The following is a 42,196-nucleotide window of genomic DNA, read 5'->3' as shown; positions in this document are numbered from 1 at the left end:
AGGATGTAATTACTGTATTCACTATTTCTACTCAGCACTTGATGATACAGTTGAATTAATGGGTATGGATACAAGATATGAATCAAGCATTGACGGTTTTGTAAGGATGCCTGCAAAAGATCAATTGGACATTGACTTAAGCCCATCTTATGTTGTAACAGGTAACCACCCTGCAGTAATTCGTGAATCATTACTTCCACAAGTATTCGACATTGCTGATAAATTAACTGAAAGTGCTAAAAAATTAGTTGCACCAGGATTAAACGGTCCATTCTGTATGCAAACATTAGTTAACGATAATTTAGAAGTAATCTGTTTTGAAATCAGTGCAAGAACTGATGGTGGAACAAATACATTTATGGATGGTTCTCCTTACTCCTACTTGACTTATGGTAAACCAATGAGTATGGGTAGAAGAATTGCTCTTGAAATTAAAAGAGGTATAGAAAGAGATGAATTAGAAAAAATAATAACATAAATTTGTTATTATTTTTTAAATATTTTATCGACAAAAGTTTTTTCCTCTTGAGGTTGAACTTTTGCTTTTTTCTTTTTATTTTTGTTTTTTCCTATTTTTTGCTGTTTTTCATATTGCTCTAAAGCTTTTACACGGCTTCTTTTTGTCCATGCACCAACAAAACCGACAACTGCACCAACAATTAGGATGATAAGTGTCACAGTCATAATTCCGTTTTCGGTAAGGAAAAATCCGTCAAATTGTCCCATGTATCCTTGCAGGGTTAATACAACAATAGGTGTTGATGCAAGTAAACCCATAAAGGTTCCCATTTTCAAATCGTTCTGTCCATATCCTGCATATATGAGTCCGATAGCTGAAAAAGGATATAGCCAATCATTGAATTGGTATCCGAATAGTATAAATGCTGCTGCAATAGCTGCACCGAATACCAAAGCCTTAATATTTATGCCCAAATCATATCTCATTTAATATCTCCAAAAATTTAATTTTCTTTTTTAGAAGCCATTATTCCTCCAACAGCTCCTGTAATTCCCATGACAATTGCATAATAAATCAGTTCACCGATTACGGCACCCAGTCCTGAAAGTCCGGAGATTGTAAATCCAGTCAATCCTCCAAATATTCCAAAGAAACTGCCACCGATTGTTGCGGTTATAATGAATAGTATCGCACTGATTATGGTTCCAAGAGCTCCTGCAACTGCTGCATTCCACAGCCCTCCCAAGGCTCCGCTGTGTGCAATGTATCCTGTTATAAATCCAACTATTAACAATCCAATGAATTCATAGTGTGAAAAGAATGCTTGAACCATTATTGCTAATATGAATCCAATGATAACTGCTTTCCATTTTGTCATGATGTCACCTTTAATTTGTTAATATTGGTACTTTGTTAATTCATTTAATTTAATGTTTTGATTTTTTTGTTCAATAGATGTCTTTTAATTTGTCTTTGATTTGGTCAAGTATTGCTTGATGCATTCTTTTTGTAAATTCTCCTCGGTCGTTTTGGTTTAAAACATCTAAATATCCTTGTGAAACTAAATTAAATGCGAATGGACTTGGAATAACTGTATTGATTGTTTTTATTTCCATTTCTTCTCTGTCAATCATTTCAATTACTTTAAGTGCATTTTTTATGTCCATATAATCTTCGAGGGCTTCCCTTCTGGCCTCATTTAAAATCGGGAAGTTTTCATCCATGTCCTGTACGAATTTGAGCAATATCTTTCCACGAACCTGCTGACGGCCAACGGACTTTGATTCTCCCTTGTATCTTCTAAGGGTCATCAGTGATCTTCCGGCGCAATGCCTGAATCTTGAAGCCAATGTCTCAGTTTTGTTCAATGATTTTGTAAGGATTGTCTCGAAATTTTCTGGGGTCAGTTCCCTGAATGATTCCAAACCGCCGATTGTACCGTCAGAGCTTAAATAAAATCCGTTGTCGGATATGGATATTGTCACGTTAATGTTAAATCTTCTTGCGGCAACATATGCCACAGCTCGTGAAAGGGCATCGTTTACCTTTCTTCCAAACAGTGAGTGGAAGATGACAAATTTTCTTCCTCCAAATCCCTTGTAGTATTCAATCAGAAGTCTTTGATTGCTTGGTATGTGGGCATATTTGAACTGTTCGACAAAGTATTCGTAGATGGAATTTGCCGCAAAGTCATCAACATACAAATATTCATGAATGAACTCCATAATTTCCTCTTTGCTTCTGCGGTATCTGAATTTCACGTCCATATGTGCCCTGAACCTTTGGATGTCCATTGCAAGGTCAAAAGACAATGGCAACTGCTGTGAAAACCATGATGGGATTGTTGGGGGGCCGCTTGCGGGAGTCACATTGATTGTCATTCCCTTTCCGTAATTGAACCTGTAGGTTCTGCCTCCCAAAACGAATGTGTCTCCTTTTTTCAGCCTTTCCATAAATACTTCTTCGATTTTACCGACAGTTTCGCCGTCGCATTTGACAAGCACTCCTGATGAGTCAGGTATTGTTCCGATGTTTGTGGAGTAAAGCATCCTGGCCAGTTTTCCACGTTTTCCGAATGTATTTTCCTTATAGTCAATCCATATTTTGGCGTAGACGTACCTTTCCTCAAGTTCAGTGTACTCTCCTGCCATGTAGCTCAGGACATCTTCATAATCGTCTCTTGTGAGGTCCTTGTAGCAGTAGCTTTTCCTTATCACGTCATATGCATAATCGATGTCCCAAGGATTTTCTATACTCATTCCGTAGATGTGCTGGGCAAGCACGTCCAAACAGTTTTTAGGGATGGAAATTTTGTCGATTTTTCCTTCTTTTGCGTTTTTAAGCAATACTGAACATTCAACCAAATCGTCACGGTCAGTAACGATTATTTTCCCTCTTGATTTCTCATGGAGTTTGTGTCCGCTTCTTCCAATCCTTTGAAGAGCCCTTGCGACAGACTTTGGAGAGTTGATTAGCACGACCAAATCTATGTATCCTATATCGATTCCAAGTTCAAGGGATGTTGATGACACCACTGCCTTTAGCTTTCCTTCTTTCAGCTTGTTTTCCGTTTCCAGTCTGACTTCCTTTGAAAGGGATGAGTGGTGTGCCATTATGTTTGTGCCGTTGTAGTGCATAGGATACATTTTCTTTAGGTTGTAGACAAAGCGTTCAGTTCCGCTACGGGTGTTTGTAAATATTAGAGTTGTTTTGTTTTCCCAAATCAAATCGTCTAACAGGTCATACATTCCAAGGCGGGTGTCCTCCTCGTCTGCAAGCACAATGTCGCTTACGGGACACATTACTTCCATATCCAGTTCCTTGAGGTAGTTTATATTGACAATCTTACAGTTCCGCTCAACGCCATATTCATAGCCCACTAAAAACCTTGCAACTTCATCAATCGGACTGACTGTTGCGGAAAGGCCAATTCTTGTGTAATGGCCTATCAGATGTTGAAGTCTTTCAAGGGATAAGCTTAAATGCACTCCTCTTTTGTTTTCGGCCAGTGAATGAATTTCATCAATGATTACGTATTTCACATGGCTCAGTTTTTCCCTGAATTTTGGAGCTACAAGTAAAATGGACAATGTCTCGGGTGTTGTAATGAGGATATGGGGAGGTTTTTTAAGCATTTTCTGTCTTTGGTATTGTGTTGTGTCACCTGTCCTGACTGCTTTTCTGATTCCAAGCTTTCTTCCTGCAATCTTTTCAATTCCATTTAATGGCTCATCAAGGTTCTTTTCAATGTCATTGTCCAATGCCTTTAGGGGTGAAATGTATATGCAGTAAACCTTGTCTTCTAGTTTGTCCTTTTCGGCAAGTGCAGTAAGTTCGCTTATGACTGATAGGAACGCTGTTAATGTTTTACCTGATCCTGTTGGTGATGAAATTAGTATGTTGTTTTTCTTGTGTATGTCAATGATTGATTTTTTCTGAGCTGGAGTGAAGTCTTCAAACTGTGAGTTAAACCATTTCTGAACCCATGGATGCAGGGTTTTTAAAATCTGTTTTTTGGTATAGCTTTTGGTCTGCTCTTCAATCATTTCAATCACTCTTTTGAAAAATTTCTATTTTTTAATTTTGTAAAATTTGTTATATAATATGATTTGTTTTAATATTTAGGCATGACTAAATTTAAGGATTTTTCTTTTTATTTTAACTGGATTGTCGCAGATGTGTTTGTATTAGTTGAATTAAACATGATTAAGTTTAATTAAATCAATTATGGATAACATTCGTTATTTTTTACATTTCACTTGAAAAAATTCATTAAAATGATAAATTTTATAAATCAAATTAAACATATTATTATTCATACCATGTGAAAAAATAACTTACTGAGTTATTTTGAAATGGTGGAGCGTGAAAAATATGAATGACTTATTTAATTTAGAAGGACAAGTCGCATTAGTAAGCGGAGCATCCTCCGGTATTGGTGTCGACATGGCAAAAGCATACGCAAGATACGGTGCAAACATAGTAGTTACAGGAAGAAGGAAAGAAAGATTAGATGAAGTCGCAGCTGAAATTAAAGAACTTGGTGTTGATTGTATTGGAGTAGTCTGTGATGTAACCGACACTGAAAGTGTTGAAAACTGTGTAAAAGAAGTCATGGACCACTTTGGAAGAATCGACATCCTCCACAACAACGCAGGTTACGGAGCAACCAAAGAAGCAGAATTACTAACTGACGATGAATGGAACAAAACTGTAGATGTGGACCTTACAGGAACCTTCAAAATGTCCAGAGCTGTTGCTCGTGAAGCAATGATTCCTCAAAAATACGGAAGAATCATCAACACTGCATCCATGTTCGGTTTAGTAGGAACTATGGCAACCCCTACCTCCCCATATGCAGCAGCAAAAGGTGGAGTAGTAAACCTCACCAGACAATTAGCAGCAGAATGGGCAAAATACAACATTACCGTAAACGCAATCTGCCCAGGTACTTTCCCAACTGAACTTACCCGTTCAACCATTGACAATGACGAGTACAAAGCATACACAAAAACTGTTGTACCTGTTGGAAGATCTGGTGTTGATGGAGAATTAGATTCAACTGTTGTATATCTCGCATCACCTAAATCCAGTTACGTAACTGGTCAAGCAATTGCTGTAGACGGTGGATACACCTGTATTTAAATTGAAAAATTATTTTTTCAATTTTCTTTTTTTCTTTTTTTTAATAAGCAAATATCCTGAATTTCCGTATTTTTTGTAATGGGTATTTATATATTCTCAAAAACTAACCTAATATCATGACTAATTTAAGTTTTAACGAAGCTATTAACAATTTATCAGATGATGATGTTAAAGTTAGAAAGGAAGCTATCGAATCATTGGTTGGAATTACTGATGAGGAAGCTATTGAACCATTAATTAAAGCAACTACTGATGAAAATGCTCAAGTCAGATTTAAAGCTGCTGAAATTTTAGGCAGTATGGGGGATGTAGCTGTCGATAAATTAATCGAAGAATTCAAAAATGCTGAAGGAAAAGATAAACGCTTTTTAGCATTTGCACTTAAAGAAACTGAAGATAAAAAAGTTATTCCTTATTTTGTTGAAGCAACCGAAGATGATGACTTTGGTGTCAGAAAAGTAGCAGTGCGCTCTTTAGGTGAGCTTCAGGCAGATGATGAACTTGATACAATTGCCAAATGTCTGGAAGATGATGATTGGGGTGTAAAATTAGCTGCTATTCAGGCTTTGGGAGACCTTGCAACCGAAGAATCAATTGCACTCATTAAACAGGCAAGAAAAGGTGAAGACGACAAGGACTTCAAAAAATCCTGTAATAAGGCAATTAAAAAAGCAGAAAAAAGACAAAAGGCTAAGGCTTCAGGTAAGTCAATTGTAAAAGTTATTCCAATGAGTACCATTAAGGAAATGGAAAAAACCAATCTTCAAAAAGCTATTAAGGAATATGAAAGATATGTGGAAGCAAAACAGCCTAAAGATGCTCCATATAAAAGATTATGTGTTCTTTACAGAAAACAGAATGACTATGACAATGAAGTTAGAGTCATTGAAACAGCTATTGAAGTATTCGCAGACAACGATAAAAAACTGCCTTACTTTGAAAAAAGGTTGGCTAAACTCAAATAGTTATTTTTTGATAACTTCGTAGAGATCTTCTCTTTTGTTTTTCAAAAGCGGAAGTTCTTCTCTTACTTTTTTTATTTCATCCAAATCGATTTCACAATAGACAATCTCTTCTTTTTGACCTGCCTCGGCAATTATTTCACCCCATGGGTTTGCAACAATTGAATGGCCGAAACTGTGATAGCTTGCATTTTCGTTTAGTGCTGGAGCAACTCCAATGCAATAAACCTGATTGTCCAGTGCTCGGGCTCTAAAGAGCAATTCCCAATGTGCGGGACCTGTTGTCATATTAAATGCTCCAGGATAGAAGAGCATTAATGCACCATTTTCAACCATGACTCTTGCAAGTTCCGGAAAGCGGATGTCATAGCATATTCCAATGCCTATTTTTCCGAAATCTGTTCTGGCTATTGTAAAATCATTTCCAGCAGTCAGCACGTCGGATTCCTTAAATGTAATTTTATCTTTAACGTCAATGTCAAAAAGATGCATTTTCCTATGTTTGGCTATTATTGCACCATTTTTGTTGAAAAGGTAAGATGTATTGTACAGTTTGCCGTTTTCCTCCTCCGGAATGGACCCTGCCAAAATATGCATCTGATTGCTTTTAGCTAGTTTTGAGATGACATTTAATGTATGACTGTCATTTTCCTCTTCGCAATATTCAATAAACTTATCGTTGGAATATGGGCAGTTAAACATCTCCGGCAGGACAATAAAATCAGCATTTTGAGCGGCGGTGGTTATCATTGAACTGGCTTTCATTAAATTTTCTTCTTTATCATCGATAACGTTCATCTGACAAAGAGCAAGTTTGATTTTAGTCATGTTAACACTTAAAAAAATAGAAAAAAGTATGATTTAAATCATACTTATGCAATATCTGCAGAATTTATCGCATTATTAATATTTTCTGATGTAATTGAATTAATGGAGCCTCCACTTACTTTGAAAACATATAATTCACCATCAGTAAACATTGAAACATATCTTGTGTAGTTACCATCAGCATTTTCTAAAATGATATTTGATCCGTTTCTACCATCTAAAGTAACGGTTTCAAGAAGTTCAACAGCATCTCCGTTATCTAAAGCATAGGTGATTCTTTGCTGATTGATATCTTTTAGAGATGTGGCACTACTGCTAATATTATAATGTTCAATAACTGTATTGTTTTCATCCATATAGAATATAGCGGTTTCGTGTTCGGAATCAGTGAGATTTACTTGTTCCCAACTTTTTGGATATTTGAATGAAAAGTCACCTGCATCATACACGGCTAAATCGCCGGATGCGATAGGTGTTGAAGTATTTTTATTTGATCCAGTTAGGACAATTCCACAAATCACGATTAAAGTAATAAGTAATATTGCTCCAATAATAAGTTTCTTTTCTTTGATAATATCTAATACGCCTGGTTCATTGGAAGGTTTTTTTACTTTTTGTTTTTCCACTTTAGGTGGCTTTTCTACTTTAGGTGGTTTTTCCACTTCTGGTTGACTATCAAAGATACTTCTTTCTCTTTTAACGGCAACCTTTTGTTTTGGGAATTTAAATCCACAATTTCCACAAACAGGAGCACCATCATAACTAGGATTTCCACATTCAGGACATTTTTTCACAGCCTAACCTCCATTGAATTTACATTTTTATAAAGAATGTATATGTATAATAAGTTTTTTATTTTATAAAAATATATTTATATTCGTGATAATCATGGATGAGAATAAAATTATTAATGTTGATGACATAAATTATGCAATTTACAAAATAGGTGAGTGGAAAAATAATTATGAGATCAATCAAATTGGTTTGTCCAGTGAAGTTCCAGTCACTAAAAACACTGTTTTTCATGTTAAAATGTCTATGGACGAAATCAGACATTCAGAATTTTCAATTTCCGATAAAAAAGTCAACGGATTTGTAGCTATTTCATATCAGTTAAATCCAAAACTTCAGGAAATGGAAATCGATGATGTTATTGCACTTGAAAAAGAAGAATATGATAATATTTTAGCTGAATTGGACGGTTTGGAATTACTGGATGAAGAGGACACAATTCCGCTTGAAAATGAAGATTATCTCATTTACAAATTAGAAAAAGAGTGTCATGTTACAACTTCAATTCCGGCTAATGAGTTAACTAAAGAGTTCCATGCCAAAGAACTTAAAAAAATTGAAGATGCATTGAACTAGAATGCATCCAATGTCACTTTTTTATCTCTTTTTAACTCGCGAGGAGGTTCAATTGAAACAAATTCAATGCCTTCTTCCTCAATCATCTCTTGCGCATCTTCCATAAGTGATGGTGCCACAAGCAATCCTCTTATTTTTTTCTTTTGGGCCTGACATTCTTTCAGATAATCATTTTCAGTATTTTCAAAGTCCTGAAGATATCTTTTAAGCTGTTTTACTGCATTAACGCCTGCTTTTCTGGCTTTCAATTCCAATATCATCAGGTTATTGTCACTGTCTTTTCCTAAAATGTCAATAAATCCATGTTCCACGCTGTATTCTCTTGCAGTAGGTGTGAATCCTTCTTCAATCATATGGGGTTTTTCCATAATCATGTCGCCCATGTCCTTCTCGTATCCTGCCTGTTCAAGCTCTTCGAAGTCCTCAATATTTGCGAAATTGATAAAATGGATTTTTTTAATCTCAACTGTCAGCAGTTCCTTAGGTGTTCTTCTGTGACTTTCCAAAAAGAGATTGTCGTTTTTGATATAGCTTCGGGTTCTTGATTTTGGAGGTTGCCAATTTACGGGTTCAACCTTTTTTTCCTGATGGATTAAAAATGCTCCATCCGGTTTAATCATTACTATACGTTCTCCCCAGTTTAATTCACTTAACGCACGACCTTCATAGTTAACTTTACAGCAAGCAAAAATAAGAATTGTCGCTTTTTTTCTCAAAGCTTCCTGAACCAAATCGTATGCTTCATCACAACTGGGTTTTTCTAATATTTTATATTTCATCACAATAACATTGTTTAGTTTAATTTAAATATTTTGTTTTTTCAATATATTAGTTAATGGAGGGGATTTAAATTTTCGATGATGAATTTTTTGAAAATAAAAAAGAGGACTTTATAATGGATTCTTTCAAATTTCAAAATGGAAAAGTCCTGAATGATGTTAAAGTTGAGTATATGACTTATGGAACTCCAAAATATGATGAAAATGGAGTTATCAACAATGCAATTCTTTATTGCAGCGGTTCTCTAGGAAGCTTTGCTGGAGTTAATAAAATTTTACCGTTAACATTTCCAAATTGTCCTTTTGACAGCGAAAAATATTTTTTTATCAGTTTGACTGCTCTGGGATCTTCAGGGTCATGTTCTCCTTCACAAACTGGCTTAAAAAATAAATTCCCAAAATACAACATGTTGGATGTTGTAAATTTCCAAAAACAGTTTTTGGCCGAAAAATTCGGGATTAATCATGTTTTAGGCTTGATAGGCAATTCCATGGGGGGATTTGTAGGATTGACTCAAGCTATTGAATATCCTGACTTTCAGGACTTTATAATCACTGGTGTAAGCAGCTACAAGGTTGCAGGCCATGATTTCATTCTTTCAAGATTCGTGGATGAGATTATTGGGTCTGATCCGGATTATGCAAAAGGTGAATTGACCTATTCATTAATAAGGACCTTAAGGATAGCCTGTCTGGCAGAATTTAACTTCGGTCTTTCCAAAGAGGCATTAAGGGCAAAAACAAACGATGAATTGAGTTTTGAATTTGAAGAATTTGGAAATGAAATGATAGAAACTGACATTTATGATTTGAAATACTGCAATGCCGCCAGCATGAACTTCAATGTGGAAGATGACTTGGATAAAATCACATCCAAAGTGCTGATCATTTCATGCAAGCAGGACCCTCATTTTCCGCCGGAACTTGACGGCATTCCAATGTCTGAAATGATTGAAGATTCTGAATTGATTGTAATGGATTCTGAATTGGGGCATTTGTGCTTCAATGAACTTGAAAACATAGCCTATGAATTAAATGAGTTTATGGAGAATTTTGATGATGGTTAAAATCTCAAACTATGGAAAAATCGATGATAAAAATTTCATTGAATATCTGGTCAATGGCTTATCTTCAGACCAGATGGATTTTTTGAATGAAAATCTTGAAGAGGAAACTGAAATTGACGGGGAGTCATTTAAATTAAAAATGTACTTTGATGACCGTCTGTATCCGTTTCAAAGCGAGGTTGCCCAATTTAGGTTGGATGACTTCATTGCACGTGAAGAAATTGAAATGAACATATTTTTATCAAGTTTTTTAGAGGATATGTGATTATGTAACATTATTTTTATTTATTGAATAATTTCAATAATTTTTATATATGTGAAAAATTTAAATATAACATTTAAGAAAATGAATTTCGGTCTTGATTATAATAATTATATTATGGATTCATTTGAATTTGAATCTGGAAGAATTTTAGAGAATGTCAATGTTGAATATTGGACTGGCGGGTCGCCTAGATATGATGCTGACGGCAATATTGTTAATGCAGTTGTATACTTCCCAAATTTTAAAAATGACAGCTCTATTTTGCAGGAATTTCACAATCAAATTTTGGAAGAGTTTAATGATGAGTATTTTTTCATTAAGATAACTCCTCTTGGAGTTCCAGATTCATGTTCTCCTTCTTCAACTGGTTTGAAATATCAGTTTCCACAATATGCCTTAAAAGACAGGGTTAATTTTAAAAGACAATTTTTAAAAGAAAAATTTGGCATTGGGAAAGTGTTGGGCCTTGTTGGTGAGAGGGTCAGCGGATTTGAAGTCTATACCTGGGCATGTGAATATCCCGATGAAATGGAGTTTATTATTAATTTAAACACTACTTTTAAAACATATGGATACCGTTACGTTCTTTTAAATGTTGCAGATTCAATATTGGATTCTTCCGATGATTTTTACCGTGAGGAATATTCTGTTTCCCTATCAAAGCTGATTGTAACACTCACAAGGTTAGCGTTTTTAGGCAATTTTCCAAAAAAGGTTTTTGAAGAATTTTCAAATGATGAAATTGATGTTTTAATGGGGGATTATGTTGATGAAGGCTTGTTCATTGACATATATGATTTCAAATCCCGTAATGACTGTCTTTTGAGATATGATGTTTTCGATAAGTTGAAGGATATTAAGGCAAAGGCATTAATTATGGGATCCTCTGACTATTTATATTTCAATAATGAGAAGGATATCCTGCCTTTAAAGGACATTATTGAAGATTCAAGAGTGCTGGTGTTTAGTGATAAGGAAAGTTTTTATGATGAACATGATTTTTCAGATATGGGTTCTGAGGTCATTTCCTTCTTAAAGCAGTTCAAATGACTAAATTAATCTTTTATAAGATTTTTCAATATAGTTAATTTTTTTCTATTTTTACAATACAATGTTTAATTTATTTTGATGTTAGGTAATTTTTATATATTTTTAAATAAATAATATAATTACAAATATAGTGGGTGTCTATTGTGGTGTTCGATGAGTCGTTTTTGGGATATGGTAAATATGAATTTGATGAATTTAAATTTGAGAATGGGGATGTTCTTGAAAATGTTAATGTGGAATATAACATAACTGGCACTCCCAAATATGATGATGACGGAAACATGGTAAATGCCGTTGTTTATTTCCATAATTTCAATGGATCTTGTTCTTCAGTTAATGACTTATATCAAATTACAGCTGACGGCGCCCCATTTGATAAAAATGAATATTGCATCATTTCCATTACTGCCTTAGGTTTTCCGGAATCCTGTTCCCCATCAACCACTGGCTTGAAATATAATTTTCCAAAATATACAGTTTTGGACGTGGTTAATTTCAATAGGCAATTTTTACATGAGTTTTTAAACATTAATCATGTGTTGGGCTTGTGTGGGATAGGATTGGGGGGATATTCCATTTACACATGGGCATGTGAATATCCGGATGAGATGGACTTTATTATGGTCTGTGACAGTTCCTATAAAACTAACGGTTATAGATATGTAATTACAAGAGCTGTAGACAGTATCATCGAGTCATCGGACGGATTTTATGATGAGAATTATAATGATTCGTTATCACGAACTTTGGTTTCAGTTTATAAATTGTTATATTCATTCTATTTTTCAAAAAAGGTTTTCCAAGAAATGTCCAATGATGAAATTGATGTTTTAATGGACGATTATGTTGATGAGGGTCTTTTCACTGATATATATGACGTTAAATTTGCCAATGATATCATTTTGAATTTTAATATCGAAGAAAAATTAGGTGATATTAAGGCAAGGGCATTAATTTTCGGTAATGAAGACGATTTATATTACTCTTCTGAGGAAGATACACTTCCTTTAAAGAATCTAATTGAAAATTCTCAAGTGGTTCTATACAAGTCCAGTAGAGATCATACAGGACATGAGGACTATTCAGTGATGTTTGATGAATTCAGGGAATTTTTGAAAGATTTTAAAAAATAGAAAAAAATAAGCTAGGATTAACTAGCTATTTTGATGCGTTAAGCATATGTTCAACGGCTTTTCTTGACTTGTCTGCAACATCCTTAGGCAGAACAACTTCAGGTTCCTCATTAACGAGAGCGTCTCTTATTTTTTCCAAGGTGTGCAGTTTCATTGTTTCACATATTGCTCCTTCAAGGAGAGGATACAGTTTTTTGCCCGGAACTTCTGAGTTTATTCTTGTAATCATGTCAATTTCAGTTCCGATAACAAACTCTTCCTTATCGCTTTCCGCAATGTATCTTAACATTCCTCCGGTGGACATTACTTTATCGCATGCATTTTGAACCTTGATGTCACATTCAGGGTGACAGATGATTTCCGCATTAGGGTATTGTTCCCTTTTAAGCTCAACGTCTTCTATATGGAATAATCTGTGAACGTAGCAGTGACCGTCCTTTGGAACAGGAATGATTTCCTTGTCTATTTTTGCAGCAACATGAGTTCCAAGGTTTTTATCAGGTCCGAACAGTATTTTATCATGAGGTAGGCTTTCAGTAACTTTGACTGCATTTGCTGATGTACATAATGTGTCTGCATGCTGTTTTGCTTCTGCAATACTGTTGACATAAAGGATGACTCCCGCATCAGGATGTTCCTCTTTAGCCTTCAGCAATTCTTCTTCAGGCAACATGTGTGCCATAGGGCATTCCGCTTCAAGAGTTGGAATCACGATTTTTTTATCAGGGTTTAAAATATACGCAGTTTCAGCCATGAAATCTACACCGCAGAAGACCACTAAGTCTTTATCGTCAATTTCAGATGCTTTAATACATAATTCCAGTGAATCTCCAAGAAAATCAGCTATTTCTTGAACTTCTTTTGGCTGATAATTGTGTGCCAATATAATTGCATTCTTTTCTTCTTTAATTTTCAAAATTTCTTCTTGAAGTGAATTCATATTACTCACCTACTTTTTCTACATATTTTCTAATTTCATTAGTGATAATTAATTTATATTCGTCTTTTGTTTTATATTCTTTTATCCAAAATGATACTTTAACTTTGCTTTCTTCAAAGGTTATCTCCTTTGCAAAAACTTGAGGTTTCGGATTTTCAGCGACCCCGTCATATGAGCTTATTTTTTCAATGATGTATTTTGAGAAGTCTTCAATGTCAACATTAGGTTTCAAACCAGTATGAATATCAATTCTGTACTTTTCAGGTTTTTTATATTGGAGATATGTATTGTTTGTCAGTGTGGAGTTCGGAACATTGATTCTAACTCCCAAATCATTCACAATAACGGTTGATCTAAGGAAAATCCTTTCAACATATCCTTTCTGGTTGTTGATTTCAATTGTTTCTCCAACCTTGACACTTTTCCCGATAATCAATATGATTCCGGAAAACAAATTGGAAATAATGTCTTTTGCAGCAAAACTCACTGCAATACCTACGATACCTACGCTCAGCAGGGTTCCTGCAACATTGATTCCAAAGAATTGTAAAATGACCATCAATGCAATAAAATAAATTACATATGTTATTATGTCCCGGATTAGGTATGCTGCGGTCATGTCGTCCTGGAACCGTTCCATTTTATTCATTGAAAATGCAACGAACCTGGTAATCGCTAATGTAATAACAATGATAATTATGATGCTGATAAATGTCCATGTCGCATCATCGAATGTTGTTGGAATATACATGGTGATCATCTAACCTCAACTTCTAAAAAGTCATGTGCCATTTCAGTATTTTCAAATACTTCCTGGGCTTCTTTTAACAGGACTTTGGAATAACTTTCGCCATATCTTGTGCTTATATGTGTAATTATCAGTTTTTTGCTGTTTGACTCTTTTGCAACGTATGCGGCATCCGCCGCTGTTGAATGGGCATGCTCTTCTGCATTTTGTGCTTCCTCTGAGGTGAATGTTGACTCGTGGATTAGCAATGTGCTGTCCTTTGCAAATTCAATCATTTCCTCGCAAGGCCTTGTGTCTCCTGAGTAGGTTATTTTGATTCCTTTTCTCGGTTCTCCAAGAACCTGTTCAGGTTTAATGATTCTGCCGTCAATTTCAACTTCCTCTCCGTTGTGGAGCTTTCCAAAAGCAGGACCTACCGGAACTCCAAGCTCTATTGCCTTTTCTCTCAGGAATCTCGGTTTTTTCTTCTCTTCTATTGAATATGCGAGGCACGGAACATTATGTCTTACTGACTGGCAACTGATAATGTATTCGTCAGTTTCTTCAATAGTTCCGCTTTCGATTTCAATAAAATCAATTGGGTAATCTATTTTACAATAGCCTAAGCTGAAGATTGCATTTTTAAGCTGTTGTAATCCTTTAGGACCATAAATTGTTAGCTTTTCTTCTCTTCCAAGCAAACCCAATGACTGTATCAGTCCTGGAAGGCCTAAAATGTGGTCGCCATGAAAATGGGAAATGAATATCTTTGACACTTTCATAGGACTCACTTTTGTACTAAGCATCTGTTTTTGGGTTCCTTCCCCACAGTCAAATAGTATAACATCTCCAAAGGCCTTCAAGGCAATTGAAACCTGATTTCTTTCCTTTGAATGGACTGCCGAAGATGTTCCTAAAAATATTATTTCCATATAATCACTAATTTATATTATAAAATAAATATATATTTTAATCAATTATTAAATTTTAGGTGATTTTTTGGATAGAATTATTCGCTACATGTTGGAAGAGGACGAAGGTTTCGGAGACATTACTTCAAATGCGGTTGTTGAAAAGGGAAAAGAAATATCTGCTCAGATAGTTTCCAAAGATGAAGGAATTTTAGCAGGTATGGATGTAATTCGTGAAGTATTCGAGGAGTACGGAATTAAAGTCAAATTCTGGTTAACTGACGGAACAAAAATATCCAAAAACGATCTGTTAATGTCAGTTGCAGGGGATGCAAGGACAATTCTGCTTTTGGAAAGAACAGTCCTGAACTTGTCCATGAGAATGAGTGGTGTGGCAACCGCCGCAAGTCATTATGTCGAGTTAGTGAAGGATTATGATGTAAGGGTTGCAGGAACACGTAAAACTTCACCTGCAATCGCTAAATTCGATAAATACGCTTTGGGCGTTGGGGGTGCAGACACTCACCGTTTCAGTCTGGATGACATGGTATTGATTAAGGACAACCACATTGCTGCCTGCGGAACTCCCCTTGAAGCACTGTTAAGGGCAAAGGCCAATGTCAGCTTTTCCAAAAAAATAGAAATCGAAGTGGAGACACTCGATGATGCTGTGGAATGTGTGATAAACGGTGCGGATATCGTAATGCTTGACAACATGTCTCCCTTAGAGGTCAGTGAGGTAATCGACAAATTAAACGAGTTGAACATTCGTCAAAGGGCACTGATTGAAGTTTCAGGGGGCATTACTGATGAAACAATTGTCGAGTATGCAAAATTGGGCGTGGACATCATATCAATAGGTGCTCTGACACACTCCTCAAGAAGCCTTAACTTCAGCATGAAATTCTGATTATAACCTTAATTTCAATACTTCCTTCAGCTCTTCGTTGGTCATTTCGGTAAGGAATGTTTCGTCGTTGCTTATTGATTTGGCCGCTAGATCTGTTTTATGTTTGCTTATGGCGTCAATGGTCTCTTCCAGAGTTCCTTTGGTGATGAACCTGTAAACCATCACATCTTTATCCTGGCCGATCCTGTGAACCCTGTCTGTAGCCTGGTTTTCAACTGCAGGATTCCACCATAGGTCATAGTGGATGACATTTTGGGCAGCAGTTAAGTTCAAACCTGTTCCACCAGTTTTGAGGGTTGCAACAAAAATTTTGTAGTCTTCATCTTCCTGAAATGTGTCTATAATCCTTGTTTTTTCCTTGAGTGTCTGTGAGCCGTGTAAAAAGAGCACTTCCTGCTTGAACTTTTTGGAAATCAGTTCCTGAATCAGTTTGCCCATCTCGACGTATTGGGTAAATATTATGACTTTCTCATCATTTGCCAGTATGTTTTCCAAAATATTTACCAAAAGCTCCATTTTTCCGGATTCGCTAATTTTCGGATTTTTAATGGCTAAAAACTGTGCAGGATGATTGCATGTTTGTTTTAGAGCAGTCAATATCTTTAAAATTATTCCTTTTCTCTGAATTCCTTTTGAATTTTCAATATCGAAGAAAATCTCTTCCAGGATTGCGTTATACAGTTTAACCTGCTTTTTGGATAGTGTGCAGTAGATGTCATTGATGAATTTTTCCGGAAGTTCATTTTTAATGTCGTCATCTGTTTTCAATCTTCTTAAAACGAATGGTTTGGCTATTGTCTTTAGCTCGTGGATTGTCTCCTCATCTTCCAGTTTTTCTATTGGGATGACGAACTGCTTTTTGAAACTATCCTTTGTTGATAAGTATCCCTTGTTTGTAAAATCGAATATTGACCAGTAGTCCATCAGCTTGTTTTCTATTGGCGTACCGGTCAGGGCAACTTTGGACCTTGCATTAACGCTTTTGATTGCTTTTGTCTGTTCTGTATTTGGATTCTTGATGTTTTGCGCCTCATCAATGACACATAAAAACCATCGCTCGTCCAGAAACATGTCCAAATCAAGTCTGACAACGCCGTAGGAAGTCAAAATGATGTCATAGTTCTCTAGAGGATAGCTTCTGTTTGATCCGTGATAAATAAAATAAGTCAATTCCGGTGTGAATTTTTTGATTTCGTTTTCCCAATTGGATATTAAAGTTGGCGGCACGATAATCAGTACGGTCTTATCCTCCAGGAGCTCTTTCTCTTTATAGTAAAGAATTGCGGAGAGCACCTGTATTGTTTTTCCAAGCCCCATATCATCGGCCAGTATGCTTCCAAATCCATATCTGATATTTTGAACCAGCCATGAATAGCCTATTTTTTGGTAGGGTCTGAGTTCACCTGTTAAAGATTCTGGAACATCATATAATGTTGGTTTAGCGATTAATTTCTTAAATTTGGCAAAATCTTTAGTATTTAGGTGTTTTTTAATAAGGTCCTGGCTTTCCAAATCCATTTTTTTACTCTCATTATTTTGATATTATTATATTGAATGATTTGAATTAAATATATTGGTGTGGTTGGTAAAAAAATAAAAAAGGGATGAAATTATTTTTTTATCTTAATTCCATCTTCAAAAGCGGTTCCAACAACTTCTCCAACAATTCTGTAGGTTTTTCCAATTGAATCGTAGACGATTGGTTGTAATTTGTCTACTGAAATGTTTCCTTCATCATCTAGGATTGATTCGTCTGCTGAGATATTTACAATTTCACCAATTATGTGCATTTCCCCTAAATCATTCTCATTCATTTCAACCAATTTGCATTCTGCAGTTAATGGGTATTCAGCAATTATAGGAGCGTCTACATTTTCTGCTTTTTCAACATTCACTTCCGCTTCAGCAATTTTGTCCACAACGTTTCCAGAAAATAGTCCGAAGTAGTCGGATATTTCCATTGTGTCTTTTGTGGCATAGCTTACTGTAAACTCTTTTTTGACTTTGATATTTTTCAAGGTCTTTTTTTCCACTTCCGGAAGTCCTATGTTGATTGCAATATGTTTGGGTCCGCATTGACCTCCCCAAGCGATATTCATTACATTTGCATTTCCTTCTTCGTCATATGTTCCAATCATCAAGACTGGAAGTGGAGTTACTATTGAATCTTCAAAATTTTTTCTCATTTTTTCATCTCCTTTGATAAGATATTTAAAAAATCACTATAAATATTTTGGTATGCCTAAAAATTTTAAATTAAAAAATATTCAAATATTCTCTAATAAATTTGTAAAAAACAATAATTTAATAATATAGTAAAACAATATATATTAAAGATAGAGATTTATATTTTTTTTATAATGGTGATTTAATGGTAAAAATAGCTAAATTGGCTTTGGAAGATGGTACTATTTTAAAAGGTGAAGCGTTCGGTTATGAAACCACCAAATTGGGAGAACTTGTTTTTTCCACAGGTATGGGAGGTTATACTGAATCCTTGACTGATCCGTCTTTTAAAGGAGAAATTTTAATGTCTACTTATCCTTTGGAAGGAAATCATGGGGTAAGTGAAAAGTGGTATCAATCTGACAAGATTCAGGTTGAAGGATTTGTCTGTCGTGAGGTTTGCCGTGAAGTTTCCAACTGGGGACCTCAAAAAACTCTTGACGAATTCTTAAAAGAATTTAAAACTCCCGGAATAAGTGGAATCGACACTCGTGATTTGACCTTAAAAATCAGGGAAAGAGGTTCACTTAAAGCAGCAATAACAACTGAAGACATTGATGATGATAAATTGCTTGAAATGGCAAGGTCCCAACCAAGCATTGAAGATATTGATGTTGTTCCTTTGGTTTCAACCAAAGAAATTAAAGTGTTCAATGAAGATGCGGACAAGAAAGTTGCTTTAATCGACTGTGGAGTTAAAAAGAATATCATTAACTCATTTTTAGAAAGGGACATTGGTGTAGTTTTGTTCCCTTATGATACTGATTATAAAACTGTTTTGGATTACTCTCCAAGTGGTTTGATGATTACTTCCGGACCTGGAAATCCTGACAGGGTAACCGAAACAATTGAAACCATGAAAAAACTGTCCAACAGATTGCCAATATTCGGAATCTGTATGGGTCAGCAACTGATTGCTAAGTCTTTCGGTGCAAGATCATACAAGATGAAATTCGGTCACCGTGGAGAAAACCAGCCGGTTAAAGACTTAAAAACCGGAAATGTATTTATCACTTCACAAAACCACGGATTCACAATTGATAAAGAATCCTTAAAAGAAACAGACTTAGAATTAGTTCAAATTAACTTAAATGATGGAACTCCAGAAGGTGTTTCCCACAAGGAATTGCCTCTTAAATGTATTCAGTACCACCCTGAAGCAGGTCCTGGTCCAAACGATACAAGAAGTATTTTTGATGAGTTCAGTCAAATGATGGATGATTATTAAAAAAATTAAATGAGGATTACAAATGCCAGTTGATAAGGATATTAAAAAAGTATTGATTATTGGTTCTGGACCTATTCAAATTGGACAAGCTGCAGAGTTCGATTATTCAGGTTCACAAGCATGTAAATCATTAAGAGAGGAAGGTATTGAAACAGTACTCGTTAACAGTAATCCAGCTACAATCCAAACTGATATTGATATGGCAGATACTGTTTATACCGAACCGTTGACTCCGGAAGTCGTTGCAAAAATTATAAAAGAAGAAGAAATTGATGCTATTTTACCAACTATGGGTGGACAAACCGGATTGAATATTGCAACAGGACTTGGAGATTTAGGATTACTCGAAGGAATCAAAGTTTTAGGTTCCGACGTTCAAACTATTAAAGATGTGGAAGACCGTGACCTCTTCGCAAATCTGATGGATGAAATCGGGGAGAAAATTCCAAAATGTCAGGCTGTAGAAAGCGTAGATGCTGCACTTGAAGCTGTAAAAGACATTGGATATCCTGTAATTGTCAGACCTGCGTTCACATTAGGTGGAACCGGTGGTGGAATTGCACACAACGAAGAGGAATTAATTGAAATCGCAAACCACGGACTCGATATGAGTTTCATCAACCAGGTTCTCATTGACGAATCAGTTCTCGGATGGAAAGAAATAGAATTTGAAGTAATGAGGGACAAGGAAGACACCTGTATCATCGTCTGTACCATGGAAAACATCGACCCTATGGGTATTCACACAGGAGACAGTGTCGTTGTTGCTCCTATTCAAAACCTATGCGATGAAACCATTCAAAAAATGCGTGACGCATCAATCAAGATTATCAGAGCATTGGGAATTCGCGGTGGATGTAACATTCAGTTTGCATTAAACCCTGAAACCGATGAATACAAAGTTATTGAGGTAAACCCTCGTGTATCAAGAAGTAGTGCACTCGCTTCAAAAGCGACAGGTTATCCTATTGCAAAAATCTCATCAAAAGTTGCATTGGGAATGACATTGGATGAAATCAAAAACGACATCACCAAGGAAACCCCTGCATCTTTCGAACCTGCAATCGATTATGTAGTAATCAAAATCCCAAGATGGCCATTTGACAAGTTCAAAGGAATCAGCCGTGAAGTCGGTGTTCAGATGAAAGCAACCGGAGAAGTAATGGCTATCGGAAGAACATTCGAGGAAGCGTTCCAGAAAGCATTGAGATCCCTTGACATGGGCTTTGACGGATTTGAATATGTGGACTACACAGAAGAAGACCTTGCACGCCCTACCGATTTAATCTATTTCCAAATTTATTCTGCTATAAAAGACGGAATGGATATCGATAAAATCAGGGAACTTACAAAAATCGATAATTTCTTCCTATACAAAATCAGAAACATCGTAAACTTTGAAAACGATGTTACAGCAGAAAAATTGGATGATGAGTTCTACTTACGAAAAGCAAAACAATTAGGATTTTCAAATAAAAGACTCGCTACATTGGCCGGTCAAACCGAAGAATACATCAGAAACCTTCTTTCAAGATACAACATAAAACAATCCTATAAGATGGTAGATACCTGTGCTGCTGAGTTTGAAGCTAAAACTCCATATTACTACAGCAGTTACGATGTCGGAAATGAATTGGTATCAACCACCAAAAAGAAAGTTGTTATTTTAGGAGCAGGTCCAATCAGAATTGGTCAAGGTATTGAATTTGATTACTGCTGTGTACATTCATCTCTTGCTTTAAAAGATGATGGAATCGAAACAATCTTAATCAACAACAACCCTGAAACTGTAAGTACAGATTATGACATTTCAGATAAGCTCTTCTTTGAACCGTTAACCTTTGAAGATGTAATGGGTGTAATCGAGCAGGAAAAACCTGACGGCGTAATTGTACAGTTCGGTGGTCAGACTTCTATTAACCTTGCAGTGCCGCTGGCAAACGCTGGTGTAAAAATCATGGGAACTCCATATGAAAGCATTGACAGAGTAGAAGACAGAGAACTTTTCGCTGAACTTTTAGAAAAACTCCACATTCATCAAGCAGCATATGGAACAGCTAACTCTTTTGAAGAGGCTAAAGAAATTGCTGAAAGAATCACATTCCCAGTGCTTGTACGTCCATCATATGTTATCGGTGGAAGAGCAATGGAAATCGTTTATGACGTTAATGAGCTTGAAGAATATATGAAAGAGGCTGTTAAAGTTTCACCAGATCACCCAATCCTTGTGGACAAGTTCCTCGAAGACGCAATCGAACTGGATGTTGACCTTTTATGTGACGGCGATGACGTATTCATTGCAGGTATCATGGAACACATCGAAGAAGCAGGTGTTCACTCCGGAGACTCTGCATGTGTAATACCTCCTCAAACAATTCCTGAACATATATTGGATACCATTCGTGAAAATTCAACCAAATTGGCATTGGAACTCGATGTTAAAGGTTTAATGAACATTCAATATGCAGTCAAACTTGATGAGGAAATGGTTTATATCATTGAAGCAAACCCACGTGCAAGTAGAACAGTTCCATTCGTAAGTAAAGCTATTGGCGTGCCACTTGCAAAAGTTGCAACTTGGATTATGGATGGAGCAAAACTCAAAGACTTCAACTTAACCAAAGAAATTAAAATTGATCACGTTGCTGTAAAAGAGTCAGTATTCCCATTCTTGAAATTGCCGGAATCAGACACTGTTTTAGGTCCTGAAATGAAATCCACCGGTGAAAGTATTGGTATTGATGAAAACTTCGGAATGGCATTCTATAAATCACAGCTTTCAGCAGGTATGGAATTGCCTAAAGAAGGTAAAATATTCATAAGTGTCAAAGAATCTGACAAGAAAAAAATCAGACCAATCGCTGAAAAGGCAGTTAATTTAGGATTTAAAGTCATAGCCACTAGTGGAACTGGAGATGCAACAGGACTTAAAGAAATTGAAAAGGTCAAAAAAGTGTCTCAAGGATCCCCTAACATCAGGGATGCAATTTTAAATAAGGAAATTGATTTGATTATCAACACTTCTGAAGGTAAACAATCCGCTCAAGACGGTTACATCATCAGAAGATTAGCTATCGAACTCGGTATTCCTTATGTTACTACATTGGCTGGTGCAAGAGCAGCTTTAAATGCTATTGCAGCTGTACAAGACAGTGAACTTAATGTAAAATCATTAAACGACTATGCAGATGGAGAATAATTTTTCTCTATCCTTATTTATTTTTTTTTGAGTCTGTAAAGTTTATAGGCTTATTTTAATTACCATACAGATATTCTTTAATATTAATACCGCAGGAAGGACATTCCTCTTCACCAATTTTTAACCTGCTTTTACATTTAGGACAGAAGTTAAGTTGCACCTTATACTCCTTGCTTTGATCAATAAGGGCATTGACCTCAATTTTTTCGGTAATGTTGCTTTTCAGAACGCTTTTGTCCCAGTCATTGTCCATCAGAAGCTTTTTGTAATAGAACGCTTCAGTCATTGTGTCATAATAGCCGATTATGTCGTCCATTCTTTTGATATAAAAACCTCTGACTTTATGGTCAAAAAGGATTTCCCCTTCCCTTTCTTTCTTGTTTACTTTGGTTCCTTTAATACGTCCTTTAGGTCGTTTTTCAGGAAATGGGGGCAATTCCATGTTTTCATACTTGTTTTCAAGGTCACATTCAACAAGAAGATCATAGTCAAAATTACAAAAAAACAGTGCATCTCTTTCATATAATGCGTCAGATAATTTCCTGAACTCTCCATAGTCTTTATTATTATGTTTAACTCTGTATACATCACCGGTTTTTACAATGTTCCTGTAGAAGTATCTTATTTCCTGAGAGTTAATAGAAATCATCCCCTTATGTTAAAAAAACGAAGCAATAATTTAAGGTATTTTCACTTAAACCAATACTTATGTAATATTATTTTTTTCAATTAAATATAGTTAATGAAAAATTATTTTAATAAAAAAAATTAGATTCTACTTTAATGTTTACTATAGCTAATGGAATCATTTTAAAAGGTCAAGATTTAGTTCCATCCCGAGAAAACATCGTTGTAGAAGATGGCAAAATCATTGAAATCTCAAAAGAATCAAGTGAAGGCAGGATTATTGATGTTGAAGGTGCGGTGGTTTGCCCTTCATTTATCAATGGCCATATGCACATTGGCGATTCCATAATTAAAGATGAAGGATACTCCCTGTCATTAAGCGAAATGGTAAAGCCTCCGAATGGGGTGAAGCATAGGGCACTGGCCAATGCAACCGACGATGAGCTGATTGATGCCATGAGCCAATCAATGTGGGATATGGTCCGCTCAGGAACCACCCATTTCATTGACTATCGCGAAGGAGGAATTGATGGAATCAAACTTTTAAAGAAAGCCAGCAAGGACATTCCAATAAATCCAATTATTTTAGGCCGTGATGACAGTTTTTACGGTGATGATCCGGACTTGGGCAAAGTCAGAACAGCCATTCGCAAAATCTTGAAAATTGCAGACGGTATTGCGCCAAGCGGTTTTGGCGAGATAACTGAAGACGTGGCAAGGCTGATTGTTGATGAGTGTGAAAAGCAATCAAAAATATCATCAATCCATGTGGCGGAATCAGAATCCAATCAGATAGAATCATTGAACAGCTTCAATAAAACAGAAATAGAAAAGGGCGTAAAAAATAATTTCTCCCAACTGGTTCATCTCACCAACCCAAAACGCAATGACCTGGAGCTGGTGTCAAATTCATCTTCAAATGTTGTTGTATGTCCGAGGGCAAACGCAACCTTGAATGTCGGGGTTTGCAGATTAAATGAAATGCTGGAGCGTGGAATGAAGCCGTTGCTTGGAACAGACAACGTAATGCTTAACTCACCGAATATGCTCAGGGAGTTGGAATTCAGCTTAAAATTGATGTCGGTTTATTATAGGTCATATATCGACCCTAGACAATTGCTGCAAATGGCAACAACAAACATTTGCACCCATAAAATTAATGAAATTGTTCAAAAATCCGTGATTGGTGAGGGAAATTTTGCAGAATTTGCAATATTCAAATCTTTTTCTAAAAATCCTTACCTTAATATATGCAATCGCAGTGAAACGAAAAATATATTATATATCATTAATAAAAAATGTATTGTATAATATCATGGATAGTAAATCTATATATTATGGGAGATGTTAATGATGTATAAGAAAATATTGGTCCCTACAGATGGGTCAGAATTTGCAAAAAAAGCTCAAAAACACGCCTTATACTTGGCAGGTGTTAGTGGAGCTGAAATAGTTGCTGTGAGTGTCACAGAAAACAATTTTGTTAACGGACTTCCATTGGATGATGAAGTATACCAGTTAAATCAAGTCTTAAAAGAGAGATCAGAAGAGAATCTTGCGGAATTTGACAAATTAAATGTGGATGATATAAAAGTGTCCCATGTAATTAAAGAAGGTTCTCCTGCAAAATGTATTTTGGAAGTTGCAGTGGAAGAAGATATTGATTTAATAGTGATGGGTAGTTCAGGTAAATCTGGTTTCGATAGGTTTATTATGGGTAGTGTGGCAGATAAGGTTGTTAATTCAGCCAAATGCGCAGTACTTGTAGTCCATTAATTATCATTTTTTATTTTTATATTTGTTAAAAAAGGTGTTTTTATGTTAGTTAAAAGAACAATGTCTAAAAATGTAGTAAGTGTTTCCGTACCAGGTAACAGAGAAAAAGTTTTAGACTTAATGAGAAAAGAAAACAAAGCAGTGCTTCCTGTAGTTAAAGAAGATACTGATATTTTAGTAGGACTAGTAACTCGTTCTGATTTAATTAATAATCCTGATGAAGAACAAATTGCAATGTTGATGAGCAGAGACTTAGTCACAGTAAATCCTGGTGACGATGTTGTTGATGCAGCTCGCAAAATGATTGAAAATGATGTGAGAAGGGTTCCTGTTGTAAACGACGATGGGGAACTTGTTGGAATCATCACATCTTTCGATTTAGTATCAAAAGCATTAACCAAAATCGACATTGACGATGCAGTTGAAAATTATATGATTACTACAGTTCCAACTACTTGGGAAAAAGCTCCATTGAATGTTGCTTTCGAAACTATGAATCAGTTTGGTTTAAAATCAGTTTTAGCTTTAGATGATGATGCTAAATTATCAGGTATTTTAACTGAAACAGATTTCATTTCCGAAATTGAAATTATTTCCGAAAGAAGTGAGCACAGTTCCACTGTCGGTACTGAAGGAGACAAATGGTCTTGGGATAGTACTTCCGTATTATACATCGAGAAAAACCATTTGAAATTCACAGACAAGGTTGTCAGTGATGTTGCAGTTGGAAATGTGGAAGTAGCTAACTCTAAAACCAAAGTTTCAGACTGTGCTAAGAAAATGAAATCCTTAAACATTGAACAGATTCCTGTAATCGGTGTTGAAGGAGATTTAGTCGGTCTTGTAAGAGCTAGTGATTTGATCAAAGCATTAGTAGAATAACTGTGATATAATGGCTGTTAGTCCTGTTTTAGTGATTAAAACAGTTGATGATAGTGCTGTTGGTGTTCGTGCAAGATTATATGATGATTTTGTCGAACACGAAATAGTTCTTAATTCTGTAATCGCTTACTGGTGGGCTAATAACTTGCCGCCTGTTGTAAAATTCCTTGAACTTTTTGAATCAGTAATAAAAAGAACTATAAATGAGCTCATGCCTCATAAAAATTTGAAAATCAAATATGAGGTTAAGGCTGATGATGAGTTGGAAAATGCAACTTCTCTTGAAATAAATTTGATTGAGGTGGCTGCAGATGAAACTGGTTTTAAAATTGATGGGAAACAGTTGATACTCAACGGTCTGGCAAAATCTAGTGAAGATCACGAGTCCAATGAGTTTGTAAAAACATTTGAAAAAACTATTGAAACTCCAGATATTGTATTGAAAAAATATCAAGAAATGAAAAAATGAGTTTTAATAGGTTTTAATTATTTTTTTTTAGATATTTCTTCTGATTTTAGATAATATTTCCATAAATTTGTCTAAGGCGCTTTCATAATTTTTGAAATTGTCTCCTTTTATCAGACCATTCCTGTTGATGGTGATGTTATCGGTTTTAAGTTCACATTCAGTGTTTTCATCAACACTTTCAAGAACTGATTTTGTTTTTTCAAGATTTATGGTGTAGGGAAGCTTATATGAAAATCCGCCGTCTGCATAGTCAAGTTCAATCATGTCATTATCTTGAATTGGTGATAAATTTAAAGCTACTTTTTTAAATCCTTGGTGTTTTAATTCATCATGTATTTGTTTAAATTTATTGTGTGATGTAATCTCATCGATGTTATCCACTTCACATATACCAATTTCTTCAAAATATCTAACTTTCACTATTTCACAGCCGGTGTTATTGTAGATGTAGTCTTCACAATTTCTTATCATCTCAATTTTTTCCCTGGATGTAGGCGTGTTTGTCGGGATTCTTGTTGCAAGGCATGTTGTTGACTTTGAATAGGGGATATTGTTGCTATCCAGATAGTCGTGGATCTCTTTTGATGATAATCTGGCTTCAATAAGTGGTGTTTTAAATTCTTTTTCATAAGTAATTAGGATTCCTGGCCTGTCGGATATGAAGTCGCTGATGTTGTTTCCATCACAGACATAATCAAATCCATTCTCTGCAGCAGCTTTTTTAATTTGCCCATACATCAGGTTCCTGCAATTATAACATCTTTTTGAGTTGTTTTTGAGAAACTCTTCATCCTCATAAAAATCGATGTCGATGACTTCATGTCTGATATTGAACAGGTCCGCAACTCTTTGCGCATGTTCGATAAAACCTGTCGGCATCAGATGATTGTCTATAGTTATTGCGAGGGTATCTTTGGCAACCTTGGATGATATGTAAGCTATAAAAGTAGAATCAGCGCCGCCTGAAAAACCAATGGCGACTTTTTTATCTTTCAGAATATCCTTCACGATATTGATTTTATCATCAAGATTCATTGTATCTCTTCTTTGATGGTTTTGAGAAGATCTTTTGCGTCTTCTTTTTTAATGTCTGCAGATTCGCGAATGAAATCGATTAGGCTGTTTTTGGTATCGTCATCCAAACTTGATTGGGTTAATGTTTGAGCATAATTCCGTTTAGGGTAGAATGTCTGTTTGGCAATGGCGAGCAATTCCTCTTTTTCTTCTTCAGTAATGATATTTTCGGCCACTGCATTTGTGAAAACATATTTCATGTTAATCAGCGGTTCGGAAAGGGCTTCCAGTGTTTCGGAGTCTAGCATCACTGCAACATCATCATCGGAATCAACTTCGCCGCTGGCATACTGACTGTAAACATATCCTATTCCAGTCATTCCCAATGTGTCAAGCTCAGATGCCCTAAGAGCACCCATACTTGAAGCTCCATAAACTTTAACTCCTCTTTTCATCACGTTAAGAATTTCCTTATGTCCAACGGCTGAGCTTTGGTGAAACACGCCGTCTATTATTCCAATGATGTCTGGATTTTCTCTTAAAGCCAGGGACAGGTCTCCTCTTTTGATGGGTCTTTTATAAATTACTTCAATGCCTTCGGAGCTGTCCAAAATTTCTCTTGCTTCATCAAAAGGAAGTGATAATCCTGTGTAAATTATAACTTTTACCATATTAATCAGACTTTCAGGAATCTATAGCCTGCACGGCTTTGGTCAATTGCATACATTTCCATTTCAGGAATGATTACGCGAACAACACTAACGTCAAGCTCCGGACGTGTCAAATCCACGTATAATATTTTTTCTATGTCATTTGCCATCAGTTCATTTTTAACGATTTCAATATCTTTTGTAATTGAAGCAGTACTCTTATTTTCAATGTCTGAAAGTGAAATTTGCTCATCTTCCTGTCTGAAATAGAACTTGTTTATTCTTTTCATACGTTCATATCCTGCTTCACGGGCAAAATCTGCTCTAACGGTATCTTCACGGGCACCGTTGATTTGGGTTGCCCTGCTTTGAGCCACTTCAGTCAGCGCCCTGAGGATTGCAACTTCAGGGTCAAGATGTGTTCCAATTCCCAATGTCAGCAGTCCCGCATCCCTTGTAACTGTATCGTCTGCGGAAGCAGCTATTGTCGGAACCTTAATGTCTGCTGTAAAGTCCATTAGCTTGATTTTTATTCCTTCACTTTCAAATTTATCCAGAATGTCATTGATGACGTCACTTTCAATGGAATTCAGGTTGATTTGTGAGTAGTTTTTATGGGTCAGCTCGAAGATGCTCCATGCGTCCCTTTCAATAACCTCAAACATTCCGTGCAATATTGCCTCTTCTAATATGTTTCCGGAGGCAAGTCCATTGGTATTTGATTTGAATAAAGTTTTTGCATTGTCTTTAGGATTATAAGGGTGATAAACTGCATTTGTCGGAACATAATAATCTTCATCTGAAATTATGTCATGTGCAATGCTCCACTCCAGCTTCCAATCTCCAATATCTGTCCTTTCAAGTTCTTTTGGCAGATTCAGTGATTTGGGGTCAATGCTGTTGTCAATGGCGCCTAAAGTTGAGATTATGCTTTCATCGCTGCTTTGTCTTTCAGCGGAATATCTTTCAAAACCCTCCATCATTGCAGATGCCTTTGCATGGTCTTTTGTAATTCCCTTTCCACCGTAAATGCTGACTCCGCCCTCTTCGGCGGTAGGTCTGATTGCAGTGTAAATTGGAAGGCCGATTCTGTCCAAATCGGTAATGTCTGCAATACGGGTTATTCCCGCAGTTTTAAGCTTGTCTTCATTAATCTCAATAGTCCTTTTTGGAGCTATTACCCTATGGGTTCCCTTAAAGTATGTAATTTCTTCACTCATTTTTTAAAATCCTAAAATCATTCTAACTATGTTTTCAACGCCCATTGTCATTGACATCAATGTCAATACTCCGGCAATTGCAATTGTGACAATCCAGATTCCAAAATTCCAGTCCAACACTTTAGATCCGTCCAGGTTTCCTATAGGCAACATATTGAAGACAGCAAGGAAACTGTTGATTGAGTATCCTACAGAACAGATGAGGAATATTAAAAGTGAATTTCCAGAATGGAATGCTGATGGATAAACTGCTGTAGCTATTGCTAAAAAGACCAGTGCGAGTATGATATTGACAATAGGTCCTGCAATTGATATTTTACCGTTAATTTCATCAGTCATGTAGTTTGCATAGGTATAAACAGCACCCGGTGCCGCAAATACGAATCCGAAAAATGATGTGACAAGTGCGAATATCAATCCTTGAGGCCATAACTTAAATTCCGCCCAGTATCCGTATTTCATTGAAACGAATTTGTGTCCAAGTTCGTGTAGGATGAAACCTGCGCCTACACCGACCATGACTATCGGCAATATGGAAAGGACTGCATTTGTATCTCTTCCACCATTTACTATTGCAAAACAAAGAGAAATAACGATAAATGCGATTATTAAATCTCTTATTTCACTACTTGTAAATTTAAACATAATCTTAAAATATCTATTTTGACTTTAATAAAATTATCTTTTTTCAATTCAAATCATGATTTAAATTGGATTTTTTCTTTTTCAATTACTAATTTTATTTATAATACCTTTTCTAAATTATTTAACATGGACTTACATATTGATAACATTTTAAAAGATTTAAAAAAAGATGATTTTCAAGCTTATTTATTAACTGGATTTACCAATGTAGAATATATCTCTGGGTATAAGCCAACCAGCTTTGCATTTTGCGTGATAAAGGACAGTCCTATCATCTATGCTTCTGGAATGGATATGGAACTGGCTAAAAATACCTCTTCAATTGAAGTGAAGGAATATGAGTCATATGACGTGATGATAAAAGAGCTAAAGGACGACGGAATCAAAAGTCTGGCCATCGAACCTACATTGCCTTTCAGCACTTTTGTCCGCTTCCAAGATGACTTTAAAATTGATGCCAAAACATACATTGACAAGCAAAGAATGATAAAAACACCTGAAGAAATTGAAAAAATTGCTAAAGCAACTGAAATTGCCCAAAAATCATTCCTGCAGTTGGATATCCTGAACAATAATAGCTCTGAAAAGGAAGTCGCATTTGATCTTGTTCGTTACATGATTGAAAATGGGGCTTCAAAAGAATCATTCGATACAATTGTCACAAGTGGTCCATCATCAAGCCTTCCTCATGCAATTCCTGAGGCAAAGAAATTATCTCAACCCATACTGATTGATTGGGGTTGTATTTTTGAAGGCTATTGCTCTGACAATACCCGTACCATGGTTTACACTGAACGCCAGCAGGAAATCTGGGACATTGTCGCTGAAGCACATGACAAGGCAATTAAAGCTATTAAACCTGGAATGAAATGCTGCGAAGTTGATAAGGTTGCACGTGATATTATCTCTGAGTATGGATGCGGGGAAAGATTTATACACTCAACCGGTCACAGCTTGGGACTTGATATTCATGAAACTCCTGGATTTTCTCCCCGTGATGAGTCATTAGTTGAAGAGGGCATGGTCATTACAGTGGAACCTGGAATTTATTTGGAAGGGGAATTTGGAGTTCGCCTTGAAGATACTGTAAGCATTTCTAAGAAGGCTGATGTCATTGGCGATTTGCCGTTGAATATTGACTGATGACGGTTGGAATGTTTTAAGTTGATGAAATGGAGCATGTTCTTACTTTTTTTCATTTCGTTAAGTTTATTATTTCATTTTTAAAGATATTATTGTTGAGGAGTAATTATGCCATGGAATATGATGAGAGAAGTTTGGGATTATTGCACATATAACATGCCATTTTTTATTTTGATTTTGGCGTTATTCGTATTATTAAATTATATTCAGGATTATTATAAAAATCCTAATGGGTATTTGGTGTTGTTAGTTGTTGTATTAATGGCTTTTCTCATTTATGGTTATGGGATGTTAATTACTCGTGATAGAATTAAAGGCGGTGTCAGATTACCAAAAATAATTATTAAAGACGTTCTTGATTTGGGAATCAAATCAACAATTGTTTTTATTGTTTATATTTCTGTTCAAGGGTTTGTAATGCATGGTATTTCTTCTCCATTGCATTTTCCAGATTTTGAATTGGAAGAGCTGTTATTGAATATTCCTCACACCGTGAAGTTAGTGTTTTCACACAGTCCTGTTGATTCATTAATTTTTTTTGTTGTTGGTGCTATCTTATTTTATATTTTGGCATTCTTCATGGAAATAGGATTGGCAAGGCTTGCCTATACTGGCAGGATATTATCTGCTTTTAATTTATTGGATATTAAAAGGGATATTGATTTGATTGGATGGAAGCATTATGCAAAAGAGTATACTATTATGATTGTTTCAATTGTTGTTTTTTTATCTCTTGGGTATATAGTCATTCCAGATATTTTCTTAAATTATGTGTGGAACACTGTTCTGTTTTTATTTGCATTTGCAACCCAGTTTTTAGGTATTGGTGGGATTTATAGTGAAGTAATAGCTGTAAAATCAGAGTAATTCATTTGCTGAGAATGTGAAATATTTGTCTACACTATACTTTGAGCAGACAGCCATTTTGTATTCATCAACATTGAATAAACTGAATTTAAGATTATTTTTATCATTTTTAAGCCTAATTTTTTCATTGAGGAGTATTTCAAAGCTGTCTAAATCCAAGTAAAATCCCAGCCCGGTGTACTTCATGTAACTTTCCTTTAAAACCCAATACTTGAAGAATTCATCAGATGGTTTTTCTGAGTTCATAATGCTTTCATATTCGCTATTGTAGAAGTAGTGCTTGGCTATGTCCAAATCAATTGAAGGATCATTAAATTCAACATCAACCCCAACTTCAGCATCGGATATGGCACAGGAAACCAATTTTCCCGAATGGCTTAGATTAAAATGAATGTCTTCGAAGTTGGATATGTATGCCTTACCGTATTTGCCGGTTTTGAAGACGGGTTCGGTTATGTTTTCTTCTTTTAGCAGTTTATCTAAAAGCAAATACGCTCCTGCACTGAGCTTTTTATCTTTTTCAAATCGAAAATGCTTAACTTTTTCTTTCCTGTTTTCAGGCAATGATTCATATGCTTTATCCAAATCTAAGTTGCTAACGTCACAATATGCTAATTTAATCATCTTTGACCTTCAAATATAGTAATGTCATGTCATCAAACTGCTCTTCATCTCCGGTGAAGTTATTGATGTCATTTAACAGTGGTTTGATTGGATTATTTTCGTTTTTAAAATCATTAAAGAAGTCCAATAATCTTTTTTCCCCATACATTTCCTTTTCGCAATTGTTTGCGTCAGTAATTCCATCGGTATATATCACCAGTTCATCGGATAAAATTATTTCTTCATTTTTGAACTCGTAATCTTCCAAAATTCCTAAAACTATTCCTGGGTCCATATTTAAATATTCGAATTTATCATTTTCTCTTATTAATGGAGGGTTATGGCCTCCATTTGAGAATATTAATTTATTTGTTGTTTTGTTATAAATTCCAAGCCATAATGTCATAAACATTGCTTCAGAATTATTTTCTCCCAATTGATTATTCAATAAGTATAAAATTCTTGAAGGGTCTTTGTCGTGTTTTAGGAGTTGTTTTATCATCACTTGTGTAATCATTGCAAGGATCGCCGCAGGAACACCTTTCCCTGACGCATCACCAATGATGATAGCTAAATGTTCATTATCCAATTCATAATAATCAAAGAAGTCCCCTCCAACTTCTTTTGCAGGTTTTGAATAACCGTCAATTATATAATTTTCATTTGTTATTGGTTCTGTTGGCAGGTTTTCAGCCTGAATTCTGGTTGCAATCTCGAGTTCCGTTTTAATACGTTCTTTTTCTCCTTCAATTTCCTTGATATTTTCAATATAATTGTTATTAAAATTAATAAGTTGTATATATGAGTTGGAAAGGGTTCCAATTTCAGTTTTTTCGGCAATATAGTTGGAATATATGTCCACTAACTTTTCAGACTCTATTTTTTCATTTTCATGTATGAACTCTTCAATTTTCGCAAATGATAGAATCGGTTCAATTACTTTTCGTTCAACATATTTTAGAACTGTTAGGGATGGAATGAGGAAAAAGAGCAACAGAATATCCATAAATATCATCATTATGATTATAACTTCTGTCTTATCTAACGGGAGGAAATCATCCATGATGGTAATTAATATGTGGTCACTGGATAGTACAATTCCAAACAAGATTATAACTAATGTTGTTATGAGAAAAATGGTCATTATGTCTTCTGAAATGGAATTCTCATTTTTTTCAACAATATTGCCTTTGATAGGTTTTGATAAATAAATAAACATTATTAAGCAGAGTATTATAAATTCCGCTGTAATGATGAAATCATTTATTTGGAGATTATAATCCAAAATCAAAGTTATTACTAATGAAATTATCATTAAACTTCCAAGTATTTGGTATAACTTTTTGTTGTACTTCTTTTTTGATATTTTAGGGATATGTGCAAAATTAAATTTATTAGAAATCCAGATTCCGTTTATTCCAAATATTAATGATGAGTTAATAAAATTTAGGAAGTATCTGACTTCAATAAGTGGAATAATAGTTCTTACTCTGGGATACATTAAGTAAAACAATTTTCCGTGTAGTACGGAGTATAAAACTCCGCAAATAAGTATGATTCCAAAAAATAAAAGTACATTTGAGGTGTTGTTTAATTTTGGCATTGAAATTTCTGTTCTGGATTTGTAAGTTTCATACCATAGTTTATATGCTAAATAAGCCACTCCAAAACTGATTATTTCTGAGGTTATTGCAAGCATAGGCTTATAACCCCTTATAATATCACATAATAAATTTGCTGTTACAGATCCGATTGCTCCGTAAGGTCCAAAAATTAGTCCTGAAACTAGAAGTATCCCTACGTGAGGGCTCACTCCCGCACCAAAATTTTGTCCATATGCTAAATAATAGGTTCCCAAGTTAAAAATTAACATTATAACAAATGGAATCATTATTTTTTTAAATTTATCAATCATTATTCCACATTTTTAATAATTTTCAAATGGTTTTCCCCATTGATGTAGCTGTAGTATAAATCGTCTGCTATTTCTTTTATAAATAAAACTCCAATGCCTCCAATTTGAGCATCTTCAATATTTTCTGGAGTTTCAGGGTTTTCTTTTTTGAGTGGATTGAATTCAATGCCATTGTCAATAAATTCAATAGTTAATATCTGGTTTTCGAATTCGATATTAACTTTGATATAATCAGTCTGTGAATAATTTACAATATTGGCAAATATTTCTTCAACAATCAAATTAACTTTAAGGTCTTCCTTTCCGAGTTCATTTAAAACAAACTCATTTAAAGTGTATAATTCGTTTATTTCCGGTTTTAATGAAATTGAGTTCATTCTATCTTTAAGATTTTATCAAAACCAGACATTCTGAATATTTCGTTAATTGTGTCATTGACGTTTTTAATGGTCATTGGAATGTCTTCAGGTTTCAATTTTTTTTGTGTTGCAATCAAGACACGTAAACCTGCACTGGAAATGTATTCTAAATTGGCAAAATCAATTATCAATGAATCGAATTTCCCCATTTCATCGAGGATTTCATTTTCAAAATCAGGCGCAGTGACGGTGTCAATGCGGTCTCCAACTTCAATTGTTAATTCTTTTTCATTATAATTTTTCACAATATCCATATCAAATCACTATTTTTATATTGTTTTTTTTAATTTTAAATACTTTCGTTAAATGTTATTAAATTAAAATTATTGATATGCTCAGGTTATTGTTTGTGTCAGCGAAGTTGGGAATGTTTGATGTAAAGAATTTATTTTAGCATTTGAAATAATTTCAAAAATTAAAAATTATTCTTATTTTTATAATTTGCAGTGTTTAAATTTGTTTTGACCGATAATATTGAAAGTAATAAGTTGTATACTTATCTTTACATTTGATTATAATTTTTTAGATTATTTTATTCATTTTGAACTTTTTTTAAAAATTTATATGTAAGCATAAACATAAAATAATATTAATATTTTTGGAGGAAAGACATTGAATAAAAAGTTTTTGTTATTTTTAATTTTCATTTGCATACTTTCCGTTTCGGCAGTGAGTGCACATGAAAATGTAACAGATGATATTGTTATGATTAATCAGAATGACAAAACGACATTGGAAATTGATCAAAATTCCGGTGAAATAGGCAATTTCACAGGTTTGAATGATGAAATTAGCAATATTGCGACAGGCGGAAATCTTACACTGAAAAAGGATTATGTATATTGTTCTAACGATTCCAGTTATGTTGATGGAATCAGGATTACCAAGGACAATATTGTAATTGATGGTGGCGGCCACACAATTGATGGTGCGGGACAGGTTAGGATATTTAACATAACAGCTCTAAACGTTACTTTGAAAAATATTAATTTTGTTAACGGGCATGCTGCCGAAAATGGTGGTGCAATCTATACAATAAATAGTTTAAACATTTTGGATTCAAAGTTTTACAATAATACTGCAGGAAAATCCGGTGGTGCAGTATATGTTGCAAGTGCATTTTCAAATTCCAAAATTAACTCTACATTCATTAATAACAGCGCGAATAATGGTGGTGCATTATACTTTTATGGTGGAGCTACCAATAGCACAATAAACGGTCAGTTCAAGGGCAATTCTGCTGTAAGGGCAGCAGGTGCAATATACATTAGGGGAAAATCTGAAAGTAACACATTTGCTGCTGATTTTTATAGCAATCGTGCAAACGCTGCCAGTGGGGGTGCAATATTTTTCTATAACTCTGCTAATGGCAATGTTTTTGAAGGTGTTTTAAGAGACAATTTCGCATTTTATGGTGGAGGAATCTTTTTTTACAATAAGGCAAACAACAATAAATTCGATTGTGATTTCAGATCTAATGTTGCAAAATCATGTGGTGGAGCAATGTTTTTCCACAACACTACAAATAACAATAGCTTTGCAGGTTATTTCCTAAATAACAGTGCTTTGGGTCAAGTTGATGAAATAAATGGAAATGGTGGTGCTATAACTTTCAAGGATGTGTCAACCAACTGTGCGTTTGCATGTGACTTTGTAAATAACACTGCTGCTAAAACCGGTGGGGGCGTAAACTACAGGCAAACTCCTCACAATATAACTTTCAACAGTGATTTCATTAACAACCGTGCAAGCACAGGTGGGGGAGTCAATTTCTTTGAAAGTTTTGAAAATGTGGTTTTCAATGGTGAATTCATTGGCAACTCTGCTGTGATTGGAGGCGCAATTGCCGCTAAAACCGGAGTAATTAAGGATGTCACTTTCCTCAATAATAGTGCAGAAGCAGGCGGTGCAATCTATTTTGATGAAATAGGTGAAGTTGTAAATTGTAAATTCGACGGAAACACTATAAGTGATGAATTTGGTGATGGTGGTGCAGTTTATTTCAACGATAATGGAACAATAAAAGATTCCATTTTCACAAACAATGTTGCAAACTATAGTGCAGGTGCAGCTTATTTTGCAGGCCAAGGAACTGTCTCCAATTCATATTTCTCAAAAAATTCTGCAAAAATGTATGGTGGAGCAATTTACTTCAATGGAACAGGAATAATTGCTGGATCTAACTTCACAAATAATTATGCAAGCTATGATGGAGGAGCAGTTAGCTTTTGGATGAATGGAAGCATTTCAAATTCCAATTTTAAACGCAACCATGCACAGGAAGGCGGATCAATATACGTTCACGGCAGCATATGTGATGTGAGCTATTGTAATTTCACAGAAAATACCGCAAGAACCGGTGCTGCAATTCACTCAGATGAAAATGGAACAATAAAGCATTCCATTTTCAACGGTAATGTTGCAGAATTTGGCGGAGGCGCAATTTACATTGATAATATAAAATTAAATGACTGCAATTTCACAGATAATTCTGCTAAGCAAAACCATGGAGGTTCAATTTTTATTTACAATGGTGGTGAAATAACTGACTGTAACTTCATAAATAACACTGCTTCACGTGGTGGCGGTGCAGTTTATTTCAATGGAAATGGAAAAATTGACAGAAGCACTTTTAAAAACAATTCTGCTTCTGATGGTGGTGCATTAGTTAGCTGCGGAAATACTGTAATTGACAATTCAATATTTAAAGATAATGTTGCTTCTTTGGGAACAAATAACATCAGATTAAAGGAAAACGCTACAATTGAATTTGATGGGGTGGATTCAGAAAAACTCAGGCCATTTTACATTGTCGAATTAATTCCTGAAATCAGTGATGTTACTTATGGAGATATTGTAAAAATTACAGTAAATGTCTCATCCAACGACAAGGAAGTTAAAGAGGGAACTGTCTTGGCAATCATCGGCAATAACGAATATTCAGCAGATGTTGTCAATGGAAGTGTAACATTTGAAATTCCTAATCTTAATGCCGGATCCTATGTCTGTGAAGTCAGGTTCTGTGGCAGTGAAAACTATGCTAATTCAAGTAAAAATGTAACTTTCAACGTTTTAAAACAGAATTTGAAAATTTCCGCTGCCAATAAGGCATATGTAATTAACTATGGTGGAAAATACTATGTTACTGTTAAAGACATTAACAATAAACTGGTTTCCGGAATTAAGGTAACATTCACATTAAGCGGCAAGAAAGTAGCTACTGCCACTACAAACTCCAAGGGTGTTGCAACAGTCTCATTAACTTCAAAAATGCTCAAGACCGCAAAAGCAGGTAAAAGAAATCTGGTTATTAAAACCAGCAGTGTTAACTACAATACTTTGAGCAAAACCGTTAAAGTGACTATCAACAAGGAAAAAACAAAAATTACAGCCAGTGCAAAGAAATTCAAAAAATCCTTAAAAACTAAAAAGTACACAATAACCTTGAAAAACAGCAAAGGAAAGGCAGTTAAAAAAGTAAAGGTTACCTTGAAGATTAAAGGAAAAACATATAAGGCAACAACAAACAGCAAAGGTAAAGCAACCTTTAAAATTACAAAATTAACCAAAAAAGGTACTTTCAAGGCAACTGTTAAATTTGCAGGCAATGCATACTACAAATCAATAAGTAAAAAAGCAACAATTAAAATAAGTTAATTCAATTTAACTTATTTTTTCTATTTTTTTAACATAATTCAGTTTATCATTGAAAATTAAGATAATAAATCTGATTAAATAGATTATTCAACTGTGTTAGGTTTAAATAGTAGACAATCACAATAAATAAATGATTGAAATATTTGAATATTATTTTTTTAAGGTTGAAACATGTCAGATAAAAGGTCATTTTTTTCTAAAATAGAAGAGGTTATTTTAAATTTCACCAAACCTGATTATATGGACTCAATGGATAAAATTCAAGAGTTTTTAGATGAAAAGTCAAAATCATCTGATAACATTCCGAACACCATTTTCAAAAGCAGGAATATTGGCGGTCTTGAGGTTTTCACATTCGGTGATGAAAATGCTAAAAATACAATTTTATACATGCATGGGGGAGCATACGTCAATGAAATAAATTATCAGCATTTGTTATATGGCCTCAAGCTTTCACGAAAATTGGATGCACATGTACTTCTTCCCGTTTACCCTCTCGCTCCTTTGCATAAAGCAATGGAATCATTTGACCTGATTACAGATTTGTATCAATCACTTACTTCCAAAAACAATTTGATTTTGATGGGGGATTCTGCGGGTGGAGGCTTTGTTTTGTCATTCTGTCAGCATTTAAAAACAATCAATCTGCCTCAGCCTGATAAAATCATAACATTTTCTCCATGGGTTGACATTTCAATGAGCAATCCTCCTTATGACAGTGAAAACGATCCTATTTTAGGTGAAGTAGGTTTAAGGGAAATAGGCAAATCATGGGCAGGAGATTTGAATACAAAAGATTATAGAGTTAGTCCAATTTATGGCGATAATGATGGTTTGCCAAGAACACTAATTTTTGCAGGAACCAATGAAATATTCTGCAAGGATATTGAAAAATATGTTGGTAATCTCAAAAAGGATGGCGTTGATGTCAGATTCATAATCGGTGAGGGATTGTTCCATATTTATCCTCTGTTCCCTTCATCTGAAGCAAAAAAAGCATTTAAAGAAATTAAAAAAGAGATAATTGGTTAATTATCTCATATACAAAATATATTTTCCAAATCTTGGGATTCTATAGATGATAACAACTGCAACATAACTGAGTATTATCAGTAAAATCCAAAGAATAATTGCTTTTACAGGTTCTGTGAATGGTAGCTGAACGACCATTGGAAGCAATGGTAATCTGAATAGGTTGTGAACTAAAAACACTGCAAATGAGTATTTTGACAAAAAGCTGACAAGTGGAAATGCCCTTACTTTGCCCATTCTGGATGACAATTCAAACAATGCAAAAGATCCGGTTAATATGAATGGGAACTCATACCATAAGAAGAAATTATATCCTTTTATGAATGAGTAGTACTGGAATAATACACATATTATGAATGATACTATAGCAAGCAATCCCATTTTTGAAGATGAATACTTTTTAAACAAGTTCTTTTTAACCAGATATCCTAAAATGATGTAAATACCATATACTCCACCACTGAATCCAAGACAATACTGGATATTGACATTTTCAATGCCGTGCATTGCAAGAACAACTGTTACGAACGGCAATAGGAATGCTAAAAATGCAAACACTATTGTTGCCTGATTAATTGTTTTAGGGTCAAAATGTTCCAATGCACTTGCCACGAATGGCATTGAAAGATACATTCCAATAATCATTGGCATATACCACATGTGGCTGAAAAACAAGTTTCCTGCTTCTGCAAAATTGACCTGGTTGGATCCGACAGCAACGAATTGCAGGCTGATTGCATAGATTATTGCCCAGATGACTGTAACAATAATCAGTCCTTTACAGTTTTTGCTCCAAAACTTACGAACACGCTCGTCGTCATATGATCTGTCCAATAATAAGTAACCTGTAATCATTAAAAAGAATGGAACTCCGATACGTCCAATAAAAAGTGATGCAAAATTAAATACTCTGGAAAACATTGTAAAATTCATGATTGAATCTGAAGATATTATGAAAATACCGTCAGTTGCATGAATGTACAATACGGTTAATATTGCAATTGCACGTACAAAATCAATCCATTCGACTCTATTTTTACTCATTAAATTTTCTCCATTCGTGTTAAAAATATTTTTCTTTAAAGTTAATTATATAATTTTTCAAGAATTTAATGTTCAATGTATATTTCAACTTTGAATTTTTGTGTATTTATTTAGATTCCGAAAACTGCTGATACTATTCCCGGAGTGATGCTGGCTTCAATAAATCCTGCAACAGCTAGAAATATTATGTCCAATATCAGTAGGATGAATATGTCTTTCAAATCTGTTTTAATTCCATCAAGACTTTTTGTTTTAATAAGGATGATTTCACGGCGGGTTATGATAAATGCAATTGTAAGTGCAAAAACTGTAGCTAAATATTCAATAATTCCGTGAGGAAGTGTTGCCACAGCTCCGAATATGAAATCTTTTCCAATATATTGGCCAGCTATATAACTGCTGTTTAGCACGTTAAAAATTGATGGGATTGAAAGCAATATTCCTCCAATCATTGTCATAATGTCTATGCTGAAATTATGTATGAAATATTCCAAACTGCCGGTATTGCTTGTGGCGAAACTTCTGTTGAATTGCATATTGTGTTCATGTGCATATTCAATTAGTTCACTTATCTCTCCATAACTGTCACCGGCTTCAAAACAACCTATAATACTTCCGACAATCAGAGAACCGAATACAATTATAAAAGCAATCAATAATAATTTTTTGTTTCGATTGAAAAATTCACGGTCAATAAGTTTCATATGAGATATTTTGTTCAATGAAATATAAAAATTATAGTATTTTGTTATTGCAATGTTTCTTGAAGACAAAATGTTGTTTTTCACCAAGGGGTATTGTGAATTCTATTTGCTGATTACAGCATCAAACTGTCATGATGTTCAATATTTGATTCACAGCAACAGGTTTGGAAACTTCAATTATTTTTTTAGGATGTGTCAAACATGTTTCAAATAAAAAAGTAGTTTTTGAGTAATTGTTGATTACTCAAAATCAGTATAATCTGTATGCGTCATATGCTGCAATAAGGCCGTAAACACCACATATGATGCGTTGAGCAATTTGGTCTACGTTAAAGTAGAATAATACTCCTATTAGCACTAATAATATTACAAATAATATTATTCCTCTTTGTTTGTATCCTTCAATTGCTTGGCCTAATCCTGGAACTATAAATGTGAGGATTGCATTTACAAGTGCGTCCATTTCCACATTAACACCTCCATGTTTTATAGCTGTTTTATAGTTTAGGTATACGTAAATATATATTTTACCATGTCTTTTGGATTTTGTTCATTAGTTTTACTGTATATTGTTGATAGTATAGAAATGTAAAATGTATTATCCAGTATTTTAAACAATTCTAGGGGCAATATGAATATAAAACTTTTTTTTAGTCTGTTCATATCCTTAAAATCAATGATGGCAAAGATATGAGGTATTGTTCAGTTGAATGATTGAACTACCTCGACTTTGTAGAAGTCGAGGATTCTTACTTCACGGGCTGGTACTCTCCCACGAGAGTAGAATTACCGTGCTATCTCCCCTGTCCCAGAGGTTCATTGTTTCATTCAT

General features: G+C 34.9%; 42 protein-coding genes. 19 read left to right on the top strand and 23 right to left on the bottom strand.

The window, feature by feature from the left end; all coding sequences use genetic code 11:
* A partial coding sequence (locus ACKI30_RS01610; protein ID WP_407409314.1) for a DUF1297 domain-containing protein occupies positions 1 to 478 on the top strand: 478 nt, incomplete at its 5' end.
* Between the two features lie 8 nt (positions 479 to 486).
* Here the strand turns inward: ACKI30_RS01610 and ACKI30_RS01605 are convergent.
* From ACKI30_RS01605 to ACKI30_RS01595, 3 genes are all read right to left on the bottom strand, one after another.
* Entirely contained in the window at positions 487 to 945 is a 459-nt protein-coding gene (locus tag ACKI30_RS01605) for a hypothetical protein (protein WP_407409312.1), read from the bottom strand.
* A gap of 17 nt (positions 946 to 962) precedes the next feature.
* A complete protein-coding gene (locus tag ACKI30_RS01600; RefSeq protein WP_407409310.1) occupies positions 963 to 1,337 on the bottom strand; it encodes a DUF5518 domain-containing protein in 375 nt (124 codons plus the stop codon).
* 70 nt (positions 1,338 to 1,407) lie between these two features.
* Positions 1,408 to 4,005, bottom strand: a complete 2,598-nt coding sequence (locus ACKI30_RS01595; protein ID WP_407409308.1) for an ATP-dependent helicase — start codon at positions 4,003 to 4,005, stop codon at positions 1,408 to 1,410.
* Positions 4,006 to 4,333: 328 nt separating this feature from the next.
* On the opposite strand from ACKI30_RS01595, the gene ACKI30_RS01590 reads away from it, so the two are divergent.
* The gene (locus tag ACKI30_RS01590) at positions 4,334 to 5,104 is read left to right on the top strand and encodes an SDR family NAD(P)-dependent oxidoreductase (RefSeq protein ID WP_292739898.1); all 771 of its coding nucleotides are present in this window, start codon (positions 4,334 to 4,336) and stop codon (positions 5,102 to 5,104) included.
* Between the two features lie 116 nt (positions 5,105 to 5,220).
* A complete protein-coding gene (locus ACKI30_RS01585) occupies positions 5,221 to 6,069 on the top strand; it encodes a HEAT repeat domain-containing protein (protein ID WP_407409306.1) in 849 nt (282 codons plus the stop codon).
* Here the strand turns inward: ACKI30_RS01585 and ACKI30_RS01580 are convergent, their stop codons facing one another.
* Both ACKI30_RS01580 and ACKI30_RS01575 read right to left on the bottom strand, forming a co-directional pair.
* Positions 6,070 to 6,894, bottom strand: a complete 825-nt coding sequence (locus ACKI30_RS01580) for a carbon-nitrogen hydrolase family protein (protein ID WP_407409304.1) — start codon at positions 6,892 to 6,894, stop codon at positions 6,070 to 6,072.
* Positions 6,895 to 6,938: 44 nt separating this feature from the next.
* Positions 6,939 to 7,688: a PsbP-related protein gene (locus tag ACKI30_RS01575; protein WP_407409302.1), complete on the bottom strand. Its 750-nt coding sequence runs from the start codon at positions 7,686 to 7,688 to the stop codon at positions 6,939 to 6,941.
* A 94-nt stretch (positions 7,689 to 7,782) separates the two neighbouring features.
* Here ACKI30_RS01575 and ACKI30_RS01570 point away from each other — a divergent pair, with 94 nt between their 5' ends.
* Positions 7,783 to 8,262 (top strand): hypothetical protein, encoded by a 480-nt coding sequence (locus ACKI30_RS01570; RefSeq protein ID WP_407409300.1) that lies wholly within the window; start codon positions 7,783 to 7,785, stop codon positions 8,260 to 8,262.
* On the opposite strand, the gene nucS is transcribed toward ACKI30_RS01570, so the two are convergent.
* Positions 8,259 to 9,041 (bottom strand): endonuclease NucS, encoded by a 783-nt coding sequence (nucS, locus tag ACKI30_RS01565; protein WP_407409298.1) that lies wholly within the window; start codon positions 9,039 to 9,041, stop codon positions 8,259 to 8,261. The two genes, ACKI30_RS01570 and nucS, sit on opposite strands and share 4 nt — an antisense overlap.
* A 116-nt stretch (positions 9,042 to 9,157) precedes the next feature.
* On the opposite strand from nucS, the gene ACKI30_RS01560 reads away from it, so the two are divergent.
* The 4 genes from ACKI30_RS01560 to ACKI30_RS01545 all read left to right on the top strand — a co-directional run bounded on the left by ACKI30_RS01560 (position 9,158) and on the right by ACKI30_RS01545 (position 12,556).
* Positions 9,158 to 10,108 carry a homoserine acetyltransferase gene (locus ACKI30_RS01560; protein ID WP_407409296.1) on the top strand — a complete coding sequence of 317 codons (951 nt, stop codon included), beginning with the start codon at positions 9,158 to 9,160 and terminating at the stop codon, positions 10,106 to 10,108.
* Positions 10,098 to 10,373, top strand: a complete 276-nt coding sequence (locus tag ACKI30_RS01555; protein WP_407409294.1) for a DUF5750 family protein — start codon at positions 10,098 to 10,100, stop codon at positions 10,371 to 10,373. Before ACKI30_RS01560 ends, ACKI30_RS01555 begins: the two co-directional genes overlap by 11 nt.
* Positions 10,374 to 10,454: 81 nt before the next feature.
* Complete coding sequence (locus ACKI30_RS01550) at positions 10,455 to 11,423, top strand: hypothetical protein (protein ID WP_407409292.1); 969 nt, start codon at positions 10,455 to 10,457, stop codon at positions 11,421 to 11,423.
* 143 nt (positions 11,424 to 11,566) lie between these two features.
* A complete protein-coding gene (locus tag ACKI30_RS01545; RefSeq protein WP_407409290.1) occupies positions 11,567 to 12,556 on the top strand; it encodes a homoserine acetyltransferase in 990 nt (329 codons plus the stop codon).
* 25 nt (positions 12,557 to 12,581) lie between these two features.
* Here the strand turns inward: ACKI30_RS01545 and nadA are convergent, their stop codons facing one another.
* From nadA to rnz, 3 genes are read right to left on the bottom strand one after another with little or no spacing between them, the layout of a single operon-like run.
* On the bottom strand, positions 12,582 to 13,496 hold the full coding sequence (gene nadA / locus ACKI30_RS01540; protein ID WP_407409288.1) for a quinolinate synthase NadA: 915 nt from the start codon (positions 13,494 to 13,496) through the stop codon (positions 12,582 to 12,584).
* A gap of 1 nt (position 13,497) precedes the next feature.
* A complete protein-coding gene (locus tag ACKI30_RS01535; RefSeq protein ID WP_407409286.1) occupies positions 13,498 to 14,247 on the bottom strand; it encodes a mechanosensitive ion channel family protein in 750 nt (249 codons plus the stop codon).
* A 5-nt stretch (positions 14,248 to 14,252) separates the two neighbouring features.
* A complete protein-coding gene (gene rnz / locus ACKI30_RS01530; protein ID WP_407409284.1) occupies positions 14,253 to 15,155 on the bottom strand; it encodes a ribonuclease Z in 903 nt (300 codons plus the stop codon).
* Between the two features lie 67 nt (positions 15,156 to 15,222).
* On the opposite strand from rnz, the gene nadC reads away from it, so the two are divergent.
* Entirely contained in the window at positions 15,223 to 16,044 is an 822-nt protein-coding gene (gene nadC, locus ACKI30_RS01525; protein ID WP_407409282.1) for a carboxylating nicotinate-nucleotide diphosphorylase, read from the top strand.
* On the opposite strand, the gene ACKI30_RS01520 is transcribed toward nadC, so the two are convergent.
* Positions 16,045 to 17,562, bottom strand: coding sequence for a DEAD/DEAH box helicase (locus tag ACKI30_RS01520; protein ID WP_407409280.1), 1,518 nt, complete (start codon positions 17,560 to 17,562; stop codon positions 16,045 to 16,047). It lies immediately after the preceding gene.
* Positions 17,563 to 17,654: 92 nt separating this feature from the next.
* The gene (locus ACKI30_RS01515; RefSeq protein ID WP_295160169.1) at positions 17,655 to 18,230 is read right to left on the bottom strand and encodes a flavin reductase family protein; all 576 of its coding nucleotides are present in this window, start codon (positions 18,228 to 18,230) and stop codon (positions 17,655 to 17,657) included.
* Positions 18,231 to 18,415: 185 nt separating this feature from the next.
* Here ACKI30_RS01515 and carA point away from each other — a divergent pair, with 185 nt between their 5' ends.
* A complete protein-coding gene (gene carA, locus ACKI30_RS01510) occupies positions 18,416 to 19,498 on the top strand; it encodes a glutamine-hydrolyzing carbamoyl-phosphate synthase small subunit (RefSeq protein WP_407409278.1) in 1,083 nt (360 codons plus the stop codon).
* A 22-nt stretch (positions 19,499 to 19,520) separates the two neighbouring features.
* Positions 19,521 to 22,697: a carbamoyl-phosphate synthase large subunit gene (gene carB / locus ACKI30_RS01505; protein ID WP_407409276.1), complete on the top strand. Its 3,177-nt coding sequence runs from the start codon at positions 19,521 to 19,523 to the stop codon at positions 22,695 to 22,697.
* A gap of 55 nt (positions 22,698 to 22,752) precedes the next feature.
* Here the strand turns inward: carB and ACKI30_RS01500 are convergent, their stop codons facing one another.
* A complete protein-coding gene (locus ACKI30_RS01500; protein ID WP_292739862.1) occupies positions 22,753 to 23,346 on the bottom strand; it encodes a zinc ribbon domain-containing protein in 594 nt (197 codons plus the stop codon).
* A 134-nt stretch (positions 23,347 to 23,480) separates the two neighbouring features.
* Here ACKI30_RS01500 and ACKI30_RS01495 point away from each other — a divergent pair, with 134 nt between their 5' ends.
* From ACKI30_RS01495 to ACKI30_RS01480, 4 genes are read left to right on the top strand one after another with little or no spacing between them, the layout of a single operon-like run.
* Complete coding sequence (locus ACKI30_RS01495; protein ID WP_407409273.1) at positions 23,481 to 24,635, top strand: amidohydrolase family protein; 1,155 nt, start codon at positions 23,481 to 23,483, stop codon at positions 24,633 to 24,635.
* 42 nt (positions 24,636 to 24,677) lie between these two features.
* The gene (locus tag ACKI30_RS01490) at positions 24,678 to 25,100 is read left to right on the top strand and encodes a universal stress protein (protein ID WP_292739957.1); all 423 of its coding nucleotides are present in this window, start codon (positions 24,678 to 24,680) and stop codon (positions 25,098 to 25,100) included.
* A 42-nt stretch (positions 25,101 to 25,142) separates the two neighbouring features.
* Positions 25,143 to 25,982: a CBS domain-containing protein gene (locus ACKI30_RS01485; protein WP_292739858.1), complete on the top strand. Its 840-nt coding sequence runs from the start codon at positions 25,143 to 25,145 to the stop codon at positions 25,980 to 25,982.
* 10 nt (positions 25,983 to 25,992) lie between these two features.
* Positions 25,993 to 26,451: a hypothetical protein gene (locus ACKI30_RS01480; RefSeq protein ID WP_407409271.1), complete on the top strand. Its 459-nt coding sequence runs from the start codon at positions 25,993 to 25,995 to the stop codon at positions 26,449 to 26,451.
* Positions 26,452 to 26,478: 27 nt separating this feature from the next.
* Here ACKI30_RS01480 and ACKI30_RS01475 read toward each other — a convergent pair whose 3' ends face one another.
* Genes ACKI30_RS01475 through ACKI30_RS01460 form a run of 4 tightly spaced genes read right to left on the bottom strand, consistent with a single transcriptional unit; the run spans position 26,479 to position 29,980 of the window.
* The gene (locus ACKI30_RS01475; RefSeq protein ID WP_407409269.1) at positions 26,479 to 27,486 is read right to left on the bottom strand and encodes a 7-cyano-7-deazaguanine synthase; all 1,008 of its coding nucleotides are present in this window, start codon (positions 27,484 to 27,486) and stop codon (positions 26,479 to 26,481) included.
* Positions 27,483 to 28,136: a TfuA-related McrA-glycine thioamidation protein gene (locus ACKI30_RS01470; RefSeq protein WP_407409267.1), complete on the bottom strand. Its 654-nt coding sequence runs from the start codon at positions 28,134 to 28,136 to the stop codon at positions 27,483 to 27,485. The genes ACKI30_RS01475 and ACKI30_RS01470 overlap by 4 nt, the downstream gene beginning before the upstream one ends.
* 5 nt (positions 28,137 to 28,141) lie before the next feature.
* Positions 28,142 to 29,335 carry a YcaO-related McrA-glycine thioamidation protein gene (locus ACKI30_RS01465; protein ID WP_407409265.1) on the bottom strand — a complete coding sequence of 398 codons (1,194 nt, stop codon included), beginning with the start codon at positions 29,333 to 29,335 and terminating at the stop codon, positions 28,142 to 28,144.
* 3 nt (positions 29,336 to 29,338) lie between these two features.
* A complete protein-coding gene (locus tag ACKI30_RS01460; protein WP_407409263.1) occupies positions 29,339 to 29,980 on the bottom strand; it encodes a site-2 protease family protein in 642 nt (213 codons plus the stop codon).
* Positions 29,981 to 30,106: 126 nt separating this feature from the next.
* Here ACKI30_RS01460 and ACKI30_RS01455 point away from each other — a divergent pair, with 126 nt between their 5' ends.
* On the top strand, positions 30,107 to 31,123 hold the full coding sequence (locus ACKI30_RS01455; RefSeq protein ID WP_407409261.1) for a M24 family metallopeptidase: 1,017 nt from the start codon (positions 30,107 to 30,109) through the stop codon (positions 31,121 to 31,123).
* Positions 31,124 to 31,231: 108 nt separating this feature from the next.
* Complete coding sequence (locus ACKI30_RS01450; RefSeq protein ID WP_407409259.1) at positions 31,232 to 31,990, top strand: DUF4013 domain-containing protein; 759 nt, start codon at positions 31,232 to 31,234, stop codon at positions 31,988 to 31,990.
* Here the strand turns inward: ACKI30_RS01450 and ACKI30_RS01445 are convergent.
* The 4 genes from ACKI30_RS01445 to ACKI30_RS01430 are packed head-to-tail and all read right to left on the bottom strand — an operon-like array spanning position 31,982 to position 35,181.
* On the bottom strand, positions 31,982 to 32,614 hold the full coding sequence (locus ACKI30_RS01445; protein WP_407409257.1) for a 4'-phosphopantetheinyl transferase family protein: 633 nt from the start codon (positions 32,612 to 32,614) through the stop codon (positions 31,982 to 31,984). The two genes, ACKI30_RS01450 and ACKI30_RS01445, sit on opposite strands and share 9 nt — an antisense overlap.
* Positions 32,607 to 34,508 (bottom strand): PP2C family protein-serine/threonine phosphatase, encoded by a 1,902-nt coding sequence (locus ACKI30_RS01440; RefSeq protein WP_407409255.1) that lies wholly within the window; start codon positions 34,506 to 34,508, stop codon positions 32,607 to 32,609. Before ACKI30_RS01440 ends, ACKI30_RS01445 begins: the two co-directional genes overlap by 8 nt.
* Positions 34,508 to 34,885: an ATP-binding protein gene (locus ACKI30_RS01435; RefSeq protein ID WP_407409253.1), complete on the bottom strand. Its 378-nt coding sequence runs from the start codon at positions 34,883 to 34,885 to the stop codon at positions 34,508 to 34,510. The genes ACKI30_RS01440 and ACKI30_RS01435 overlap by 1 nt, the downstream gene beginning before the upstream one ends.
* Positions 34,882 to 35,181 carry an STAS domain-containing protein gene (locus ACKI30_RS01430; RefSeq protein ID WP_407409251.1) on the bottom strand — a complete coding sequence of 100 codons (300 nt, stop codon included), beginning with the start codon at positions 35,179 to 35,181 and terminating at the stop codon, positions 34,882 to 34,884. The genes ACKI30_RS01435 and ACKI30_RS01430 overlap by 4 nt, the downstream gene beginning before the upstream one ends.
* 451 nt (positions 35,182 to 35,632) lie before the next feature.
* On the opposite strand from ACKI30_RS01430, the gene ACKI30_RS01425 reads away from it, so the two are divergent.
* Together ACKI30_RS01425 and ACKI30_RS01420 are read left to right on the top strand one after the other, a co-directional pair.
* Positions 35,633 to 38,584 carry an Ig-like domain repeat protein gene (locus ACKI30_RS01425; protein WP_407409249.1) on the top strand — a complete coding sequence of 984 codons (2,952 nt, stop codon included), beginning with the start codon at positions 35,633 to 35,635 and terminating at the stop codon, positions 38,582 to 38,584.
* Positions 38,585 to 38,755: 171 nt separating this feature from the next.
* Positions 38,756 to 39,616: an alpha/beta hydrolase gene (locus ACKI30_RS01420; protein ID WP_407409247.1), complete on the top strand. Its 861-nt coding sequence runs from the start codon at positions 38,756 to 38,758 to the stop codon at positions 39,614 to 39,616.
* Here ACKI30_RS01420 and ACKI30_RS01415 read toward each other — a convergent pair whose 3' ends face one another.
* From ACKI30_RS01415 to ACKI30_RS01405, 3 genes are all read right to left on the bottom strand, one after another.
* Positions 39,617 to 40,660, bottom strand: a complete 1,044-nt coding sequence (locus tag ACKI30_RS01415) for an acyltransferase (RefSeq protein ID WP_407409245.1) — start codon at positions 40,658 to 40,660, stop codon at positions 39,617 to 39,619.
* Between the two features lie 110 nt (positions 40,661 to 40,770).
* Entirely contained in the window at positions 40,771 to 41,364 is a 594-nt protein-coding gene (locus ACKI30_RS01410) for a stage II sporulation protein M (RefSeq protein WP_407409243.1), read from the bottom strand.
* A gap of 250 nt (positions 41,365 to 41,614) precedes the next feature.
* The gene (locus tag ACKI30_RS01405) at positions 41,615 to 41,833 is read right to left on the bottom strand and encodes a hypothetical protein (protein WP_407409241.1); all 219 of its coding nucleotides are present in this window, start codon (positions 41,831 to 41,833) and stop codon (positions 41,615 to 41,617) included.
* Positions 41,834 to 42,196: the final 363 nt, after the last annotated feature.

Origin of the sequence: Methanobrevibacter sp., assembly GCF_045539575.1 — an archaeon.
GTDB lineage: Archaea > Methanobacteriota > Methanobacteria > Methanobacteriales > Methanobacteriaceae > Methanocatella.
This window is presented reverse-complemented; position numbering and strand designations above follow the sequence as displayed.

Excerpts from the sequence above, each read along its gene's own strand:
- carA (WP_407409278.1), top strand. The coding sequence starts at position 18,416 with ATGGTAAAAATAGCTAAATTGGCTTTGGAAGATGGTACTATTTTAAAA.
- ACKI30_RS01485 (WP_292739858.1), top strand. The coding sequence starts at position 25,143 with ATGTTAGTTAAAAGAACAATGTCTAAAAATGTAGTAAGTGTTTCCGTA.
- ACKI30_RS01445 (WP_407409257.1), bottom strand. The coding sequence starts at position 32,614 with ATGATTAAATTAGCATATTGTGACGTTAGCAACTTAGATTTGGATAAA.
- ACKI30_RS01480 (WP_407409271.1), top strand. The coding sequence starts at position 25,993 with ATGGCTGTTAGTCCTGTTTTAGTGATTAAAACAGTTGATGATAGTGCT.
- ACKI30_RS01535 (WP_407409286.1), bottom strand. The coding sequence starts at position 14,247 with ATGTATATTCCAACAACATTCGATGATGCGACATGGACATTTATCAGC.
- ACKI30_RS01450 (WP_407409259.1), top strand. The coding sequence starts at position 31,232 with ATGCCATGGAATATGATGAGAGAAGTTTGGGATTATTGCACATATAAC.
- ACKI30_RS01595 (WP_407409308.1), bottom strand. The coding sequence starts at position 4,005 with ATGATTGAAGAGCAGACCAAAAGCTATACCAAAAAACAGATTTTAAAA.
- ACKI30_RS01560 (WP_407409296.1), top strand. The coding sequence starts at position 9,158 with ATGGATTCTTTCAAATTTCAAAATGGAAAAGTCCTGAATGATGTTAAA.
- nadA (WP_407409288.1), bottom strand. The coding sequence starts at position 13,496 with ATGAATTCACTTCAAGAAGAAATTTTGAAAATTAAAGAAGAAAAGAAT.
- ACKI30_RS01555 (WP_407409294.1), top strand. The coding sequence starts at position 10,098 with ATGATGGTTAAAATCTCAAACTATGGAAAAATCGATGATAAAAATTTC.
- ACKI30_RS01585 (WP_407409306.1), top strand. The coding sequence starts at position 5,221 with ATGACTAATTTAAGTTTTAACGAAGCTATTAACAATTTATCAGATGAT.
- ACKI30_RS01475 (WP_407409269.1), bottom strand. The coding sequence starts at position 27,486 with ATGAATCTTGATGATAAAATCAATATCGTGAAGGATATTCTGAAAGAT.
- ACKI30_RS01420 (WP_407409247.1), top strand. The coding sequence starts at position 38,756 with ATGTCAGATAAAAGGTCATTTTTTTCTAAAATAGAAGAGGTTATTTTA.
- ACKI30_RS01470 (WP_407409267.1), bottom strand. The coding sequence starts at position 28,136 with ATGGTAAAAGTTATAATTTACACAGGATTATCACTTCCTTTTGATGAA.
- ACKI30_RS01570 (WP_407409300.1), top strand. The coding sequence starts at position 7,783 with ATGGATGAGAATAAAATTATTAATGTTGATGACATAAATTATGCAATT.
- rnz (WP_407409284.1), bottom strand. The coding sequence starts at position 15,155 with ATGGAAATAATATTTTTAGGAACATCTTCGGCAGTCCATTCAAAGGAA.
- ACKI30_RS01590 (WP_292739898.1), top strand. The coding sequence starts at position 4,334 with ATGAATGACTTATTTAATTTAGAAGGACAAGTCGCATTAGTAAGCGGA.
- ACKI30_RS01440 (WP_407409255.1), bottom strand. The coding sequence starts at position 34,508 with ATGATTGATAAATTTAAAAAAATAATGATTCCATTTGTTATAATGTTA.
- ACKI30_RS01495 (WP_407409273.1), top strand. The coding sequence starts at position 23,481 with ATGTTTACTATAGCTAATGGAATCATTTTAAAAGGTCAAGATTTAGTT.
- ACKI30_RS01550 (WP_407409292.1), top strand. The coding sequence starts at position 10,455 with ATGAATTTCGGTCTTGATTATAATAATTATATTATGGATTCATTTGAA.
- ACKI30_RS01435 (WP_407409253.1), bottom strand. The coding sequence starts at position 34,885 with ATGAACTCAATTTCATTAAAACCGGAAATAAACGAATTATACACTTTA.
- ACKI30_RS01490 (WP_292739957.1), top strand. The coding sequence starts at position 24,678 with ATGTATAAGAAAATATTGGTCCCTACAGATGGGTCAGAATTTGCAAAA.
- ACKI30_RS01580 (WP_407409304.1), bottom strand. The coding sequence starts at position 6,894 with ATGACTAAAATCAAACTTGCTCTTTGTCAGATGAACGTTATCGATGAT.
- ACKI30_RS01465 (WP_407409265.1), bottom strand. The coding sequence starts at position 29,335 with ATGAGTGAAGAAATTACATACTTTAAGGGAACCCATAGGGTAATAGCT.
- ACKI30_RS01430 (WP_407409251.1), bottom strand. The coding sequence starts at position 35,181 with ATGGATATTGTGAAAAATTATAATGAAAAAGAATTAACAATTGAAGTT.
- ACKI30_RS01460 (WP_407409263.1), bottom strand. The coding sequence starts at position 29,980 with ATGTTTAAATTTACAAGTAGTGAAATAAGAGATTTAATAATCGCATTT.
- ACKI30_RS01605 (WP_407409312.1), bottom strand. The coding sequence starts at position 945 with ATGAGATATGATTTGGGCATAAATATTAAGGCTTTGGTATTCGGTGCA.
- ACKI30_RS01410 (WP_407409243.1), bottom strand. The coding sequence starts at position 41,364 with ATGAAACTTATTGACCGTGAATTTTTCAATCGAAACAAAAAATTATTA.
- nucS (WP_407409298.1), bottom strand. The coding sequence starts at position 9,041 with ATGAAATATAAAATATTAGAAAAACCCAGTTGTGATGAAGCATACGAT.
- ACKI30_RS01500 (WP_292739862.1), bottom strand. The coding sequence starts at position 23,346 with ATGATTTCTATTAACTCTCAGGAAATAAGATACTTCTACAGGAACATT.
- ACKI30_RS01425 (WP_407409249.1), top strand. The coding sequence starts at position 35,633 with ATGATTAATCAGAATGACAAAACGACATTGGAAATTGATCAAAATTCC.
- ACKI30_RS01515 (WP_295160169.1), bottom strand. The coding sequence starts at position 18,230 with ATGAGAAAAAATTTTGAAGATTCAATAGTAACTCCACTTCCAGTCTTG.
- ACKI30_RS01520 (WP_407409280.1), bottom strand. The coding sequence starts at position 17,562 with ATGGATTTGGAAAGCCAGGACCTTATTAAAAAACACCTAAATACTAAA.
- ACKI30_RS01415 (WP_407409245.1), bottom strand. The coding sequence starts at position 40,660 with ATGAGTAAAAATAGAGTCGAATGGATTGATTTTGTACGTGCAATTGCA.
- carB (WP_407409276.1), top strand. The coding sequence starts at position 19,521 with ATGCCAGTTGATAAGGATATTAAAAAAGTATTGATTATTGGTTCTGGA.
- ACKI30_RS01600 (WP_407409310.1), bottom strand. The coding sequence starts at position 1,337 with ATGACAAAATGGAAAGCAGTTATCATTGGATTCATATTAGCAATAATG.
- ACKI30_RS01455 (WP_407409261.1), top strand. The coding sequence starts at position 30,107 with ATGGACTTACATATTGATAACATTTTAAAAGATTTAAAAAAAGATGAT.